At 60.1% G+C, this 56,962-nt stretch carries 48 protein-coding genes and 3 pseudogenes (1 of these 51 cut by a window edge); 31 read left to right on the top strand and 20 right to left on the bottom strand.

Going from position 1 to position 56,962, the window contains the following annotated elements; translation table 11 throughout:
- Nucleotides 1–312, bottom strand: the start of a protein-coding gene (lipA, locus tag AC0KW6_RS14740; protein WP_474035286.1) for a lipoyl synthase. Its footprint begins 639 nt before the window's first position; the window shows 312 of its 951 coding nt (coding positions 1–312); the start codon lies at nt 310–312; its stop codon lies off the left edge, out of view.
- Between the two features lie 18 nt (nt 313–330).
- On the bottom strand, nt 331–1,713 hold the full coding sequence (gene lpdA, locus AC0KW6_RS14735; RefSeq protein ID WP_474035285.1) for a dihydrolipoyl dehydrogenase: 1,383 nt from the start codon (nt 1,711–1,713) through the stop codon (nt 331–333).
- A gap of 173 nt (nt 1,714–1,886) precedes the next feature.
- On the opposite strand from lpdA, the gene AC0KW6_RS14730 reads away from it, so the two are divergent.
- The 3 genes from AC0KW6_RS14730 to AC0KW6_RS14720 all read left to right on the top strand — a co-directional run bounded on the left by AC0KW6_RS14730 (nt 1,887) and on the right by AC0KW6_RS14720 (nt 3,417).
- On the top strand, nt 1,887–2,501 hold the full coding sequence (locus AC0KW6_RS14730; protein WP_323777654.1) for a helix-turn-helix domain-containing protein: 615 nt from the start codon (nt 1,887–1,889) through the stop codon (nt 2,499–2,501).
- 152 nt (nt 2,502–2,653) lie between these two features.
- Nucleotides 2,654–3,004, top strand: coding sequence for a GntR family transcriptional regulator (locus AC0KW6_RS14725; protein WP_474035284.1), 351 nt, complete (start codon nt 2,654–2,656; stop codon nt 3,002–3,004).
- Nucleotides 2,950–3,417, top strand: a complete 468-nt coding sequence (locus AC0KW6_RS14720; RefSeq protein ID WP_474035283.1) for an FCD domain-containing protein — start codon at nt 2,950–2,952, stop codon at nt 3,415–3,417. Before AC0KW6_RS14725 ends, AC0KW6_RS14720 begins: the two co-directional genes overlap by 55 nt.
- A gap of 49 nt (nt 3,418–3,466) precedes the next feature.
- Here the strand turns inward: AC0KW6_RS14720 and AC0KW6_RS14715 are convergent.
- From AC0KW6_RS14715 to AC0KW6_RS14700, 4 genes and pseudogenes are all read right to left on the bottom strand, one after another.
- Nucleotides 3,467–4,208, bottom strand: a pseudogene (locus tag AC0KW6_RS14715) (IS256 family transposase); the annotation flags it as partial.
- Nucleotides 4,209–4,784: 576 nt separating this feature from the next.
- Complete coding sequence (locus tag AC0KW6_RS14710; RefSeq protein WP_323777660.1) at nt 4,785–5,876, bottom strand: sensor histidine kinase; 1,092 nt, start codon at nt 5,874–5,876, stop codon at nt 4,785–4,787.
- Nucleotides 5,848–6,342, bottom strand: a complete 495-nt coding sequence (locus AC0KW6_RS14705; RefSeq protein ID WP_323777662.1) for a response regulator — start codon at nt 6,340–6,342, stop codon at nt 5,848–5,850. The genes AC0KW6_RS14710 and AC0KW6_RS14705 overlap by 29 nt, the downstream gene beginning before the upstream one ends.
- 778 nt (nt 6,343–7,120) lie before the next feature.
- Nucleotides 7,121–7,852, bottom strand: coding sequence for a response regulator (locus tag AC0KW6_RS14700; protein ID WP_323777664.1), 732 nt, complete (start codon nt 7,850–7,852; stop codon nt 7,121–7,123).
- Nucleotides 7,853–8,288: 436 nt separating this feature from the next.
- On the opposite strand from AC0KW6_RS14700, the gene AC0KW6_RS14695 reads away from it, so the two are divergent.
- Together AC0KW6_RS14695 and AC0KW6_RS14690 are read left to right on the top strand one after the other, a co-directional pair.
- Nucleotides 8,289–8,411 carry a hypothetical protein gene (locus tag AC0KW6_RS14695; RefSeq protein WP_323777665.1) on the top strand — a complete coding sequence of 41 codons (123 nt, stop codon included), beginning with the start codon at nt 8,289–8,291 and terminating at the stop codon, nt 8,409–8,411.
- A 1,797-nt stretch (nt 8,412–10,208) separates the two neighbouring features.
- Nucleotides 10,209–10,922: a trypsin-like serine peptidase gene (locus AC0KW6_RS14690; protein WP_323777668.1), complete on the top strand. Its 714-nt coding sequence runs from the start codon at nt 10,209–10,211 to the stop codon at nt 10,920–10,922.
- Between the two features lie 69 nt (nt 10,923–10,991).
- Here AC0KW6_RS14690 and AC0KW6_RS14685 read toward each other — a convergent pair whose 3' ends face one another.
- The 4 genes from AC0KW6_RS14685 to AC0KW6_RS14670 form a co-directional block, all read right to left on the bottom strand.
- On the bottom strand, nt 10,992–12,170 hold the full coding sequence (locus AC0KW6_RS14685; protein ID WP_323777669.1) for an HlyD family type I secretion periplasmic adaptor subunit: 1,179 nt from the start codon (nt 12,168–12,170) through the stop codon (nt 10,992–10,994).
- Nucleotides 12,167–14,431 carry an ATP-binding cassette domain-containing protein gene (locus AC0KW6_RS14680; RefSeq protein ID WP_323777671.1) on the bottom strand — a complete coding sequence of 755 codons (2,265 nt, stop codon included), beginning with the start codon at nt 14,429–14,431 and terminating at the stop codon, nt 12,167–12,169. Before AC0KW6_RS14680 ends, AC0KW6_RS14685 begins: the two co-directional genes overlap by 4 nt.
- Before the next feature lie 44 nt (nt 14,432–14,475).
- Nucleotides 14,476–15,765: a TolC family protein gene (locus AC0KW6_RS14675; RefSeq protein WP_323777673.1), complete on the bottom strand. Its 1,290-nt coding sequence runs from the start codon at nt 15,763–15,765 to the stop codon at nt 14,476–14,478.
- Nucleotides 15,766–15,837: 72 nt separating this feature from the next.
- Entirely contained in the window at nt 15,838–18,357 is a 2,520-nt protein-coding gene (locus tag AC0KW6_RS14670; protein WP_474035282.1) for an Ig-like domain-containing protein, read from the bottom strand.
- A 732-nt stretch (nt 18,358–19,089) separates the two neighbouring features.
- On the opposite strand from AC0KW6_RS14670, the gene AC0KW6_RS14665 reads away from it, so the two are divergent.
- From AC0KW6_RS14665 to AC0KW6_RS14655, 3 genes are read left to right on the top strand one after another with little or no spacing between them, the layout of a single operon-like run.
- Nucleotides 19,090–21,024 (top strand): PrkA family serine protein kinase, encoded by a 1,935-nt coding sequence (locus AC0KW6_RS14665; RefSeq protein WP_323783820.1) that lies wholly within the window; start codon nt 19,090–19,092, stop codon nt 21,022–21,024.
- A gap of 18 nt (nt 21,025–21,042) precedes the next feature.
- Nucleotides 21,043–22,380 (top strand): YeaH/YhbH family protein, encoded by a 1,338-nt coding sequence (locus AC0KW6_RS14660; RefSeq protein ID WP_323783822.1) that lies wholly within the window; start codon nt 21,043–21,045, stop codon nt 22,378–22,380.
- Nucleotides 22,367–23,881 (top strand): SpoVR family protein, encoded by a 1,515-nt coding sequence (locus tag AC0KW6_RS14655; protein WP_024091105.1) that lies wholly within the window; start codon nt 22,367–22,369, stop codon nt 23,879–23,881. The genes AC0KW6_RS14660 and AC0KW6_RS14655 overlap by 14 nt, the downstream gene beginning before the upstream one ends.
- Before the next feature lie 115 nt (nt 23,882–23,996).
- Here AC0KW6_RS14655 and AC0KW6_RS14650 read toward each other — a convergent pair whose 3' ends face one another.
- Nucleotides 23,997–25,109 carry an S-(hydroxymethyl)glutathione dehydrogenase/class III alcohol dehydrogenase gene (locus tag AC0KW6_RS14650; protein WP_474035316.1) on the bottom strand — a complete coding sequence of 371 codons (1,113 nt, stop codon included), beginning with the start codon at nt 25,107–25,109 and terminating at the stop codon, nt 23,997–23,999.
- A gap of 355 nt (nt 25,110–25,464) precedes the next feature.
- Here AC0KW6_RS14650 and AC0KW6_RS14645 point away from each other — a divergent pair, with 355 nt between their 5' ends.
- Together AC0KW6_RS14645 and cueR are read left to right on the top strand one after the other, a co-directional pair.
- The gene (locus AC0KW6_RS14645) at nt 25,465–27,972 is read left to right on the top strand and encodes a heavy metal translocating P-type ATPase (protein ID WP_474035281.1); all 2,508 of its coding nucleotides are present in this window, start codon (nt 25,465–25,467) and stop codon (nt 27,970–27,972) included.
- On the top strand, nt 27,969–28,370 hold the full coding sequence (cueR, locus tag AC0KW6_RS14640; protein ID WP_323776758.1) for a Cu(I)-responsive transcriptional regulator: 402 nt from the start codon (nt 27,969–27,971) through the stop codon (nt 28,368–28,370). The genes AC0KW6_RS14645 and cueR overlap by 4 nt, the downstream gene beginning before the upstream one ends.
- Before the next feature lie 67 nt (nt 28,371–28,437).
- Here the strand turns inward: cueR and AC0KW6_RS14635 are convergent, their stop codons facing one another.
- Genes AC0KW6_RS14635 through pcaC form a run of 4 tightly spaced genes read right to left on the bottom strand, consistent with a single transcriptional unit; the run spans nt 28,438 to nt 31,033 of the window.
- Nucleotides 28,438–29,268: a 3-oxoadipate:acetyl-CoA acetyltransferase gene (locus tag AC0KW6_RS14635; protein WP_323776759.1), complete on the bottom strand. Its 831-nt coding sequence runs from the start codon at nt 29,266–29,268 to the stop codon at nt 28,438–28,440.
- A gap of 12 nt (nt 29,269–29,280) precedes the next feature.
- Nucleotides 29,281–29,901, bottom strand: a complete 621-nt coding sequence (pcaG, locus tag AC0KW6_RS14630; RefSeq protein ID WP_474035280.1) for a protocatechuate 3,4-dioxygenase subunit alpha — start codon at nt 29,899–29,901, stop codon at nt 29,281–29,283.
- On the bottom strand, nt 29,901–30,638 hold the full coding sequence (gene pcaH, locus AC0KW6_RS14625) for a protocatechuate 3,4-dioxygenase subunit beta (RefSeq protein ID WP_323776763.1): 738 nt from the start codon (nt 30,636–30,638) through the stop codon (nt 29,901–29,903). Before pcaH ends, pcaG begins: the two co-directional genes overlap by 1 nt.
- Nucleotides 30,635–31,033, bottom strand: a complete 399-nt coding sequence (pcaC, locus tag AC0KW6_RS14620) for a 4-carboxymuconolactone decarboxylase (RefSeq protein ID WP_323776764.1) — start codon at nt 31,031–31,033, stop codon at nt 30,635–30,637. Before pcaC ends, pcaH begins: the two co-directional genes overlap by 4 nt.
- An 88-nt stretch (nt 31,034–31,121) precedes the next feature.
- Here pcaC and pcaQ point away from each other — a divergent pair, with 88 nt between their 5' ends.
- From pcaQ to AC0KW6_RS14595, 5 genes are all read left to right on the top strand, one after another.
- Nucleotides 31,122–32,051 (top strand): pca operon transcription factor PcaQ, encoded by a 930-nt coding sequence (gene pcaQ / locus AC0KW6_RS14615; RefSeq protein ID WP_474035279.1) that lies wholly within the window; start codon nt 31,122–31,124, stop codon nt 32,049–32,051.
- Nucleotides 32,052–32,180: 129 nt separating this feature from the next.
- Nucleotides 32,181–33,092: an MBL fold metallo-hydrolase gene (locus tag AC0KW6_RS14610; protein ID WP_474035278.1), complete on the top strand. Its 912-nt coding sequence runs from the start codon at nt 32,181–32,183 to the stop codon at nt 33,090–33,092.
- A 404-nt stretch (nt 33,093–33,496) separates the two neighbouring features.
- Complete coding sequence (locus AC0KW6_RS14605) at nt 33,497–35,155, top strand: transcriptional regulator (protein ID WP_323776769.1); 1,659 nt, start codon at nt 33,497–33,499, stop codon at nt 35,153–35,155.
- 83 nt (nt 35,156–35,238) lie between these two features.
- Entirely contained in the window at nt 35,239–35,766 is a 528-nt protein-coding gene (locus AC0KW6_RS14600; RefSeq protein WP_474035277.1) for a hypothetical protein, read from the top strand.
- A 244-nt stretch (nt 35,767–36,010) separates the two neighbouring features.
- On the top strand, nt 36,011–38,656 hold the full coding sequence (locus AC0KW6_RS14595; protein WP_474035276.1) for a methyl-accepting chemotaxis protein: 2,646 nt from the start codon (nt 36,011–36,013) through the stop codon (nt 38,654–38,656).
- 45 nt (nt 38,657–38,701) lie between these two features.
- Here the strand turns inward: AC0KW6_RS14595 and AC0KW6_RS14590 are convergent, their stop codons facing one another.
- The 4 genes from AC0KW6_RS14590 to AC0KW6_RS14575 all read right to left on the bottom strand — a co-directional run bounded on the left by AC0KW6_RS14590 (nt 38,702) and on the right by AC0KW6_RS14575 (nt 42,247).
- Entirely contained in the window at nt 38,702–39,637 is a 936-nt protein-coding gene (locus tag AC0KW6_RS14590; protein WP_323776775.1) for a glycosyltransferase family 2 protein, read from the bottom strand.
- Between the two features lie 62 nt (nt 39,638–39,699).
- Entirely contained in the window at nt 39,700–40,641 is a 942-nt protein-coding gene (locus tag AC0KW6_RS14585) for a GNAT family N-acetyltransferase (protein WP_323776776.1), read from the bottom strand.
- A gap of 3 nt (nt 40,642–40,644) precedes the next feature.
- On the bottom strand, nt 40,645–41,502 hold the full coding sequence (locus AC0KW6_RS14580) for a hypothetical protein (protein WP_474035275.1): 858 nt from the start codon (nt 41,500–41,502) through the stop codon (nt 40,645–40,647).
- Between the two features lie 70 nt (nt 41,503–41,572).
- Nucleotides 41,573–42,247: an acetyltransferase gene (locus AC0KW6_RS14575; RefSeq protein WP_323776780.1), complete on the bottom strand. Its 675-nt coding sequence runs from the start codon at nt 42,245–42,247 to the stop codon at nt 41,573–41,575.
- 67 nt (nt 42,248–42,314) lie between these two features.
- Between AC0KW6_RS14575 and AC0KW6_RS14570 the strand changes: the two genes are divergently transcribed.
- The 4 genes and pseudogenes from AC0KW6_RS14570 to tnpC all read left to right on the top strand — a co-directional run.
- Nucleotides 42,315–42,767 (top strand): sugar 3,4-ketoisomerase, encoded by a 453-nt coding sequence (locus AC0KW6_RS14570; RefSeq protein ID WP_323776802.1) that lies wholly within the window; start codon nt 42,315–42,317, stop codon nt 42,765–42,767.
- Entirely contained in the window at nt 42,764–43,861 is a 1,098-nt protein-coding gene (locus AC0KW6_RS14565) for a DegT/DnrJ/EryC1/StrS family aminotransferase (protein ID WP_323776782.1), read from the top strand. Before AC0KW6_RS14570 ends, AC0KW6_RS14565 begins: the two co-directional genes overlap by 4 nt.
- Before the next feature lie 555 nt (nt 43,862–44,416).
- Nucleotides 44,417–44,698, top strand: coding sequence for an IS66 family insertion sequence element accessory protein TnpB (gene tnpB / locus AC0KW6_RS14560; RefSeq protein WP_416361486.1), 282 nt, complete (start codon nt 44,417–44,419; stop codon nt 44,696–44,698).
- Nucleotides 44,646–45,720 (top strand): annotated as a pseudogene (gene tnpC, locus AC0KW6_RS14555) (IS66 family transposase); the annotation flags it as partial. The gene tnpB and the pseudogene tnpC, both read left to right, overlap by 53 nt.
- Here the strand turns inward: tnpC and AC0KW6_RS14550 are convergent.
- The gene (locus tag AC0KW6_RS14550) at nt 45,630–46,322 is read right to left on the bottom strand and encodes a tyrosine-type recombinase/integrase (RefSeq protein WP_474035315.1); all 693 of its coding nucleotides are present in this window, start codon (nt 46,320–46,322) and stop codon (nt 45,630–45,632) included. The pseudogene tnpC and the gene AC0KW6_RS14550 overlap by 91 nt on opposite strands.
- A 312-nt stretch (nt 46,323–46,634) precedes the next feature.
- Here AC0KW6_RS14550 and AC0KW6_RS14545 point away from each other — a divergent pair, with 312 nt between their 5' ends.
- The 12 genes and pseudogenes from AC0KW6_RS14545 to AC0KW6_RS14490 all read left to right on the top strand — a co-directional run bounded on the left by AC0KW6_RS14545 (nt 46,635) and on the right by AC0KW6_RS14490 (nt 56,690).
- Nucleotides 46,635–47,066: a hypothetical protein gene (locus AC0KW6_RS14545; protein WP_474035274.1), complete on the top strand. Its 432-nt coding sequence runs from the start codon at nt 46,635–46,637 to the stop codon at nt 47,064–47,066.
- Between the two features lie 152 nt (nt 47,067–47,218).
- Nucleotides 47,219–47,392 (top strand): annotated as a pseudogene (locus AC0KW6_RS14540) (PLP-dependent aminotransferase family protein); the annotation flags it as partial.
- A gap of 203 nt (nt 47,393–47,595) precedes the next feature.
- Nucleotides 47,596–47,742, top strand: coding sequence for a hypothetical protein (locus AC0KW6_RS14535; protein WP_474035320.1), 147 nt, complete (start codon nt 47,596–47,598; stop codon nt 47,740–47,742).
- A gap of 323 nt (nt 47,743–48,065) precedes the next feature.
- Nucleotides 48,066–48,314 carry a hypothetical protein gene (locus AC0KW6_RS14530; protein ID WP_474035273.1) on the top strand — a complete coding sequence of 83 codons (249 nt, stop codon included), beginning with the start codon at nt 48,066–48,068 and terminating at the stop codon, nt 48,312–48,314.
- Nucleotides 48,315–48,329: 15 nt separating this feature from the next.
- Entirely contained in the window at nt 48,330–48,623 is a 294-nt protein-coding gene (locus AC0KW6_RS14525) for a hypothetical protein (protein ID WP_474035272.1), read from the top strand.
- 95 nt (nt 48,624–48,718) lie between these two features.
- Nucleotides 48,719–48,895, top strand: a complete 177-nt coding sequence (locus AC0KW6_RS14520) for a hypothetical protein (protein ID WP_323776791.1) — start codon at nt 48,719–48,721, stop codon at nt 48,893–48,895.
- 19 nt (nt 48,896–48,914) lie between these two features.
- Nucleotides 48,915–50,102, top strand: a complete 1,188-nt coding sequence (gene doeA, locus AC0KW6_RS14515; protein WP_323776793.1) for an ectoine hydrolase DoeA — start codon at nt 48,915–48,917, stop codon at nt 50,100–50,102.
- 3 nt (nt 50,103–50,105) lie between these two features.
- A complete protein-coding gene (doeB, locus tag AC0KW6_RS14510) occupies nt 50,106–51,098 on the top strand; it encodes a N(2)-acetyl-L-2,4-diaminobutanoate deacetylase DoeB (protein WP_323776795.1) in 993 nt (330 codons plus the stop codon).
- A gap of 13 nt (nt 51,099–51,111) precedes the next feature.
- The gene (locus AC0KW6_RS14505; RefSeq protein ID WP_323776796.1) at nt 51,112–51,591 is read left to right on the top strand and encodes an Lrp/AsnC family transcriptional regulator; all 480 of its coding nucleotides are present in this window, start codon (nt 51,112–51,114) and stop codon (nt 51,589–51,591) included.
- Between the two features lie 167 nt (nt 51,592–51,758).
- Nucleotides 51,759–53,234, top strand: a complete 1,476-nt coding sequence (locus tag AC0KW6_RS14500; RefSeq protein ID WP_474035271.1) for an NAD-dependent succinate-semialdehyde dehydrogenase — start codon at nt 51,759–51,761, stop codon at nt 53,232–53,234.
- A 28-nt stretch (nt 53,235–53,262) separates the two neighbouring features.
- Nucleotides 53,263–54,636, top strand: coding sequence for an aminotransferase (locus AC0KW6_RS14495; protein ID WP_474035270.1), 1,374 nt, complete (start codon nt 53,263–53,265; stop codon nt 54,634–54,636).
- 896 nt (nt 54,637–55,532) lie between these two features.
- The gene (locus tag AC0KW6_RS14490) at nt 55,533–56,690 is read left to right on the top strand and encodes an IS110 family RNA-guided transposase (protein WP_474035269.1); all 1,158 of its coding nucleotides are present in this window, start codon (nt 55,533–55,535) and stop codon (nt 56,688–56,690) included.
- The last annotated feature ends 272 nt before the right edge of the window (nt 56,691–56,962 follow it).

Genomic DNA, 56,962 nt, shown 5'->3' with positions numbered 1-56,962 from the left:
AACCCGGCCCGGTTCAAACGCGTCCAGTGTGTCCGGCCTGCCGGTGGTCACGTTGCAGAAGGAACAACCGCGGGTGCAGATCTCGCCCATGATCATCATGGTGGCGTGGCGCTTGGACCAGCATTCGCCGATGTTGGGGCAGGCGGCCTCCTCGCAGACGGTCGCCAGATCATGCTGCCGCATCAGCTTGCGGGTCTCGTAATACTCGGCGCTTTCGATCTTCTTCTTGCGGATCCACCGGGGTTTGCGGGGGATGGCGGTGTCAGCCTTGTGGGCCTTTTCCGGGTGGCGGGGTCTTAGCTGGATCGTCATCTGGCAGCTCCCTCCAGATCAGGCGTGAATGGCGCGGCCGAGTGCGTCAAGGCAGGCTTCTTTCACCGCCTCACCCATCGCAGGATGCGCATGGCAGGTTCGTGCAACTTCCTCGATAGTAGCACCTTTGGTCATGGCAAGCACCAATTCTGCAATTAAATCACCGCCATGCGCACCGCAGATATGGGCGCCGAGGATCTTGCCTTCGGGTGTGGCAAGCACTTTGACAGCGCCGTCGGTCTCGCCAGTGGAGCGGGCGCGGGAGTTGGCCATGAAGGCAAACTTGCCGGAGATGTATTCGGCACCGGCCTCTTTCAAGGCTTCTTCGGTCTGGCCGACCGAAGCGACCTCCGGATCTGTGTACACAACGCCCGGCACGGTGTTGTAATCCACATGGCCGTGTTCGCCTGCCAGCATCTCCACGCAGGCGACGCCGTCTTCCTCGGCCTTGTGCGCCAGCATCGGGCCAGGCACGCAGTCGCCGATGGCAAAGATGCCGGGGACAGAGGTGGAGAAGCGCTCATCCACTTCAATGAAGCCGCGGGCGTTGATGGAAACACCCAGATCCTCAAGTCCCAGGCCGCGGGTCACCGGGCGGCGGCCGATGGCGATCAGCACCTTCTCCGCCTCGATCTGCTCTACCTTGTCCTTGCCCACGCGGTCCAGCGTCAGTGTCAGGCCGTTTGTGCCCTTCTCGATGGTTTTCAGTGCGCGGCCCAGCTGAAACTTCAGACCGCGCTTGCTCAGCGCCCGCTGGGATAGCTTGGCGATCTCGCCGTCGATGCCGGGCAGGATGCGGTCGAGGTATTCAACAACCGTCACCTTGGATCCGAGGCGTGACCAGACCTGGCCAAGCTCAAGCCCGATCACGCCGGCGCCGATCACCACCAGATGCTCTGGCACGCCTTTGAGGGCCAGCGCACCGGTGCTGCTCAGCACGTCCACCTCGTCGATTTCCACGCCGGGGAGGGTGGCGGGTTCCGAGCCGGTGGCCATCAGGATGTTCTTCGCGGTGTAGCTGTCTTCGCCCACCTGCACCTGGCCGGGAGCGGGAATGCTGGCCCAGCCTTCGATATGGTCGACACCGTTCTTCTTGAACAGGAAGCCGATGCCCTTGGTCAGGTCGCCGACGATCTTGTTCTTGCGTGCCATCAGCACGCCCAGATCCAGGCTGGCACCTTCAACGGCAATGCCATGTGCGGAGATATGTGAGAGTTCGGCGTATTTGGCCGAGGAGGTCAGAAGCGCCTTGGAGGGGATGCAGCCGACGTTGAGGCAGGTGCCGCCGAGAGCACCGCGGCCTTCGACGCAGGCAACTTTCATGCCCAGCTGCGCAGCACGGATTGCTGCGACATATCCGCCCGGACCAGCCCCGATCACGATCAGATCATATGCGCTCATGTGAACTCTCCTCCGAAATGCGGCCCAAACCCGGCACGTGTTCAGTCGTATACGACGCTTCGTCTCCTATAGGAAACTTTTCCCTTATTGCAAACATAAAGTGCGATCATGGAAATTTTGACCAGCGAATACATCAAAGTTAAGCTGTTTCGGGATCAGGAGAAATCGTGGAAATGGAACCAATTCCCTCAGAGGAAACAGGACTCGGCCCGGAAGCCGTGGAAGCCCCGGACGGGGAAGTCCTGGGAAAAATGATTCGCGATGCCCGCAAGGACAAGGGGCTGACGCTGGAGGAAGCGGCGCGCGCTGCGGCCATTGGCCGGTCGACGCTGTCGAAGATCGAGAACAACCAGACCCGGCCCAGTTTCGAGATTATCCGCCGCTTGATGCAGACGCTGGAGCTGGAAACGCCTCAGCTGTTTGTGCAATCAGGGCAAAGCGGCGTCACAGGCCGCCGGGACTTCACCCGTACCGGGCTCGGCGAACACAAGGAAACGTCGACCTATGATCATGAACTGCTGTGCAGCGAGCTGACCAGCAAGCGCATGGTGCCATATATCAGCACCATCAAGGCGCGGGATGTGACGGAGTTCGACAATTGGGTCCGCCATCAGGGCGAAGAGTTCATGTTTGTGCTGAGCGGCGAGTTGATACTCTACACAGAACACTACCGGCCGCTTCGAATGGGGACGGGGGATTCTGTTTATTATGACAGCGGTATGGGCCACGGCTGTGTGTCGGTCAGCGAAGAAGACGCCAGGGTGCTGTGGGTGTCGCTGGAAGTGTGACGGGGAAGCCGTCGGCAGGGCAGTAAACCCGGGCTTACAGTCAATCCGCTTTTCCGGGCGGGCAGGTTCACATACATCTGACCGAAAGGAGACGCATTCCGATGAACCTGGACCCGGTTGATACTTGAAAAGCGGCTTCGGCTGCCGCGGCGGTGTTTGAGGCCTTGCGCACGGCAATCATCGACGGCCGGCTGGAAGAGGGCGAACCGCTGCGGCAGGAGGAAATTGCACGCCGCTTCAACACCAGCCGGATCCCGGTACGGGACGCAATCTCAAGGCTGGAGGAGTACGGGCTGGTCAAGACCCAGCGCTTCAAAGACACGGTTTTGGTCGGGTTGTCGGCGGATGAGGCGGCGGAAATATTCGATTTCCGCGCCCTTCTGGAGCCGGAGATCATCCGCGATGCGGTGCCGCGGATGTCACAGGCGCAACTGGCCCCGGGGCGCGGATGCATTGCGAGGCTTTTGCAGGGTGCAAGAACCCGATGGAGTGGGGTGTCCTGAACCGGGAATTCCACGACGCGCAGTACCGTGTCAGCGCGCTGAGCTTTTTCCGCGAAGCGGCCCGCGGCGCAATGGACCGGATTGACCGCTATATCCGTGCGCAGCTGGTCATGAGCGACGGCATTGAGCGCGCGGAGCGCGAGCATCTCGAAGTCCTGGCGGCCTGCGAAATGGGGGATGCCGGCCAGGCGGCCGATCTGATCAGGGCACATGTTCCGGAGGTCAAAGCGTCGTTGCTGGCACATTTCCGGTCCTGGCGCGGCCCTGATCCACGGGATCAGCCTGCCGCGGCGGTGCACCCCGGCATTGCTGAGCTGGCCGGCATCCAGCCCTGTAAGGCGGCCGGGCAACCCGGGCATCCCGGCCGGCAAGTGGGTTCCGGGCATCTCCGGCAAATGCGCGCGCAGCGCTGACGTTTCTGATGGGCTGTCCCTGGCCATGGTTGATCTTCCTGGTGACAGATACACAGGCTTCAGGACACTCCCCAGGAAAGCCTTTCAGCCCGTCCACGACAGCGATCAGGACGTCTTGGACGCCTCGGTTTTTCAGCTCGTTCATCACCGACAGCCAGAATTTGGCGCCGTCGTTCTCGGCGATCAACAGGCCCAGAACCTCGAGGCTCCCATCGCGGGTGACGCCGAGAGCGACGTAGACGGCCTTGTTCTTGACCGTCTGGCTGTCAAAATCACGGATCTTCACCTGCAGCGCGTCGAAGATCACGATGGGATACATCCGGTCCAGGGCGCGGCTCTGCCATTCCCTGACTTCGTCCAGCACCGCATCGGTGACGCGGCTGATCAGGTCGGGCGAGACTAAAGATCAAGCAGATGGGCCTGGAGGTTCCGCACCGTCAGACCGGCGGCGTAGAGCCCGACGATCTTATCATCGATCCCATCGATCCGGGTCTGCTCCTTCCTCACCAGCTCGGGCTCGAAGCTGCTGATACGGTCCCGCGGGATCGCAACCGGCATCTCCCCGTCCTGGCCTTTCAGAACCTTGGTCGACGTGCCGTTGCGCCGGTTGCTCTGACCGGAAGGCGCGTCCTCGCCTTCTTCATAACCCAGATGCGCTGTCAGCTCGGCACCCAGCATCCGCTCCATGAGCTTGATCTTCAGCTCTTTCATCAGCCTGGCATCGCCGAGCAAGTCTTCAGGCGCTCCACGTCCTTCAGTAATTCGTCCAGGATTTCTTTCGAGATGCTCATTCATGCTTCCTTTCGGTGAAGCATAAACCGGATCAATCTTACACAAAAGGTCGGACACGCTCAACCTTAGCCGAACAGAAACTGTGACCGTCAACCAGCCCGCACGGGCCGCGCTTCGCTTTGCGGAGGCTGCACCCAGCACGGATTAACGGAGGAAATCACACCAACCGCCGGACTCTGCTGAAGTCATCGTCCAAGGACGCCTCAGGCCAAGGATGCAGGAACTTTCAATTTGAAACACTCAAGGACGGCATGCAGATCCTTTTGCCTCGCGGCACTGATCAAGACCGCCGCAGGCGACTAGTATCCTGATAATTAGTGCAATCGCGAAGAGTCGGCTGATACGATGGCGCTTTTGCGTCGACTGGTAAGCCGCGTTGCGCCCCTGGCCTTCCTGCCAACGTCAGTAAGCAGGCTGTCGGCTCATCCGGAATTCGTTTCTTAAGCAAGGGCATACACCTTGTCGTGTCTATGTTCCACCTGGAGTTTCTCACTCAACTTGGACCGCTTTTACAGGCTAAGACCGTCCTCCGCCAAGAGCACCACTGTCTGCCGCAGTAGGGAGCAGTCCTGCTCTCAGGCCGTTTCCCGTGCTTGCCCAGCCTCAAGGCAGATTGTGAAGCGGATTGTGGTGCCCGTGTCCGCTTGCGGCTCGCACCAGATCGACCCGTTGTGACGCTTGGCAATTTTGGCGCAGGTCGCCAGACCCAGACCACTGCCTGGCTGATCACTGCCACGCTGCAGACGCTTGAAGGGCTCAAAGATCTTGTCCCGGTATTGCGCCGGAACGCCGATACCATTGTCCGCCACGGATATCATCAATCCAGGCCCGGCGGGTTCCGCCGTTACGGAAATCTCGGCGGTTTTGCCGCCGCTGTATTTGATTGCGTTGCCGATGAGGTTTTGCAGCAATTGCACGATGTCCGGCGGGAAACACAAGCCAGCCAGCCCGCCGGAATGCCATTCTATCCGGGCGCCGGATTCCGCAAGGTCCTGCGCCATGACTGCCCGCAGGCTGTCAAACAGGCTTTCGACAGTCACATAGGCAGGTTTGCCATTGCTGTGCGGATTTATATGGGAGGCCAGCCCTTCGATCAGTTCAGATGTTTTGCGCACCGATTTTTTCATTAGTTCAAACTGCCGGGCCACCTCCTCAAGATCGCCGTTTTGATAATCCTCGTGTATCTGGTCGCTGAGAAATTTTATGGCCCGGATCGGCGCCCGCATGTCATGTACCAGCACATCGGAGAAAAGGCGCAGCTCGTTCTGCTGTTCCTGGATCCGCCAGCGCATCTCGGCAACCTTCTGCCCGTTCGTGATCATCCGTCTCAGGGCTTCGGAAGTGATTGCTGATTTGGGGATGTAATCACTGGCGCCGGCCAGAATGACACTTTTGGCGATTTCCTCATCGCCCTGACCGGTCGTCATGAACAAAACCGCCCGCGGCCAGGTCTCGGTCAGCTGCGCAATCAGGTCGAGCCCCGTGCCATCCGGCAGGAGGTAGTCCAGCAGGATCACATCCACCGGAAGACCGGAGTGAGACATGGCGTCCTTTCCGCAGTCGGCCTCAATCACATTGGCATCCGGATACAGGTTCTGCAGCAGTCTGCGCGCCAGTTTCCGGTCACCGGCATCGTCATCAATGATCAGGATGTTCAGGACCGTCATCGGACACCTTTCTGATGTGGATATCGGGCAGTTCTACAATGCGCCAGTAATTGTTCAGGGTTGCCATCAAGTCGACAAACATGTCGCCTGCCTTGGATTTGAGGATATATCCGGCGACATTGTTCGCGTAGGCGGCGGAAATATCCCGTTCGTCGGCCGAAGTTGTAAGCACGATAAAAAGGACCTTGTGCAGCACCGGGTCTGCGCGGATTTCCTTCAGAAGCTCAATCCCGTTCTTGCGGGGCATATTGATATCGCTCAGCACGACAAAATTGGGTGGCGGAACCTGGTGCAGTTCGCCGCGCAGGAACGCCAGGGCCTCGACCCCGTCCACGAACCGTTTGATCGGGTTGGCAATCCGGGCCCGGTTGAACGCGCGGTGCAGGGCTTTTGCGTCACCGTCGTCGTCTTCAACAAGGATAATGTTCAGGGCTGGGCGTTCGGCGGTTTGGGGAATGGAAATCATGCTGGCGTATCCTTTGTATGCGCTTCCTGCGGCGGCTCCACGGTGCTGCAGGCTCTGTTGGACCGATTGGGGTGAGGCAGGGCATCATTGCGGATTTTCTTAAGATGCCCTTCTTTGCAGCGCGGCAGTATCCTGCCGCCTGCTCCAAGTCGGTACTGGTTACAGCCTGGGGGAATGAGGTGGTCCTGCAATGCAAGCCCGTAGGGATGCTGCGCAGGTCCGCAGCCTGCCAGAGGGCATCAGTTGCTGCTGTTTTGCTGCGCCAGTTTACAGCGCGTCTGGAAATAGAGGGAACGTCGGCTAGCCTGCTTGGGATCCGCAAAGCTTCCTTATACAGGGCATTGTGCCATACCCCTGTGGAGGAGAGTGGGCCAAACCGGCCCTGCTCCCGCGTTCCGGGCGGGCCGGTGAAGGTTTTATCAGTTTGCAGGAGTATCGGTTTATTTCCGGAACCGCTTAGAAAAGCTGCTTGTTCGCCGTTGACATGGCTGGAGCCAATTTTGGCAACGGCCGGACGGGTGCCGATGACAGCCCGTCCCTCTTCCGGAGCCGTGGAAACGGGTTGCTTACATTCGGGATGAAACCGGCCAGTACCCCGTGTCCGATGAACCGCCAGGCCGTGAAACCGGCGTCTTGAACCGGGGCGGCCGTTAACGGAATATCGCGCGCGGGTGCCCCGTATGGCACAAATAACAGTTTTCACAACTCTGACCTTCAGTTTCATGGGCGCCAGGGACATGTCCAAAGTTCTTCTGCACCAGACCGGCGAAGCAGGACGTTATTGGAGGAGCTTGGGATTCACTTTTGCAGTAATTTCCTGCGTGTCTGAGATGACGCTTTCCAGGTCGTCCATAAAAACAACCAGATCCTTGCAGCTTCGCTCAAGCAGTGAAACGTCGGATAAAATGGCGGATGGCACAGTGTCATCCTGCCGGGCTTGTGTCTTGACCATACGGACACCGGCAAGCGTGCGGCTCAGCAGCAGCCGAAGGTCAGGCCCGCAGCCGACAATGAACCGCTTGAAGATCCGCCTGAATTCTTTTTCAGTTGTGCGCGCGCTGCTGAGTTGGCCGTAAAGCGCCCGCCGTTCGATTGCGGAGGCGATGGATTTGATCAGTGTGTCGGCGGACAGTTCTTCCTTGACAATGTAGTCGGCGCAGCCGCGGCGCATGGCTTCAACGGCAATTTGATAGTTTGTCATGCTCGTCAGCATGATCGGCACGGCCTGGACTTGCTCTTCATGCGTCAGCAGGATTTTGAGTGCGTCAAGCCCGGTGTCCATGCCAAGATTATGATCCAGAAACACCAGATCAAATTGCTCTACCTCCAGCTGCTGGCGCATTTCTTCGAGGTTGGCAGCTTCGAAGAACTCAGCCTTCATTCCGGCTTTACGGCATAATTTGTTCAAGCGCAGCCTGTCGATTTCATCATCATCCACAGACAGGATGTTGAGTATGACCGGCTGCAAGGCCGTTGGGGCTGTCATGTCCGGAAAACTAGCATTTCTCATTCTGTTCCCCTTGTGAAACACGTTTTACCCGGGGGGTGCGCATCCGGGCTTACTCGTATAACGGTAACGTAACACAGAACGGCTATCGCATAGGTTAATTATCATCACGAATTTGACTTAAGAACACCAAGGCTGTGGACAGAGGTTCGGCTAATTGCGCTGAGTTGTGCTGTGGCCGCCCAATTTGGCAAGTTTGTGCATTTCGGGGTGTGATCGGATCGGAACCGGTTCTACCAGCCCTGCTGGAGCGAGGAGGATGGCCTGCAATTCAGGCAGGACTGCTTCTGTAAGGACGGCCGCGCTCGCCTGATCGGCACAGTACGGAGGTGTGCAGCAGATTTGCTCGGTCTGCAGGATACAGTTTGCCCGCATCTCTGTTGACTATCCTGACTTTCGTGCTCGGGCAGTGGAAACTGCTCTGTCAGGAGACCCGCGTATGTGTATCGACAAAGACCTGTTAGACCGGCTGATGGAAGGCCGCTCGGCCTGCGACCTGTTCGGCAAGGAAGGCATTCTTGCCGAGCTGACGAAGGCGCTGGCGGAACGCGCGCATAAATGATCGATCGGTCTGGAGGCCGAACGCGCAAACAGCCAGCCCGCCAATGAAACCACAGCGGCACAGATCAGGGACCTCAAGATCGTAATCCGCCGCAGCGTTTCAGCCGGGGTCAGATTTTCGGCCCGGTCAAACGCTGCCACCAGTCCCCATTGGAGATTGCGAATGGCTACCGGTATTGAAGCTGCGGAAATTTCCCTGCCATCGGTCCGGGCCTTGAGGTCCTGGCCGGTCAGGTAAGCGTCCAGTGTATACAGATCCCCGGCAAAACTGTAGATAAGTACGGAGATGTCGCCAACTGCGACTTGCGGTGCAAAAACACCGATGTAGCGCCCGCCACTGTCCATGATACGGGCAGCTGCGAATGCCGCTGGAGCACTGGTACTGGGCTCATAGGTTGCGAGGCCGGAGAAACAAAAACTGACCATCTCACCAGCCGCAGCCGGTTGGAACGTTTTTGCTAAGCCAGAATTCTTAGGCGGGCCGGTAATCATCTTCGTCGTGTAGTCAGCTGTCCTTGGCAACAGAAAAGATCACTTCTCTAATCGGGCTGATCAGGAAGATGTCATATTGCCCAAAATGCTCCACCACCATTTTTTGACAGCCGGGTGGTTGCGTTCGAAGTGAACATCATAGGGCGAAGCGGCAGGGGCCTGCTTCATAGCAGAAATGCAACCGTGCCCCCTTGGTCGCCGGCTTTTGACCAGTTTGCGGAGCTGATCAGGGCGGTCCGGCACCGCCCCCAGGTGGCGTACCTTTCCGCCCCGTACGCTCTCTGCAATCGCAACCGAGATTGTCGCCTTGTGGACATCCAGCCCGATGAACGTGCTATCCAGCATGTGCTCTTTCCCCCAGTCTTGAGGCACGGCACCCGCCAACCGGGCGCAACCCTCGAACGGAGAATGCCGCGGGAGAGGCCGCTGACCCGGTTTGTTCAGAAACCGATCATGGGGTCTAAAGGTTTTGAACCTCTTTCTGACCGGACCCTCCACGGGTGCCCCAGGTTGCGCCCGGCTCTTTTATTGTTTTGGCGTCAACGGGACTGAGGCATTTGTCAGAATCGCGGCTTCGATGGACGAAAAGGCTGCAGCGCTGGCTCGCGGTTCTGAATCATGGATTGCATGAACCGTTCGGAATCGTGAACAATACAGCGCCGGAAGTCGCTGCCTCTAAACGCAACCAGGACAATTGTCAGAGTGAGTGCGGTCCCGATGACAAGCATCGGCAGCTTTTGATCCAATTTCAAGGAACGAAGCATTTCAAAATTTGCGACTTCCGGAACGCATCCTCCTGGCGGTGGATGCTGGATTTGACATACACAACAGCACAGCGCCGGATAGATTTTTCATCCGTTAATTCTCCATATGCTCACAAAAATGATTGGGCAGACGGCCGCAGTTCCGGACCGCGCGCGTTAACCATTTGGGCGGCAGCGCAGCCAGCAAGCCGATGCAGTCGCTGCACCGTTCGGCTTCGAAAGTGCGGAAAATGTTAACGCATCACAAAAGCGGGAGCTTCGAATCGGGGGGGAATTGCCGGGTTCAGGGATCGCGTGCGCGCGTGCGATTGCGAATTTCTCCTTGTTTGTTGATGGTTTGGAATAAATGTTAACGCATTGTTCACTTTTCCTGGCGCTGCGGGGGGCTTTTTTGCCATGGTTAAGCACCAATAACCGGGGGGTTAGGGAATTGTTAACGCCGCCACATTCTGTCCATGAATCCGTCGCAGCCTGGCGATATTGGGCCTCATTCCAGCCGCACGCCTGAATGACGATGCGTTTGTGGGACGTTGGAGTGGATAATGAGACTTCTAATTGCTGCAATTGCGGCGTGCCTGTCGTTGGGCATGCCCGTTGACGGGGCTGCGGATGAGTCGCGGACGAACGTCAGATCTATAGAAGGGTGGGAGGCCGTCGGACGGCTGAATATCTCCAATGTAAACATGTGCACCGGGGCGCTGGTGGCACCGGACCTGGTGCTGACGGCGGCGCATTGCCTGTTCGAACCCAGGACGGGCGCGCGGGTTGACCCGTCCACGATCAGTTTCGAAGCGGGGCTGTCCGGGGGGCAGGCCGTGGCCCTGCGGCAAGTGGTGAAAGCGGTAATGCACCCGCAGTACCGGTACCGGCCGGCAGGCACCCATCAGATCGGCAGCGATCTGGCGGTGCTGAAACTTGACCGGCCGATCAGCCGCAGCCAGGTTCAGCCGTTGACAATGTCCAGCGGCGCAGCTCGGGGGGATATCCTGGGGGTCCTGTCCTATACCCGCAGGCATGCAAACCGGCCCAATCTGGAGTCATCCTGCAGCGTCCTGGCGCGGCAGAGCCGGACATTGGTGATGTCCTGCCTGGTGGAATTCGGCGCTTCAGGCTCGCCGGTGCTGGAAATGCGCCCGGGATTGCCGCCGCGGCTGGTTTCGGTGATTTCGGCCAAAGCCGCGATGGGCAGCCGCCGGGTGTCGATTGGAACGGCGCTGGACTCGACGCTGCGGGATCTGATGCAGCGGGCGGGCTAAGGGCCCCGGGCCGGCCAATGGACAGTTTTCCACCTGCCGCCAGACCTTGGGGCAGGCGAATACCTTTCTTCAAGGCTCTCGCAGGGCCTCGCGGGTCTTGTACAGCGGTTTCAGGAGGTATTGCAGCACGGTCTTAGCACCGGTCTGCAGTTCTGCGGTTGCCCGCATCCCTGGTCGGATCTCAATGGCTTGCTGGCGCTCGGAAAAACCAGATTTATCGACCCGCACCGTCACCCGGTAATAGGGGTCGGCGCGCGGATTGCGCTCGTCCTCGAAAGTGTCGGCAGAGACAAAATCCACCTTGCCGCGCAGGGAGCCGTAGATGGTGTAGTCATAGGCAGAAAGCTTGATTGTAGCGCCCTGGCCCGGCTGCACACTGGCGATATTTTCAGGTTTGATACGGGCTTCCACAAACAGCTCTTCACCCAGCGGGATAATCTCCAGAATTTCTTCGCCAGGGCGGATCACACCGCCGATGGTTGTGACAGAAAGGCTGTTGACGATGCCGGCCATCGGCGAGGTGATGATGGTGCGATTCAGCTGATCCACCGCCAGCCGCTGTTCCTGGCGCAGGGTGGTCAGTTCGCGCAAGGTCCGGGAGTATTCCTCGGCTTGTTCCAATTCTGCCTGGGTGCCGATCTCGTTGTATTTGGCGCGGGCGTCAGTGGTCAGTTTGCGGGCCTTGTTCACTTCGATCAGGGCCACGATCTTCTGCTTGTAGAGCTGCTCCATATTGGCCAGCTCAGCATTCTGCTGGTCCAGGATCTGCTTGGCGCTGTCACGGCGGCTGGTAAAATCGGTTTGGCGGGCAATCAGCAGACCGCGTTCAGAGGACAGGATGCCGGGGGAGCGCTGTGCAAGCATTTCCGGCACCGTAAATTCAAAGGCGCCCTTCATTTGCGCCTCCAGCCGGTAGCGTTTGATTTCCAGCGCATCGATCTGGTTTTGCAGCTCATCGGCCGCGGCGCGGAATTTGGTGTCCTGCAGCTTGGCCAGCACCTGGCCGGCGGTGACGATGTCGCCTTGGCGCACCTGGAGTTCAGCCAGGATGCCGCCTTCGAGGTTCTGCACAATCTGGGAGCGGGAAGAGGAAACCACCTGGCCCTCGCCGCGGACAATTTCGTCGATCGAGGCAAAGGCGGCCCAGATCAGGAAGGTCAGCAGGGCGGCAAGCACCAGATAGATGATGCGGCTGGCGCTGCGCGGGGTCTCGGCGTTGCCGTAAGGGTCATGCAGTGCCGCGTTCATTTGCCTTCTCCGGCGGCCAGATGGGCCAGAACCTGATCCCGCGGCCCGTCGACGACCATCCGGCCCGATTGCAGGATCAGGGTGCGGTTGGTCAGCGACAGAATCGGCATCCGGTGGGTGGCGATCACAGCTGTGCGGCCTTCCAGCCAGGTTTCCAGACGGCTGACCAGGGTGCGCTCCAGAGTCTGATCCAGCGCAGCTGTGGGCTCATCCAGCAGCACCACCGAGGGGTCCTGCAGCCACAGCCGCGCCCAGCCGATCGACTGGCGCTGACCGATCGACAGGCCATGGCCACCGTCGCTGATCTCCAAGTCTAGCCCTTTGTGGTGGCTGCGCACATGGGCGCCGAGGCCTGCAAACTCCAATGCCGCCATCAGCCGGTCGTCGTCGCGTTCCAGCTGGTTGAGGTTGAGGTTGTCGCGCAAGGAGCCTGCAAACAGCCGCACGTCCTGGCTGAGGTATCCGATGCCCGCCCGCAGGTCGCGCGGGTCGATCTGGGCCATATCGGTGCCGTCCAGCAGAATGCGGCCGCGGTCGGGCGCATACAGTCCCGACAACAGCTTCAGCAGCGTTGATTTGCCAGAGCCATTGACCCCCAGCACCGCAACCCGCTGGCCGGGGGTGAGGACGGCGGCCTGCACATCCACGGTGGGGGCGGCGTCATCCTCGTAGCGGAAGAGGATCTCGCGCAGCTCAAAACGGCCCTGGATTTTCTGGCGCCGCAGATAGGTGCGTTCCTTTTCCTTTTCCTGCGGCGCGTTGGCGATGGCGTCCAGCCCTTCCAGCGCCGCCTTGACGTTGCTCCAGCGGGCCAGGGTGGCAGCGAACTGGGTCAGCGGCGCCAGGGTGCGGCTGGTCAGGATGCCGGTGGCGATGATGGTGCCGACGGTGAAATCACCGGCAAAGACCAGCAGGGTGCCCAGCACAACGGCGGTGATATAGGTCGCTTGCTGAACCCCCTGCGACCAATAGGTGAGGGCGCTGGACAGCTTGCGCTGCTCGGTCGCTGAATGGGACGACAGCGTGTTCAGTTCATCCCACAGCCGCAGCACCCGCTCTTCGCCGCGCTGGGTTTTCACCGTGTCCAGCTCAGTCACCACCTCATGCAGCAGCCGCCCCGCCTTGGCGTTGGCGCCCTGGGTTTGGCGGGTCAGGGCGATCATCTTCTTCTGCATGAAATAGGCCGGCAGCAGCATCAGGATGCCGCCGGCGACTATCACCCAGACGACCGGCCCGGCGATCGAGGCCACCAGCAGCAGGAAAACGGCGATAAAAGGGATGTCGGCCAGGGTCGAGATGGTGGAGGAGGTGAAGAATTCCCGCACCGAGCCGAAATCGCGCATCGCGGCAAACAGGCCGGACGGCGGCAGCGGCTTTTTGTCCGAACGCATGCCGATCAGGCGCCGCATCAGGTTGTGCTGCACCGACAGCTCGATCTGACGGCCTGCGGCATCGGTCAGCCGGGCCCGGGCCAGCTTCAGCATCGCCTCCAGCGCAATGGCCAGGAAGGCACCGACTGCGAGCACCCACAGAGTGGCTTGCGACTGGTGCGGCACCACGCGGTCATAGACCTGCAGCGAGAACAGCGCGACCGAGACCGCCAGGATATTGGCGACCAGCGATCCCAGCATGATTTCGCCAACTTGGCGGCGGTATTTCGGGAATTCGCTCCAGAACCAGTGGCCGGGGTCGATCTGCGGCGTGTGTTTTGCCGCCATATGCTTCAGCGAGGGGCGGGCCGACAGCACGGTGCCGGTGAAATAGGGGCTGAATTCACCGAGCGGCACCTCGGTGCGGTTGTCCGCACAAGCAGTGTCATAGATTGTCAGCACATCGTCTGCCTGGCTCAGCACCAGCACGCATTGCCCGCCTGACATGATCGCCAGCGCAGGCCAAAGGGGCGGGCTCAGCGGCTGTTTTTCAAGGATCTTCGGCTGCAGGCCAGTGGTGTGCAGCGCCTTTGCCAGCGAATGCAGTGAAAGGTCGCCTGGGGTTTCGCTCCACAGAAAGGCGGCGACATCGCTCACCGGTACTTCGCTGCCCTTCAGGGCGGCCAATGTGGCAATCAGGCTGGCACGGTGCTGAATACGGGTTGCAGCGCCTTCAAGCAGCGAGCCGACTTCAGGCTGGGTGTCCTGCGGCTGGGTCTTTGGCTGCCGTTTGGCGGCCGGCGCCGGGGCGGGAGTGTCGGTTGGCGGCATGACTTCCGGTGCCGCTGCAGGAGTGCCGGACACAGGCACAGCCCGCAACACCGGTTTCATTCCGGAGGCGGGGACGGCGCGCGGAGGCTTTTGCGTCGTGTCGGTCAAATCTTGTCCCCATCGGCCAGCAGCCCCAGGTCGCGCGCCAGCTGCAACTGGATCAGCACCACCTCATATTTCGCGTCGATATAGGCCTGCTCGCGGCGCACCAGCTCTTCGTAAACCTGGATGACCTCCATCACAGGGCGCTGGCCCGCTTCGAATTGCTTCTGGAATAGGCCGTAAGTTTCGCGGCTCCGGCGCACCAGCACGGCGGTCTCGCCTTCCTGGCGCCGGTATGACGCAATTTGCTGGACCTGGCGGCTGTAGGTGCGGCGGGCAATCTCCTCGGTCTCGCCAATCTGGCGGGTGGCGGCCTCCTTGGAGGCTTCCAGCGCTTGAATGGCGGCGGGCGTGCCCAACCCGAGCGGCTGGCCAACACCCAGGGTCAGCCCGGCACCGGATCCGTCTGAGGTCACATTGCCCGAGGCCGCAATCTGGGGCAGCAGCCCGGCACGGCCGGATTTGGCCTGGGCAATAGTGCGGTCCGCTTCGGCGCTTGCCTTCAGCACGGAGAGGAACAGCACCTGCTCCGGCGGGGGGGCTATCCCCAGATGCGAGGGTTTCCGCGAAAAGGTCCGGCCGGTCATCGCCTGCAGTTCTGCGCGCGCGGTGGCGGCTGCATCACGGGCGGTGGCTGTGGCCGTTCGGATGCCGCTGATCTTGCTGTCCACCACATTGAGGTCGGCGCGGTCCGACACGCCGCCATCGACGCGTCCCTGAACGATGCGGCGGAATTCCTGCATCCGGCGCAGGGCGCGGCTGCCATAGGCGGCCTTTTCATCGCCCCGCAAGGCCGCGGCATAAAGCCCGACAGCGGTTTCGACGCGGCTGTTCATATCTTGAGACAGGCTAACGGCAGCCACTTCGACATCGGCGGCGGCAAAGGCGCGCTCGGCCTTGCGGCGGCCATTGTCAAACAAAACCTGCTCGATCAGCAGACCGGCCACCAGATCTCCCAGATCGGTCAGGCTGACGGAAGGGCCCAGCGTCGGCAGCCAGTTCTTGGAGGCCGCTTCGGCACGCAGTTTGGCACTGATCAACTCTGCTTCGGCAGCGCGGGAAGATGCGGCAATTGCGGCTTCTGCCACTTGACCGTAGGCGCTGTCTTGCGTCAGCAGGGAACGGCGCTCCATCAAATCCTGGATCACTGCGGAGGAGGCCTCGCCGGATTGCGAGAAATTGCTGCGAGGCGCGGTATTTGCGCTATCTCCGCCGCCGAACGGCAGCGTTTGGGCGCAGGCCGACAGGCTGCACATCACTGCGATGGCGCAAGAAAAGCGTCCCGGTTGCATCCTGCCATTTGCCCTTTTGTTTTAGGCTTTTGATGTATTGGGTCCGGCAGCAATGACCGCCGGGCCGATAGATCAGATCACGACGTTGACGTCTTCGTCCACCGTCAGCGTGGTGCCGTCATCGCCGATGGTGTAGACGTTGAAGGTCTCGCCATCGACTGTTTCGGTGCCAGCTGCTGCTGCCCCGGTGATGGTAAGCGTGTCATCGGAGCCGCCATGCACGGTGAGCGTGTTGGAATTGCCTGACAGCGCGTTGATATCGGCTTCGGTCAGGGTCAGATCCACTGCATCGGCATGGACCAGGTTCAGCTCGTCGATGTTGAACTGCGAGAGGCCCGAATGATCCAGCACAGTTGCGCCGGCACCGTCTTCGAGCACCACCAATGTGCCGGAGCTGTTGCCGGCGTCGTCCACCCGGTTCACAACTAGGTGCGAGCCGTCCGGCACGTCCGCATCGAAGTCGTACAGGATCCGGCCGTTGCCAAGATCGGTTTCAGTGCCGCTGACATCTGACACACTGCCGGTGCTGGCCAGCTCATGTATTGTGTCACCGGCTTCAAAATCGTCGCTGAAGACGCCGCTGACACTGGTGCCGGTGCTGATCACATCGCCAATGTTGGGGGCGTCATATTCTGTGTCGACGCTGAATTCCTCGGTCAGGGTCTGCGTATTGCCTGCCGGATCCGTGGCCGTGATTTCAGCTGTCGCCTCATAAGTGCCTTCGCCCAGGTCGCCGGCTTCAAACTCCGCAGTCCAGTTGCCGTCCGGATCCACAAGCGCGTTCCGGGTTACGCCCTGAATGGTGACTTGCACTGTCGATCCGGGTTCGACTGTGCCGGACATCGAGAGGCCCGCAGAACTTTCTGCCAGGCTCACCACATCATCATCGGTCACGCTGTCCGAGGTGAAGGGCACCACCTCGGTGTCGATGGCCAGAGTGTCAGTGATTTCCGACGTGTTGCCAACGGCGTCAGTGGCGGACACAACCACTGCTGCATCGTAGCTGCCCTGAGCAATGTCAGCGGCTGCAAAGGATGCGCTCCAGTTGCCGTCCGCATCAACCGTGGCGGTTTCGGTCGCATCACCCAGTTGCACAACCACCGCCGAGCCCGGCTCAACCGTGCCGGTCAGGGTCACTCCGTCGCTGCGTTCGGTCTCGTTGACGGTATTATCGCCCTCGATGCTGCCGGAATTCAAAGTGAGCGGATCGACCATAGTGTCCACGTGGAGATCGGCCGTGGCAGTGGCCGTATTGCCGGCCGCGTCGGTGGAGGTCACGCTGACAGTCGTGTCGTATTCGCCGGTGGGCAGGGAACCCGCTTCGAATTCTGCGGCCCAATTGCCATCCGCATCCACGGTCGTGGTGCGGGTTACGCCCTCAACAGTCACGCTGACGCTTGCACCCGCCTCGCCGGTTCCGGTCAAAGTCAGGCCAGCCGTAGCTTCCGTATTGCTGACAATGTCATCACCGCCTGCCTGGCCATTGTCGATCGCTACAGCCGTGGTGGTGTCCACGTGGATGGTACCAGTGACACTGTCCGAATTGCCAAATGTATCGGTCGCGGTGACGCTGACCTCCGAGTCATATTCCCCGGAGGCGATTTCCGAAGCTGCGAAGTCAGCGCTCCAAGTCCCGCTTTCGGTCGCGGTAACCGTCCGGGTTACACCTTGGAAAGTGACTTCCACTGTGGCGCCCGCCTCGGCAGTACCGGTCAGGATCACCCCATCGGCTGCTTCGGCGGCATTGATCATGTCGTCGCCGCCCGCCTGGCCCTCGTCGAGGCCGACGGTGGCAACCGTGTCGATTACGACCGCAGGGCCATCCAGGTCGAACTCGGTCCCGTTCGGGTCAACCACATGCACTGTGGAGTCATAATTTCCGTCTTCCGGCAGATCATCGACCGGGAAGGTGACGCTCCAAACGCCGTCGTCATCGACGGTTGCGGTGGCTATGGACGTGCCGACGGTGACGGTCACTTCGGATCCCGGTGCGCCGGTGCCGGTAATAATGACCGGTTCAGTTGTGGATCCGGAAACCGGATAAGAGGCATCAGGGGCATCGACTGTCGGGACAATACCGTTCGTCCCTCCGCCGTCACCGCCGCCCCCGCCGGCGATTGCTGCCGCGCCAACGACGCCTGCTGCGGCTCCGGCCGCGCCGAGCCCGCCGAACAACGGCGCGGCCAGCGGCGCTACTACCGGCTCGATGCGGTCAACGTCCAGGAACACCATTTCGTCATAGGCGCTCCACTTGCCGGTCAGATCCAGCGGCTCATAGGTGGCAAAGAGCATGCCGCTGGATTTGTCTTCCAGCACAACCTCGGTGAATTCGCCGTCCTGGCTGAGGAACAGGTTCTTCCCGCCGGATGAACCGTAAGAATAGTAGTTCTCAATCACCAGTTCCTGGCCGTTGGCCAAGCTTATATGCAGGTTGCCGCCTTGGCGGGAGTAGCTTTCGACATCGGCAGGGCTGAGATTCAGCGAGATATCCTTGGCATGGGCGGCGTCGATACGCGCCGGTGTGCCTTCGGAAAAGTTCCCATGCTGTGTAGTGCCCGCCATATCGCGGGTAATAAATGCAACTGTGCTCATTGTAATACCACTCATCTGTGCGCTGCACAGCCGCAAATTGGCGGATGCCGCGCCGTTCCGTTGCCTGTACGCTTGCCCATCGGCCGTCTTTTGCGGCCATATTGAGGTCACAATGTTACAATTTTAATAGATCTGTCCAGTATGTGCGGGCCGTCCGCGAGGCGGTTTTCTTGGCAACCGTGTCTTGGTTGCCGCAGATTTTTGAAGGTTTTTTGTGCTCTTGTGATGCTGTGCCAGCCGGGGCGCCCGCCATGGACGGCTTGCAACCGAGCGGCAGAGTATGCAAATCACTGTGCCCGCTGGGAGTGCAGTCAGGGCTGGGGAAGGCTGTCTTCGATACAGGGACCGCAGGGGTGGTCGACGCCGAAACCGTTGAAATTCTGCAACGCAAAACGGTCCTGCAACGGCGGTGATCGCCGGGATGTGAAGAGAATTTCCCGCAAAAGTTTCTGGCAATTAATTAAAAGTACACCACTTTCAGATAGTAAGAAGTCCGTAATTGGTGTAAGCTCGAATGTAAGTAACATGACGCCGAAAGCCCTGGCACGCCAGGCACAGGCCGCCGCCAAGAGCGGCCAGCCGGACGGAGAACGCCGGCAGCGGCGCTGAGCAGAAATCAGAATTCTAACACTGACGCGGACACCCATGCCCACGTGCTGGGCACTGTCTGTCCGTGCGCGAACCAGAACGCCAGGAGGACCGGCGCCAGCTAACCAGGAGGCTTGATCCAAGATGAAAGACATTGCCGAACTTTTTGCGGAGCAGTACGGCGAAACCCGCGAGCAGGAAATGCCGCTGCAGGACTATTTGAACGCCTGCCGCGACGATCCCAGCCTGTACGCCAACGTCGCTGAGAGGATGTTGAAGGCAATTGGCAAAGAGGAGCTGGTAGACACGTCCAAGGACGGGCGGCTCGGGCCGATCTTTCAAAACCGCACAATCAAGCGCTACAGCGCCTTCCACGACTTCTACGGCATGGAGGACACGATTGAGCGGATCGTGGGTTACTTCCGCCACGCCGCGCAGGGGCTGGAGGAGCGTAAGCAGATCCTTTATCTTTTGGGCCCGGTTGGCGGTGGTAAATCCTCGCTGGCGGAACGGCTGAAGCGCCTGGTCGAAGAGCAGCCAATCTACGTGCTGAAAGCGGGCGATCAAATCTCGCCGATTTTCGAAAGCCCGCTGGGCCTGTTTGACCCGGTCCGCATGGGCAAGATTCTCGAAGATGAATACGGCATTGTCCAGCATCGTCTGCCGGGGCTGATGTCGCCTTGGGCGGTGCAGCGGCTGGATGAGTTCGACGGCGATATCAACAAGTTTTCTGTGGTGCGCATATATCCATCGCGCCTGCGCCGCATTTGTGTGGCCAAGGTTGAGCCGGGTGATGAAAACAACCAGGATATCTCCACTCTGGTCGGTAAGGTTGATATCCGCCAGCTGGAGCATTTCAGCCAGGACAACCCGGATGCATACAGCTTTTCCGGCGGGCTGAACCGGGCGACCCAGGGTGTTCTGGAATTTGTCGAGATGTTCAAGGCGCCGATCAAGATGCTGCACCCGCTGCTGACGGCGACCCAGGAAGGCAACTACATGGGCACTGAAAGCTTTGGTGCGATCCCCTTCAGCGGCCTGATCCTGGCACATTCCAACGAGTCCGAATGGCAATCCTTCAAGAACAACAAGAACAATGAGGCTTTCATCGACCGGGTGTCGATCGTCAAAGTGCCGTACTGCCTGCGGGTTTCCGACGAGTCGATGATCTACGACAAGCTGATTGAGCACAGCGAGCTTCGTAATGCGCCATGTGCGCCGGAGACGCTGAAAATCCTCAGCCGTTTCTCGGTGCTGACCAGGCTGAAGCCGCATGAGAACTCAAACCTTTACTCCAAGATGCGGGTCTATGACGGCGAAAGCCTGAAGGACACCGACCCCAAGGCCAAGACGGTGCAGGAATACCAGGACCGGGCCGGCGTCGACGAGGGGATGAACGGCATCTCGACCCGTTTTGCCTTCAAGGTGCTCTCCACCACCTTCAACTTCGACACCAACGAGGTTGCGGCGGATCCGGTGCACCTGATGTACGTGCTGGAGCAGATGATCAAGCGCGAGCAGTTTCCGCAGGAGACGGAGCAGAAGTATTTGGAGTTCATCAAGACCGAACTGGCACCGCGGTATGAAGAGTTCATCGGCAACGAGATCCAGAAGGCGTACCTCGAAAGTTATACAGAATACGGCCAGAATGTCTTTGACCGCTATATTTCCTACGCGGATGCCTGGATCGAGGAGCAGGATTACAAGGATCCTGATACCGGCCAGCTCTATAACCGCGAAGTGCTGGACGCGGAGCTTTCGAAGATCGAAAAGCCGGTCGGCATCGCCAATCCCAAGGACTTCCGCAACGAGGTTGTGAAATTTGCCCTGCGCCACCGCGCGAACACTGGCAAGAACCCGGCCTGGAACTCCTACGAGAAACTGCGCGATGTGATCGAGAAGCACATGTTCAGCCAGGTCGAAGAGTTGCTGCCGGTGATTTCCTTCGGTTCCAAAAAGGACAGCAAAACTGAAGGCAAGCATCAGGAGTTCGTCGAGCGGATGCGTGGCCATGGCTACACTGACCGCCAGGTGCGGCGCCTGGTGGAATGGTACATGCGCGTCAACAAGGCGGGCTAAAGAGGAGCGCTGTGCAACATGCATCATTTCATCGACAGGCGCTCCAATCCGAAGGGCAAGAGTCTCGGGAACCGGCAACGGTTCCTGCGGCGGGCCCGGGAGAACATTAAAGAACGCGTCGACCGGTCAGTCCGGGGGAAATCGATCCAAAGCGGAAGCGGTGTCCCGGACGAAGGCGAAAAAGTCACTATCCCGACCAGAGGCCTGAAGGAGCCGCGGTTCTTTCATTCCTCAAAAGGCGGCCTGCGCCGTCATGTTCTGCCCGGCAACAAGGATTTCGTTGTCGGCGACACCATCAAGCGCCCCGACGGCGGTGCAGGCGAGGGCGGCCGAAAAGCCTCCGAGGACGGGGATGGTGCGGATGAATTTTCCTTCACGCTCACGCAGGAAGAGTATCTGGAAATCCTGTTTGAGGGTCTGGAACTGCCAGACCTGGTGGAGAAGGCAACGGTGGAAACCGAAACCATCGGCACCCGTCGGGCGGGCCTGACCACCGCGGGCACTCCAAATAATCTCAATCTGGTGCGCACAATGCGGAACTCTTTGGGGCGCCGGATCGCATTGCAGCGCCCGACCACCAAGTCCCAGCGGGATCTGGAAGAGCAGATTGCCGATCTGGAAGCGCTGGAGGATCGCAGCCCGCCGCAAGAGGCATTTCTGGCCGAATTGCGGCAGAAGCTGGAAGTCATCCTCCGCAAGCGCAAGGTCGTCGGCTATATCGACCCTCTAGACCTGCGGTACGATACCTTTGTGCCGGAGAAAATCCGCAATTCCCGTGCGGTGGTATTCTGCCTAATGGACGTCTCAGGCTCCATGCAGGAGCGGGAAAAGGATCTTGCCAAAAGGTTCTTCCTGCTGCTGCATCTGTTCCTGGAGCGCTGCTATGAACACACCGAACTGGTGTTTGTGCGGCACACTCATCACGCCCAGGAAGTGGACGAGGAAACCTTTTTCTATGCCCGGGAAACAGGCGGTACTATCGTGTCCACCGCGCTGGAGAAGATGAAGGAGATCATCGAAGAGCGTTACCCGCCTGATGAGTGGAACATTTACGGGGCTCAGGCCTCCGATGGTGAGAATTTCGGCAATGACTCGGTGCGCTGCAAAAACCTGCTGCTGAACGATCTGCTGCCGGTCAGCCAGTTCTATGCCTATGTGGAAATCGTCGATGAGGCGGCGGAAATGCTGCTGAACAATCCTGAAGCAGGCGAAGACCTGTGGCAAAACTACCGTGACGTGAAGGGCCAGGCCCAGCATTTCGAAATGCAACGGGTCTCTCAGCCCGGCCACATCTATCCGATTTTCCGGGAGTTCTTCCTCCCCAAAGTGAGAGGGGCGCAGAATGCAGGCAGCTGAAAAGGCGCGCAAGCCGCTGTTCGACGGGCCGGAATGGACCTTTGAACTGATGGAAAAGGCGCGCGACGCGATCGAGAAGATCGCGCTCGAAGATCTCGGGCTGGACGTCTATCCAAACCAGATCGAAATTATTTCCGCTGAACAGATGCTGGACGCCTATTCCTGTGTCGGGCTGCCGCTGATGTATCAGCACTGGTCCTTCGGCAAGCATTTCGCCCGAGACGAAGCGCTCTACCGCACCGGCCGCCAGGGGCTGGCATACGAGATCGTTATCAATTCGAACCCCTGCATCAGCTATAACATGGAAGAAAACACCATGGCGATGCAGACGCTGGTGATGGCCCATGCGGCTTTTGGCCATAACCATTTCTTCAAGAACAATTACTTATTCCAGCAGTGGACCGATGCTTCTGGCATTCATGATTACTTGGCTTTTGCCAAAAATTACATTGCCGCTTGTGAAGAACGGTACGGCCCCTGCGCGGTCGAAGAGGTGCTGGACGCGGCCCATGCGCTGCAATCCCAAGGCGTGTTTCGCTACGGCCGCCCGCCCAAACCGACCACGGAAGAGCTGGTCGCCATGCAGAAGGTTCGCGACGGCTATGAAAGCGGCCAAAGCGTGCTGGATATCTGGACAGACACCACCTTGGGGCGCGACAAGCTGGAACTGGTCGAGGATGCCTCTTTCAGCGCGCGCCGCAAGCAGATGAACCTGCCGCAGGAGAATGTGCTTTATTTTCTGGAAAAGCACAGCCCGGCGCTGGAGGCCTGGCAGTGCGAAATCCTGCGCATCGTGCGGATGCTGGCGCAGTATCTTTACCCGCAAAAGCAGACCAAGGTGATGAACGAAGGCTGCGCGACCTTCGTGCACTATTACATCATTAACAAGCTCTATGAACAGGGCCAGATCACCGAAGGCGCATTTATGGAAATGATGCACAGCCACACCAATGTAGTGCTGCAACCGGAATTCGATGATCAGCGCTATTCCGGCATCAACCCTTATGCGCTGGGCTTTGCGATGATGCAGGACATCCGCCGCATCTGTCAGGATCCAACCGATGAGGACCGTGAGTGGTTCCCCGATTTCGCCGGTGATCCCGATTGGCGAAAAGTGATGCGCGATGCCTGGGCGAATTACCGCGACGAAAGCTTCATTCAGCAATTCCTGTCGCCGCATCTGATCCGCAAGTTCAAGCTGTTCACGCTGACCAATGACGCCGACCTGCCGAATCTGGTGGTGAGCCAGATCCACAACCGCGCAGGGTACAAGGCGATCCGCCGCGATCTGGCAAAGCAATATGATCTGGCCTACCTGGAGCCGGATATCCAGGTAACAGATGCGGATCTGCGCGGTGACCGGGAATTGAAGCTGACCCATACCGTGCGGGATGGCATCCATTTGGATGAGGAAGATCAAGAAGAGGTGCTGAAGCACCTGCGCCGTCTTTGGGGGTATGATGTCAGCTTGGACGCCGTCGAAACAGCCTGCGAAAACTGACGCCAATCACGGAACTGTGCCCGGCTTTTTTTGGGGGGCGGCTTTACAGTCTGATTGCGAAAATGGAAACGCAGGCCCGGGGCCTGCGTTTCACTGATTGGGATCTGGATGAGGCTTAGAATTCCACCACTGCGCGGATCGACTTGCCCTCGTGCATCAGTTCAAAGCCTTCGTTGATCTGATCCAAGGTCAGCTTGTGGGTGATCATCGGGTCGATCTCGATCTTGCCGTCCATGTACCAGTCGACGATCTTCGGCACGTCGGTGCGGCCGCGCGCGCCGCCAAAGGCTGTGCCGCGCCAGGACCGGCCGGTGACCAGCTGAAACGGACGGGTCGATATCTCGGCGCCCGCAGGGGCCACGCCGATGATGATCGATTCACCCCAGCCCTTATGCGCCGCTTCCAATGCGGTGCGCATAACATTGACGTTGCCGGTTGCGTCGAAGGTGTAGTCCGCACCGCCCCCGGTCACTTCGACCAGATGCGCCACCAGATCGCCCTCGACTTCCGCGGGATTGACGAAATCGGTCATGCCGAACTTTGTGGCCATTTCCACTTTGCCGGGGTTCAGGTCGACACCGACGATCTGGTCTGCACCTGCCAAGCGCAGGCCCTGGATCACGTTGAGGCCGATGCCGCCGAGGCCGAACACGATTGCGCGGGAGCCGATTTCCACCTTGGCGGTGTTGATCACTGCACCAATGCCGGTGGTGACGCCGCAGCCGATATAGCAAACCTTGTCGAACGGCGCGTCCTCACGGATTTTCGCCAGTGCGATCTCCGGCACCACGGTGTGGTTCGCAAAAGTCGAGCAGCCCATGTAGTGATGAATCGGGGTGCCGTCCTGCATCGAGAAGCGGGTGGTGCCATCAGGCAGCAGACCCGCGCCTTGGGTCGAGCGGATTGCCTGGCACAGGTTGGTTTTCGGGTTGAGGCAGTAGTCGCACTCGCGGCACTCGGGCGTATAGAGCGGGATCACATGGTCGCCCGGTTTCAGGCTGGTCACGCCTTCGCCAACCTCAATCACGATGCCTGCGCCTTCATGACCCAGAATCGCCGGGAAGATGCCTTCCGGGTCGTCGCCCGAACGGGTGAATTCGTCGGTATGGCACAGGCCGGTTGCCTTGATTTCCACCAGAACCTCGCCTGCTTTCGGGCCTTCGAGGTTCACCTCCATGATTTCCAGCGGTTTGCCGGGGGCAACCGCAACGGCGGCGCGGGTCTTGATCATGTGACTGGTCCTTCGTTCATATACTTCGGGGCCGGGCCGCCGCGAGGCGGATCCGGTTGAATGCGCAGCCAGCAGCAGGGCCGCAAGCCGGAGTGACCCAGCGTTACATTTGCAGACTGACGCACGCAAGCATTGCCTTGGCACCCTATCAGGAGCGGGGTGCCGGGCTTTACCCTGAAAGCGACGGCTGACTGGCGGTCCGCGCCATCCTTTCAAGAAGAAAAACCGTCTTTTCCAGCACCTTGCCTGCAGGCTTCCAGTTTTGGGAAGGAATTTTGTGCCGAGGCCTTGACCTTCCCCTGACTGGAACCCTCATATGGTCTTGCATAGGATAAAACCCCGCAGGTCTCCCATGTCAGAAAACACCAGAATTTCACTGCAAATCACCAACTTGAGCTGTGCAGGCTGCGCCGGGCGCGCAGAACGCGCCTTGGCAGCTGTCGAGGGGGTCCAAAAGGCCTCAGTTAACCTTGCGAATGCAACCGCTCAGGTCGAGGCCGCACCGCGAGTGCAGCTGGAGCAGCTGATGGCTGCACTCAAATCTGCCGGCTACCCGGCGGCAGCATCCGAAGTTACGCTGGCTCTCAGCGGCATGAGCTGCGCGTCCTGCGTCGGACAGGTGGAACGGGTGCTGCTGGCGGTGCCAGGGGTGCTGTCGGCCAGCGTCAATTTGGCGAGTGAGACTGCGCAAGTCCGCTATTTGACGGGAACAGCCCGGGTTGCTGATCTGACGCGTGCAGTGACCGAGGCCGGCTACCCGGCCCGTCCTCGTGGCACGGCGGAAGATGAGACAGAGCAAGCCAGTCGGCGCAAGGCGGATGAGATCGCCGCGCTAACGCGGCAGGTTCTGATTGCTGCTCTGCTGACGCTGCCGGTCTTCTTGATCGAGATGGGCGGCCATATGATCCCGGCACTGCACCATTGGGTGGCGGGCAACATAGGGATGCAGAACAGCTACTTGTTGCAATTTGCCCTGACTACGCTGGTGCTGGCGGGGCCGGGGCGGCAGTTCTATGCCAAGGGCTTTCCGGCGCTGTTACGGGGGGCGCCGGACATGAACGCGCTGGTCGCGCTGGGCACCAGCGCTGCCTACGGGTTCTCAGTTATCTCTACTTTTGCACCAAGGCTGCTTCCTACGGGCACCGCCAATGTCTATTTCGAGGCAGCGGCGGTGATCGTGGTGCTGATCCTGACCGGCCGGTTTCTGGAGGCGCGGGCCAAGGGGCGCACTGGAGCGGCGATCCGCAAGCTGGCAGGACTGCAGCCGAAAACCGCTACGGTCGTTGCCGGCGGCGAGGCAGTGGAAACCCCGGTCGAGGAGATCGGCACAGGTGATATGATACGGGTCCGTCCGGGTGAACGGATTGCGGTAGACGGCGAGATCGTTTCCGGCAGCTCCTATATCGACGAAAGCATGATCAGCGGCGAGCCGGTTCCGGTGGCAAAGACTTCCGGCGATGAGGTAACCGCGGGCACTGTCAACGGCAATTCCGCGCTGGAGTTCCGCGCCACCCGCGTTGGGCGCGACACAGTGCTGGCGCAGATCATCCGTATGGTGGAGCAGGCGCAGGGCGCCAAGCTGCCGGTTCAGGGGCTGGTGGACCGGATCACGCTGTGGTTCGTGCCCGCGGTCATTGCAGCGGCGGCGCTTACGATGCTGGCCTGGTCGCTGTTCGGACCGGCACCGTCCTTGCCGCTGGCTCTGGTTGCGGGCGTCTCGGTGCTGATCATTGCCTGCCCTTGCGCAATGGGGCTGGCAACGCCAACCTCGATCATGGTGGGGATCGGCCGGGCCGCGCAGATGGGCGTGCTATTCCGCAAGGGGGATGCGCTGCAGCGGCTGCAAGAGGTGCAGGTGGTGGCGCTCGACAAGACCGGCACCTTGACCGAAGGGCGCCCGGCGCTTACCGAGCTGATCTGCGCTGAGGGCTTTACCCGCGATGAAGTGCTGCGTCTGGCCGGTGCCGCAGAGGCCCAGTCGGAACACCCCATCGCCCGTGCCATCGTGGCTGCGGCTGGGAAGGGTCTGCCACAGGCGGACGCCTTTGAGGCGATCCCGGGCTACGGCCTGCGGGCGGAAGTCGACGGGCACGCGGTGCTGGCCGGTGCTGCCCGGCTGATGGCGCGTGAGAGTATCGAACTTGGAGCGCTGGCAACAGAGGGCGAGAAACTGGCCAAACGCGGTGAAACCCCGCTTTACACTGCTATTGACGGGCGGGCCGCGGCGGTAATTGCGGTGGCGGACCCGATCAAGACGGGCACGCCAGCGGCGATCAAGGCCTTTCATGATCAGGGGCTGAAGGTAGCGATGATCACTGGCGATGCCAGGGCCACGGCGCAAGCAATTGCAACACGGCTGGGCATCGATGCGGTGAAAGCTGAATGCCTGCCTGCAGACAAGGTGGCTGCGATCCAGGAACTGCAGGCGGAGCACGGCGCGCTGGCCTTTGTCGGCGATGGCATCAATGACGCCCCGGCGCTGGCAGCAGCGGATGCGGGCATTGCCATCGGCACCGGCACCGATGTGGCGATCGAGGCGGCGGATGTGGTGCTGGTCTCGGGCGATCTGCGCGGGGTGGTGAATGCACTGACCGTCAGCCGCGCCACCATGCGCAATATCCGCCAGAACCTGGGTTGGGCCTTCGGCTATAACGTGCTGCTGATCCCGGTGGCTGCCGGGGTTCTGTACCCTCTTGGCGGGCCGCTTTTGTCACCGGCGCTGGCGGCAGGTGCAATGGCGCTGTCGAGCGTGTTTGTGCTGTCCAACGCCTTGCGCTTGCGCCGCCTGAAACCCGCCATAGATGAAGACCAGGCGGGGCCAGCCTTGCTAGCTGCCGGCGGAAAGGAGGCGCGCGCATGAATATAGGAGACGTATCCAGCCGCTCGGGCCTGCCGGCCAAAACCATCCGCTATTACGAGGACATCGGCCTGATTAAGCCGCATCGCAGCGCCAATGGCTACCGTTGCTTTGCCGAGACTGACCTGCATAAATTGGCCTTTCTGGGCCGCGCGCGGGCATTGGGGTTCACCATTGAGGACTGCCGCACCCTGATGGCGCTGTACGAGGATGAAAGCCGGGCGAGTGCAGACGTGAAACAGCTGGCACTGGAGCATCTCGCCAAGATCGAAGAAAAGATCGCCGATCTGCAGGCAATGCGGGACACATTGGGGGATCTGGTTGAATGCTGCGCGGGCGACAATCGGCCGGATTGCCCGATCCTTAAGGATTTGTCCGGCGGGGAGGGGCGTTCCGGCTAAGGCGCGGGGGGGAGGGGCTGGCGGACTTGGGCGTGGCTTCGGGCCTTGCGGCCCGAAGCGGTCGGCGTCAGGCGGGCCATAGCTCCAGGATTTCGCGGGCCTGCTGCCAGGTCGCGACAGGACGCTCGTATTTCTCGCAGAGCGCGGCGGCACGTTTCACCAGTGCCGCGTTCGACGGCGCCAGCGTCTCGCGGTCCAGCCGCATGTTGTCTTCCAGCCCGGTCCGGGTATGGCCGCCAGCGGCGATCGACCACTCGTTGACCTGAATCTGCCCTGGCCCGACCCCGGCGCCGCACCACTGGGCCTCAGGTGCCAGCCGCTGCATGGTCTTGACGTAATAATCGAACACGTCCCTGTCTACCGGCATCGCATTTTTCACACCCATCACGAATTGCACATAGAGGGTGCCGGGAATACGCCCTTCGCGGTTCATTTTCACTGCCTGGTGGATGTGCGAGAGATCAAAGGCCTCGATCTCAGGCTTAACCTCATACTTGCGCATCTCACCCGCCAGCCAGTCGACCAGGTCGGGTGAATTTTCATAGACCCGCGTCGGGAAGTTGTTGGAGCCTACGGATAGCGAGGCCATATCAGGGCGCAGGCTCAGCATGCCGCCGCGTTCGCGCCCTGCACCAGAGCGCCCGCCGGTCGACAGCTGCACGATCATGCCGGGGCAATGTGTCTGCAGGCCCTCCTTCAGGCGGGCGAATTTTTCGGGGTCCGAAGTGGGCGTCTGGTCGTCATTTCGCACATGGCAGTGGGCGATGGAAGCGCCGGCCTCAAACGCCTCTTGCGTGCTCTCGATCTGCTCGGTGATGGTAACTGGCACTGCCGGGTTGTTCGCTTTGGTCGGAACCGAGCCGGTGATTGCGACGCAGATTATGCAGGGTTTGCTCATGACTGATCCCTATCAAATGTCGAAAAAGACGGTTTCATCCTGCCCCTGCAGGCGGATGTCGAACCTGTAGATGGTTTGGCCGTTCCTGATGCTGGGTTTGGCGATCAGGGTCTGTCGGCGGCGCTCCCATTCTATGATCCCCAGCACCGGGTCGGCGGCGTTGGCCTCATCCTCATCCTCGAAATAGATCCGGGTGTTCAGACCCGTGTTGATGCCGCGGGCGACGATCCACATGTTGATATGCGGCGCCATTATGTTGCCGTTGCGGCCCATCACCGGGCCGGGTTTCACGGTGTCAAATCCCCACTCGCCGGTCCCAAAGTCGGTAATGACCCGGCCCCAGCCGCGAAATCCGTCTTCCATTGCGCCGGCATGTTCCGGGTGGGCATAGATACCCTCCGCATTGGCCTGCCAGATCTCCAGCAGAGCATCCTTGACTGGTGATCCGGTGCCATCCGTCACCATGCCCTCCACGCGGATACGCTCACCCTTGGCGTTGGGGCCGGCAATGTCGCGGCCAAGCTCCTGATCGAAGATCTCAAACCCCGCTGCACCGGGAGCGAGGCCGATGTGGACGTACGGGCCCGCGGTTTGCGAGGGAGTTTCCTTTAGGTAATGCGGTTGCTGCAGCATCAGTTTCCCTCAAGCCGGTTTTCAAACAGGGTGGACCGGCGCCCGCGCAGCACGATGTCAAAGCGGTACGCCATAGTGTCAAGCGGAATGGTGGCGTTCATGTCGAGGCGCGCGATCAGCATCTCCACTGCTGCCGGGTCTGGGATTGTGTTCACAATCGGGCAGCGGGCGATCAGCGGGTCGCCCTCGAAATAAAGCTGGGTGATCAGCCGCTGGGCAAAGCCGGTGCCGACGACCGAAACGTGTATATGCGCGGGCCGCCAGTCGTTCACCCGGTTGCGCCAGGGGTAGGCACCGGGTTTTACAGTGCGGAAATGGTAGCAGCCGTGTTCATCCGTCAGGGTCCGCCCGCAGCCGCCGAAATTTGGATCCAGCGCCCCCAGGTAGGTGTCCTTTTTGTGCCGGTAGCGGCCAGAGGCGTTGGCCTGCCAGATCTCCACCAGCGTATTCGGCACCGGACGCGCGTTTTCATCCAGCACCCTGCCATGCAGGATGATCCGCTCGCCGATCGGGCTTTCGCCGGGCTGGGCAAAGTTTGTCAGCAGATCATTGTCGGTGGCGGCGATGTCGTTGTGGCCGAACACCGGACCGGTGATTTCGCTGGCGGTGTTCTCCAGGCTGATCAGCGGATATTGCGGCGCGCGGGTGACCGAGGTCTTGTAGTCTTGCGACATTGCAGCTGGATGCCAGCGGCGGTCGCGGGAATAGAACTCCCCCTGTTCCGGTAGTGTGCTCATGCGGGGTCTCCTCCCTCGGCGGCCATTTCGGCATAGGTTTCCTTGGCCAGCTTCAGCGCGCGGTTCGCGCGCGGCACTCCGGCATATATGGCGGCATGCTGGAAGGCCTCCAGCACGTCTTCCTGACTGGCCCCGGTGCGGGCGGTTGCGCGGATGTGCATCGGAATCTCGTCGAAATTTCCGGTGGCGGCCAGCAATGCGAGTGTCAGCATAGACCGTTCCCGCAGTGAAATCCGGTCCGAGGCCCAGACCGTGCCCCAGGCAGCTTCGGTTATCAGCTCCTGAAAGGGGGCGTCCAGCGCAGTTTTGGCAGCCTCGGCGCGCGCCACATGGGCGCCGCCAAGCACCTTGCGCCTGATTTGCATGCCCTGGCTGTACCGGTTCTGCTGCTTCATCCTGTTCTCCTTGTGATGAATAAAGTATCGCATATCGGAGTTGATCTGTATAATCTTGAATAATACATGAAATCATAACCAGGCCGGTATGCTGTTATCGTCTTCATTGAAACTGCGCCATCTTGAAGTCTTCGTTGAGGTGGCCCGCAAGATGAGCGTCACCCGGGCGGCCGGGGCCTTGGGTATGACGCAACCCGCGGTGACACGGGCATTGCGCGAATTGGAAGAAGTTTGCGGCAAGCCGCTGGTCGAAAAGCATGGCCGCGGAATCCGGCTCAGCGGGTATGGCGAGCTGTTCCGGGATCATGCCGGCCGCAGCCTGGCGTTGGCGCGCGACGGGGTGGCGCTGTTGCGTGGCCTGGACGAGGCAGATGGACCGCTGGTTGCCATTGGCGCATTGCCTACCGTCGCTGCCGATCTGGTCCCGGACACGCTGGCACAACTGCGCGGATGCAGCGGTACGCCGGGGCGGTTCAGGGTGATGTCCGGTGACAACCAGTATCTGATTGATCAGCTGCGCCGGGGCGGGCTGGATCTGGTGGTTGGCAGGATGCCCGCGCCGGAAACTATGGCGGGCGTGGAATTTGACCCGCTGTACCGCGAGCGGGTGGCGGCCGTTGTCGCGCGGGACCATCCCTTGGCTGGAGCCGAGCATGTGCCGGCTTCAGCATTTGAGGACTACCCGGTGCTGATGCCGTCTGAAGGGTCGATAATCCGGCCGATGGTCGAACGGGTGTTTCTGGAGCAGGGTCTGCCACTGCCCCGGTTTCCGATCGAAACCGTCTCCTCCACTTTCGGGAGGCGCTTTGTGCTGGTGCACCGGGCGATCTGGATCATCAGCCAAGGCGTGGTGCGGCCGGAGCTGGAAGCCGGCAGCATGGCAGAGCTGCCTTTGAAAACGGACAGCACCCTTGGCCCCGTGGGGCTGTGTGTCCGGCGGGAGCACCAGCTTTCGGCCGCAGCCCAGAGGTTTTGCGCGGCCCTGCGAAGAGTCTGTACTGCGCGGGGACGGACCTAACGGCCGCTCATATCCTGGTATGACGGACACGCGGCATTGCCGTGTGTTTCCCTTATTGCCGTCAGGCTGTTATATTCATTCAACATTGTTTGAGCATTTGTTTGCACGTCGAGGCGGAAAGGAAACGGTATGGCTTTTACCAGACGCGAATTTGGCTTGTCGGCTGCAGCGGGACTGGCGGCTGCTGCTGCCCCCGGCTGGACTTCAGCGCAGATTACTTTGGGCAATAAGCGGATTGAGACGGTTTCAGACGGTTATCTTACTTTGCCGCCGGAGTTTTTGTTTGACGGGCTCGCGCCGGGTGTTCTGCAGCAAGCGCTGGAACAGTACGGGCTTCCCGCCGGGCCGCTGACGCCGGATGTGAATGTAACCTTGCTGCGCGAAAAGGACAGAGTTGTTCTGTTCGATGCGGGTGCCGGACCGGGGTTTCAGGAGAGTGCGGGAAATCTGCCCGGCGCGCTGGATGTCCTTGGTGTCAGGCCTGACGAGGTTACACATGTGGTCTTCACGCACTGCCATCCTGATCACCTGTGGGGAGTGCTGGATGATTTTGAAGACCTGCTGTTTCCTGACGCGGCCTACCTGATGGGGCAGGGGGAATGGGACTACTGGTTCGACCCGGAGACCGCAGACCGCATTGGCAGCAGCCGGGCGGCTATGGCCATTGGAGCCCGGCGCCGGATGGAACAGCTGGAAGACAAAGTGCAGCTGTTCCGGGACGGTGAGGAGATCCTGCCGGGAGTGGCCGCTGTGGCTACACCAGGCCACACACCGGGGCATATGTCTTTTGAAGTCCGCGATGGCAGCAACGGTGTTTTGGTATTAGGAGACGCGGTGGGCAATCATCATGTGAGCTTTGCTGAGCCTGGCAGACCGGTTGGTGCTGACCAGGAACCGCAAAAGGCTGCTGCGGCACGGATGCGCCTGCTGGACCAGCTTGCCACCGAACAAATGCAGCTGATCGGCTATCATCTGCCCGGTGGCGGTATTGGCCGGGCAGAACGCATCGGCAGCGGCTACCGCTTTGTGCCAGCGGCCTGAGAGCCAGAATCAGAACAACACTGGCCGAGGGCCGAAGATTTGGGTTTTGATGCGGGCAGGAAGCCTCGATAGATTTTCTTGGCGGCAAAAGATGGCCCAGCATTTCTTGAATGGATTAAATATTGCAGTTTAAGATTGTTGATTTGCATCCCCTGGGTGATCAGGGCCGTCTGCTGCGGGGAGTCTGTGAAATTACATTAAATCGAGCTGCTTCAAACGGCTATTTCTCTGTGTGTTATTATGCGGGGCATGATGTAAACCTCAGTTGTCATCGGTGGCTGCCAGGGGTGGGCGTGGGGTAAATTTTTAAAAAAATGCAATCAGCAATTGCAAAGATAATTTGTATAATGCAATATGACGCTACTTTAATTGTGCGTGCGATGTGTATTTTGTGGAGTCAACGGATGACTGTTCTTCTGAGGATATGCCGGTTCGGCGCATTCGGCGTCTTTCACGCAGGTGGAGCTAATGTTCAGCTTGGCGCGAAACATCAGGCTCTGCTGGCGCTTTTGTCCACTGCTGACGGCGGGATCCGCACGCGGGCGTTTCTGGAGAAGACGTTGTGGTGTCTGGCGCAGCCCGAGCAGGCAAAGGCAAGCCTGCGAACTGCCCTGTCGACGCTGCGCCGGCATCTGGGGCCCGAAGCAGCCAAACTGCTGTTTGCAAACCGGGAACGGATCATCCTCGACCTGACCCGGGTGGAGCTCGACAGCTGCGCGGGCAATGCGGTTTTCATGGAAGGGTTCGAGCTGCCTTATGAGACCGCTTTTAATGCTTGGTTGAGCGAAATCCGGGCGGAATTCACCCGCGGAGCGACCCGGTCCGGACCGCAGGCGGGAACATCGCCAGGCCGTCTTATCATGGATGGCCTGTTGCCTTCGATTGCGGTGCTGCCCTTCGTGCATCGTGCTCCGGGCGAGGCCTCTGTGCCGCTGGGATCGCTGATGTCTGAAGAATTGTCGCGGTATCTATCGCGCAGCTGGGCGTTCACTGTCACCTCATATCTGGCATCGCGTCAATTTGATCCGGAAACGGTGCGTCCGGCCGAAGTGTCCTCTGTCGCGGGGGTCGATTACTTGGTGTCGGGCACAGTCAGCTGCGACGGAAACCGGTTCCGGGCTGAGATTGATCTGCATGATACATTCCGCGAAAAAGTGATCTGGTCGCGCAGTTTCGAGGGCAGCAAGGGCAACCTGCTGAGGGGCCGCAGTGCGGTGCTGCGCAATGCCACTCAGCAAATCGGGCAAACCGCCGCGGGCGAAGCTGTCCGGCTGGCGGGCTTCAAGCCGCTGTCCACCCTGGAAAGCCATACTCTGCTGATGGCGGCGATTTCACTGATGCAGGAAATGGACACGCGCAAATTCCAGCAAGCGCACGAGATCCTGTCGCATCTGCTTGAACGGGAGCCAAAGCATGCGCTGCCGCTGACTTGGATGGGATTCTGGCATGTGATGCGGGTTGAAAAGGGCTTGTCTCCGAACCGTGGAGAGGACAGCCGTTTGGCCAGTCGGATGGCAGAGGCCGCCATCGAGGCTGCACCGGGCTTCTCATTGGCTCATACCCTCAAAGGGCTTATCTCCAGCCATCTGACGTTCCGCTTCGATCTGGCACAAGACGCCTATGACCTGGCATTGCGCGACAATCCGAACGAAGCGCTGGCGCTGCTGCTGAAAGGAGCGACACTGGCGTATCAGGACATGCCGGATGAGGCGGTGCAAATGACCGACGCGGCCCGGCGGCTGACCCCCTTAGGGCCGCAGCGGTATTATTTTGACGCGCTTTCGGCGCTGGCGTACTTGTCCGCCCGCAATTTTGGCCGCGCAATTGAGCTTTCTGAGCGGTCACTGGAAGCAAAGGGAGCCTTTCCAGTGCCGCTTCGTTCCAAGGCGATCGCCCTGCAAATGTCCGGTCGGGGCGCGGAAGCCCGAAGCACAGTCAAAAAGCTGCTTGAGGCGGCGCCGGAGTTCTGTCTGTCGCAGTTCCAGCGCGACAATCCTGCGGCGATGAGCCCGGCGGGACAGGAATGGGCTTCCGCCTTGCGCCAAGCGGGGGTGCCGGAATAGGCTGGCCAGACGGTTATGCAAAAACCGCTGTGACGCAGTGAAACCTGTATTTCAATAGTAGCTTTTGCAGGGGGCGGGGGTGCGTGCCAGGTCTTGCAGTAACCAGCATCAAATCGGTCAGTTTGGCCCTGAACCAAGGTCTAGGAGGCGGAGTGCCTGAGAAACTGTCTTTCGAACGTCGGTTTTCGGAATACGGCCCGGGTGTGCGGCCCGAGGAGCGGACGCAAGAGATCCTGAATGTTGTTGAGGATTTCATGCATCGCTGGGGGTATTCAGTGCAAAACCTTATAGGTGCCGAACTTACGGTCGAGCATCTGGGCGGCGCGCCAAGCGACGTGCCGGATCTGATCTTCAAAATGGCTGCGCTGGACTATTTCGAAATTGTCATTCGCAGCAGTGGCGGCGCCGTCAGTTATGGCGGCTGGTTGACAGGCACCTTGCCAGTTACTGTTTCCGGCAAGCAGGTGAATGGCCGTCCGGTGCTGCTGACCACCGGCCGCGATGGCGGGCAGATCCGGCATGTCTTCGATCCGCTTTCCGGTTACAGACCTGTTACCGAAACCATAAATTTGCCCCTGCACGCGGCGCGCCGTCTCTCCGGCGAAACCTGAACGGTGGTGCTGAACCGGCGTTTCCAGCAGGTCACGCTCACAGCCAGTCGGTAAAATCTAACTGATATTACGATTGCCGCTCATGTTTTTTTTACGTTCTTGCGTCGATTTTACTTAGGAGACGCAGGTAGCTGTGCGGCAGCGGTCCTGCACCATTGAATGCCTGGCCTGCCGATGGCGACGGCGGGGCCGGAAGCTCGTCCGGTCTTGGCAAAGAATATGGGCGGATGCCATGGATGATACTATGACTTCAAAGAAAAAACTTCCCGCCAAGCGCGGTTTCCGTTTGTTTTCAAGCCTCGGCGCAAAAATCACGCTGATCCTGATGGCGATGGGGGCTGCACTAGCTGTCGGCGGCATCCTGGTCACTCTGGTTTTCTCCCAAGCCGGCCGCCAGATGGAGGTTTTGACGGAACAGAAAGTGCCCCTGCTGGAGCTGAGCGGCCACCTTATCAAGGCGGGAAGCCGGGCAAAGGATGCCATGATCACGGTGTTGCAAGCTGGATCAGTTGAAGAACTTGCTCAAGCCGAGAAGGAAGCGGCTGCCGCGATTTCACATCTGGAAAACAGCTTGGAAGAACTGCCTGCGGCAAAGCGGACTCAGTTTGAATCGGAGGCTGCTGCGGCCTCGGAAATGCTCAATGATCTGATCACGGCCCGCAAAGACGCCTTCCGCAACCAGGCCTGGATCGACTCCCAGACCGCCAGCCTGCAGGCCCTCAGTCAAACGGTGCAGGAGAAGCTTGTCGAGGTCGCATCAAAAGCCAGCGACAGTTTGATGGTCGGCGGAGAAGACACCATTGGCCAAGTTGATAAGGTGCTTAAAAATCTGGTTGAGCAACAATTCGGCAGTCTGCAAGCGCTTTTGGAGGCTCGCGCTGATATCAGTGTCTTGTCCGGTGCGGCCTTGGCCTTGGGCCATGTGCGCGACGTTCCGACCAAGCGGGCGCTCAAAAAGATGGCCAATGACGCTTTGAGCCGGCTGGAGCCGGTCATGGGGCGGCTGGAAGATTTGGGCCTGGACACATTCAGGGCCAAGAAGGTCCGTGCCGGTGTGGAACTGTTCCGCTATACACTCACCGCCAGCCGCAAGGAGCTGAAAGACAGCCGTAAGGCTGTGCTGAGTGCTCGCAACGCCAGCGTACGCCCGCTGACCCAGGCAATGGAGCGCATGGTGTTCACCCTTTCTGTTGCAGCAACCCAGGCGAGTTCTGACAATCGGACGGCCATTCAGGGACTGTTGGATAACGAGGTCGGCGTGCTGCAGCGGCTGCTGGAAATCAACGGCTGGATCAGTGCCTTTCAGGTCGCGGCACTGGATGTGGCCGCTGCGCATGATATCGGTTCTGCCAACGCAGCTGCAGCTCCGCTGCAGGAAGCCTCCAAGGCGCTTCAGGGCTATGCCGCTTTCAACGATGGGGTCTTTGCGCAGGAGCTTGAAGAATTGGTTGCTCTTGCTGGTTCTTCCGAGGGGCTGCCGGTCTTTAAAGTGGCGTCACTGGAGGCTACTGCGGCGGCGGCGGCGGCGGCGCAGGCAACGGTGAATGCAGTGTTGGAATTTGCGCATCGTGCAACCAGTCTGGGGGCCGAAAGCCAGCTGGAGATTGCATCCATTGCGGACGGTCTTGCGAATGAGGTGGGAGCGGCGCAGCGCCAACTGCAGATTCTGGCGGTTGTGGCTGCAGCAGTGTTCGTTGCGTCCCTGGTTCTGACCCGGATTTTTGTCCTGCGCCCTCTGGCAAATATCAGCGCCACCACCGAGCGGCTGGCTGCTGGCAACCTGCGCCCTGTGGCGGGGTATGAGCGGTCGAGTGACGAAATCTTCCGGATTGCCACAGCGCTGTCGGTGTTCCGCGACGGGCTGGTGGAGAAGGCAGAGGTCGAGGCTGCCGCGGAGGAAGAGCGTAATGCCCGCCTGGCAGAGCAGACGGCGGCGGTCGCGGCCATTGGCGCGGGGCTGGAGCAGCTGTCGCAAGGCGATCTGACAGCCCGGATCCAGTGCGAAATGGGCGAGGGCTATGCGAAGCTGCGAGATGATTTCAATGCCGCGCTGGAAAAACTGGAGGTGTCGGTGAGCAGCCTCGGCGCAAGCGGCCAGTCGATTGCCGGCGGCAGCACTGAAATCTCCTTGGCCTCCCGCGATCTGTCCGAACGGTCGGAGCATACTGCGCAGACGCTGGCCGGCACAGCCGCTGCTGTGAACCAGCTCTCGGTTTCCATCACCGGCACCGCCCAGGCTTCGAGCGAGGCGTCAGCCTCTGTTGAAGCGGCGCGCGAGAATGCCAGCGCCAGCATTGAGGTGGTGAAGCGGACCTACGGCGCGATGGAAGCAATCAAGGAAAGCTCGGAGAAAATCTCGCAGATCATCGGCATGATCGAGGCGATTGCCCAGCAAACCAATCTTCTGGCGTTGAACGCCGGGGTTGAGGCCGCACGTGCGGGCACTGTTGGCAAGGGCTTTGCTGTGGTCGCCTCAGAAGTGCGAACCTTGGCGCACCGGTCGAAAGAAGCTGCGACTGAAATCTCTGCTTTGGTGGATGAGGCCGGCAAGAATGTTGAACTCGGTGCGGATCTGGTGGAACAGACCCGCACGGCAATTGGTGAAATTTCCACCTCTGTCGCGGCTGCAGCGGATCTGATGAAGACCATTTCCCAGGCTTCTTCCGAACAATCCGGCAGCCTGCAGGAGATCAATTCGGCTATGTCCAATCTTGACGACGCCACCACCCGCAATGCTGCCCTGTTCGAAGAGGTCACCTCCTCAAGCCTGGGTCTGTCGAAAGAGGCACGGGCCATGGCCGGAGCCATCAGCGCCTTCAGGACAAATTCAGATTCCGGGTCTGTTTCAGACGGTCTGGATCAGGAAGACTCCTGGAGGCTGCAAGCCTGACTATCTGCAGCCCGCAGGCTGGACCTGCGCATTGGTTCTGCTCCGTCACCTGTTGCGCAGCCTGCGCATGCCTTCGCTGGCGATGCCCTGCAGCTTGGCCCCCCAGCCATAGTCCTGGCTGGCCAGAACGGCGCTGATACCGTCATAGAAATCCAGTCGTGCGCCGGTCTTCCCGGCGGCTTGCGTCATCTTCCTGACAACTGGCGAATTTTTCGCCAGGCCAAATGTTTTGGCATCCGCAAGGCGCTGCTCCAGGACGGCCAGTTGCCCTTTCAGCATCCGTGTTCTGCGGTCCTGATTGGACAGAGTGCTGATCTTCTTCGTCAGCTGGGCTGAGATGCCGACATCTTCCTTGTAGATCACCAGCTTCTCGGGAATGTAGTGCAGGCCGTCCTCCAGCAGGGCGCGGAAGCCGAGGATCAGATCCTCATAGGCGCTGTCCTTGGGGAAGCCGCCATATTTGCGATAGAGGTCCTTGTGCCAAGCAGCAGTTGCGCCCAAGTAGAGCGAAAACGCAGTGGCCGCATCCTCGGTGCGGAAGTCCTTGTAGAACAGGGCACGGCGGTAGGCGTCCTCGCCGGGCTCTCCGTTCGGGCCGACGGTTTCCGCATCTGAATAGAGCAGTTTGGCGCCGGTTTTCCGGTGGCTGTCGATAACCCGCTGGGCCCGGTTGGGTGCGTTGCGGTCGTCACCGGCGGTCCAGATCATCAGGTCGGCGGTGGCAAGGTCGATGGCATGTTCGATATGGCGGTTTACGCCCATATTGGTTTCGTTGCGCCGGGCCACGATCCGGTGCGGACCGGAATAGGTTCCGGTAAGCTGCTTGATCTTTTCAAACGTCCCGTCTGGAGAGGCATCATCCGAGATGATGATCTCAATCGCTTCGCAATTCTGGTCCAGCAAAGACTTCACTGACGCGGCAATAGTGTCTTCCTGGCAATAGGACAGCAGGATGAAACTGGCGGCGGGTTCATGAGTCATTGGATGTCCTTTTATTCGGCCGGCCGCATCCTCGGGCGGCGATCCGGACGGCAGAAAATTTGTCAGGTGAGCTGCCAGCGGTACTGCTGATACACCGTGCTACGGGCGCCGAACATCTCTTTCTGCTTGGCTAGGCCCGTGTTCAATGTCCGTCCCTGATCGGTGGTTGAAATGCCAAAGTCGAGCCATGCACTGCCGGCAAAGACGGTGTCCAGCAGGTGGTGAACGATCAAGTCGACGCCACCTTTCAAGCGGCCCTGTTCCGACGCGGCAATATACTGAACATGCACAGTCCGGCCGCAATCAAAAACCACCACGGCGGCGATCATTCGATCTTTGTCAAAGGCACCGAACATCCGGATCTGGTCAGGAAAACGACCCGCAAGCAGTCGGATCTCCGTCTCGCTATGCACTGGCCGCGCGTTGTGGCGGTCGCCCAAAACCTGGGTCAGCAGAGTCCAGCAGGCGCTCCAATCAATACTTTCACGGATTTCCAACCCGGCCTTGCGCGCCTTGCGCAGCCCGTCCTTCTTACCGCTGCCAAAGGGCAGGCGGCGGGGTACTGCGATGGTGGCTGACACATCGATGCGTACAGCCTGGGCTCCGTGCCGGAACAGCGCATAGATGTCTTCGTCGGCGGGCTGGCTGTGGTAGATATAGGGGATCGCCTTGTAATTGACTCCGGTGAACCCGGCGGCGCGCAGATAGGCGCCCAGTGCGTCGAACACCGCAAGCATGCGTTCAGCACTCATCTTCGCACCGGAGACCACCCCGCCATAGGTCAACCCGCCGTGGGAGTTCAGCACGCTGCCATCGGCATTTGCGGGCATCACGGCCAGCAGCTTACCGTCTTCATGGATCATCAGCGAATGATCCTGAAACCGGTCGGCGTGGTAGTCCATGAACTCGCGCTGAAGCAGGAAGGTGCCGTTTTTCGACGCCTTCAGGAAGTCGTCCCACTGGCTGGCGTTTTCCGCTGCATAGCGCTGAACCTCGATTGCCACGGCTCAATCCTCAAGGACGGCGACGCCCACACCGGTGGCGCCCATGTTATTGCCGTTGTAGAACAAGTAGCTCCGGCCCTGCTCCGTATCGATCCGCGCCGGGTAGCAGACCATCTCGCCGTCCCAGGCACCGGCGCCTCCGCGGGGCAGTTCCTCGTCACCGGTGCGGCTGAAATTCACCCCGTCAGGCGAGGTGAAGCGGAAGCTGGCGTATTGTTTGGCCAGGGTATCGGAGGTCGCCCGCAGCTCCCAGGATCCATCCGGCATCTGGTTCGCCCGCGGGCGGCCGATCCGGTATTCTTGCGGGGCAGGGGCGATGATCCGCTGCGCGGTGGCATTGTCAAAGCGCACACCGTCCTCGCTGGTCAGCGTCCAGCAGTCATATTGCGGGAACAGCCGCCCGCCAATGTCCTGCCAGCCGAAACCGCGGGAGATCCAGGCCCGGTAGGTGCCGTCAGGTCGCACCGCAATGGAGTGCAGGGCACCGATAAAGGCACCTTCGGGGCAGCGGTCGATAACCGGCGTCTGCTGCACCCGCTCAAAACTATTGCCCCGGTCGCGGCTCACGGCCAGACCGCTGAAGGCCAGGAACTTGGCTTTTTCCACCAGCTGAAAGCCGACATAGTACAGCCGCAGCTCATTCTCTGCGACCTCCAGGACATCGCCTAGGATCATGCCGTTGTCATCGAACATGCCCGGCGTTCCCAATCCGATCGCGGGCTGGTCGGAAACAGCCTTGACCTGCAGCGGGTCGGAGGCATCGACGTCGACCCAGCCGATCCGGCTGATCCCATGATTGTCACGCATTCCACCAAACAGGCGGATGGTGTCTTCGTCCCGCTGCCAGGGGCAAGGTGTCATAAAGGAATGCCTGGCCCAGTCCAGGTTTCCATCCGGGGCAAATACCAGCCCTTTCTTGACCCAGCCCATTTTACTGTTTGATCCGGAAATAGCGGTAGGAGGAGACTTTGGCAGGCTCCGCCGGGTTGCCGTTCAGGATCTGGCCCGGGGTGTCAAAGCTCTTGTTCACGGCTGCTGCCATGCCGACAAAGCAGTCCTCGCCGATTTTCACATTGTCGGCAAAGGTCGCATTGACCCCGACAAAGCTGCGTGCACCGATATCGCAGTAGCCCGAGACCACCACATGCGATGCCAGGAAACAGTGCTCGCGGATCCGGGTCTGATGGCCGATATGGTTGCCCGACCACAGCACGCAGCCGCTTTCAATCGTGACCCCGTGCTGCACCACGTTGTTCTCAAAAATGAAAATATTGTCGCCCAGCTCTGCCGTGCGCCAAACCATGGCATGGGGGCTGATGAAACTGGCTAGCGTGTAGCCCTTGCTGCGGGCAATTTCGATCAGCCGTGCGCGGATCCGGTTCAGTTTGGTCGAAGTCACGGCCACATGCGCCTCAACCTCAGAAGCGGGGAACACGGTTTCCACTGTTTCCAGCGCCACCACGGGCAGGCCGAATTTTTCTTCCTCGGTCAGAAACTCTGCCTCCACCGCAAAACCCGCGACCTCATAGTCGCTGTCGACGGTGAAATACTCGTAGGCGATGTCGGCGAATTCACCTGCACCGATGATCAGTAGCTTTTTGCTCATGGGAGGGACGTTGTCCTTGATTGAGGCGGCCCTGGCGGCCGGCGCTGCTTGCTGGTCCGGTTCAGATATGCATATACACAAGGGACATTCAAATGCGAAGGCGGTTTCCGTGCCTCTGACTGACTGCAAAATCATTGACTTGCCCAAGATAACAGACGTGCGGGGCAACCTGACTTTTGTCGAAGGCGGCAACCATATTCCCTTTGATATCAAGCGGGTGTACTATCTCTACGATGTGCCGGGCGGGGCTGACAGGGGCGAGCACGCGCACAAGGCGCTGCATCAGTTTATTATCTGCATGTCGGGCAGCTTCGATATCCTGCTGGATGACGGCTTCGCGACCAAGCGTTTCCATCTGAACCGCTCCTATTATGGGCTGTATGTCTGCCCGATGATGTGGCGCTATCTGGACAACTTCTCTTCGGGGGCGGTCTGCATGGTGCTGACATCCGAAGTTTATGACGAAGCGGACTACATCCGCGATTATGATCAATTCAAAGCTGCAGCAGGTGCTGCATGAGGGTTCCGTTCCTTGATATCGTCGGCGCCCATGCCGAAATTCAGGACCGGCTGGAGGCAGCTGTGCTGCGGGTTGCGCGGTCCGGGCATTTCATCCTGGGTCCTGAGGTTGAAGCGTTTGAGGCCGGATTCGCCCGCTACACCGGTGCTCCTCACTGCCTAGGCACTGGCAATGGGCTGGACGCGCTGATCCTGGCGTTGAAGGCAATGGAAATCGGTCCGGGAGACGAGGTCATCGTGCCCGCAAATACCTATATCGCAACCTGGCTGGCAGTCAGCTATTGCGGTGCAACCATCGTTCCGGTGGAGCCGCTGGAGGCCACCCACAATGTCGACCCGGATGCGGTGGCCGCCGCCATAACGCCCCGCACCAAGGCCATCATTCCGGTCCACCTATATGGCCAGCCTGCTGACATGGATCCGCTGATAGAACTGGCCGGGCAGCACGGGTTGCACCTGCTGGAAGACGCTGCCCAAGCGCATGGTGCCATATACAAAGGCAAGCGGATCGGCAGCTTTGGCGAGGCTGCTTGCTGGAGCTTTTACCCGGGTAAGAATCTGGGTGCATTGGGCGATGGCGGCGGATTCACCAGCACCTCGCCGGAGCTGGCGGCGCGGGTCTCGATGCTGCGGAACTATGGCTCGGCGGTTAAATACGAGCATGAATTGTCTGGTCAGAACAGCCGCCTGGACCCGATCCAGGCGGCTGCACTGCAGGTGAAACTGCAAGTGCTCGATGCCTGGAATGCCCGCCGCCAAGCAATTGCCGCCCGTTATCTGGACGCGCTGTCCGCATCCGGCCTGGTGCTGCCGGTGGTGCCGAAATGGGCGAACCCGGTCTGGCATCTCTTTGTTGTGCGCCATCCGGACCGGGATGCTTTCCGTGCCCGGCTGGAAGGGGCTGGGGTCGGCACCGTCATCCACTACCCCAAACCGCCGCATCTGCAGAACGCCTATGCCGGGCTTGGCTATACCAAGGGAGCGTTCCCTGTTTCCGAAGCGCTGGCTGCGGAAGTGATCAGCCTGCCGATTGGGCCTGCTCAGACTGACGCACAAACCGCATATGTAATCGAGCAAGTGCTGAAACTGGGATGACCGGCCCGTGCCCGTATTGCCGATGTCCAGCCTTTCGGGTCTGCAAGTGTGCTCTGACTGGGGCGGGGGTGCGGGCCATTGCATCAAGGGGCAGCCGAATTTGCCCATTGCGAAACCGCGGGAGGACTTGGTGATTTCCGAGGCTGCGCATAGCGGTAAGTGTTGCATCTGCCCCCCTAAACACCCCCTAAACCTGCTTGCACTGTGAATGGTATTCAGGCCCCGGCAACTAGCAGGAGGTCCGCATGTCGGCGACCAGGTCTGGGGGTTCAAAATTCGCAAGCCGGCGTCTGGGAAGAACATCTGGCACAACGAGTTGAAATGGGAAGCCACACGACGCATTCGGGAAGAAGGCCAGTCACCCGGAGATATCGCAGCGGGGCTTGGAACGCACGAATGCCTTGTCCGCAAATGGTCGGTTGCCGATCGGCGACGTCGCGGAGAGAAAATTCACGTGGAAGGCCCTGCGTTTGCTGCAGTGAGTGTAGAGGGCAGCGCACCCGTTGCCGAGATGCTTGCGCCTTCCGGAAGTCAAAGTGGACTTGGCCGTAATCTCTGTGGAAGCATGACTATCGAGTTTCCTCTGGGGCTTTCTTCGTCTTCAGGTCGGAGGGCCGAGACAAGATGAAGATCCTGATCTGGGATGGGACTGGTCTTGTTCTGGTCTACAAGCGCATTGAAGGAGCGGGGTTCGTTTGGCCGAAGCTAAGTAAAGGCACCATTGTCTATGACAAAGGCGCAGTTCGGCGCTCTGTTCGAAGGTGTTTGGGGATACCGGGCAGTGCATTTGATCGTCAGCAAGTTCGGAGGGGACCGTCGGCCCGGTGGGCGGTGTAAGCCCGGAATGAACACCGATCACCTGCCATTGTACCGCCAGGCGCAAATCTACAGCCGTCAGGGCATCGATCTGGATCCCTCCACATTGGCAGCCTGGGTGGGTCGCGCAGGCTTTGAGCTACGTCCCGTTTTTAATGCGCTGATGGCTGACCTGAAACGCTCGGGCAAGCTGTTCATGGATGAAACGGTTGCCCCGGTGCTCGATCCCGGTCGCAAGAAGACCAAAACCGGCTACTTCTGGGCGCTTGCACGCGATGACCGGCCATGGGGCAGGGGCCCCCCCCCGGGGTGTGGCCTTCACCCATGCGACGGGGCGGTCCGGCCAATACGTGGAAGACATTCTGAAAGGCTTCACCGGCACCCTGCAAGTGGACGGATACGCGGGTTATAACCGCCTGCTCAAGCGTCAGGGGGACACGATCCGACTGGCCTACTGCTGGGCACACGCCCGGCGCAAACTTTTCGAGGTCGCCAAATCCGGCAAAGCCACCCCGATTGCGGTCGATGGTCTGATCCAGATCCAGGCTCTCTAGTGCATCGAAAAGGACATCCGGGGCCAATGTCAGGAGGATCGAAAAGCGGCGCGCCAGGAGCGCTCAAAACCGCTGATCGGGCAAATGGCGAACTGGCGCAAGGAAAACCGCATTTGTGTCTTCTCCAAATCCCCCATCGGCGATGTCCTGAACTTCATCTTCAGATTCTGGGCAGGTCTGACCGGGTTCCGCGACGACGGTCGCGTGGAACTGGACTCCAATTCCCCCTCCCGGCAGATTGCCGCGCAATCGCCTGCCGGGCAGTGGTGCGAGCGGACAATCCGACCGTTCGCTTTGAACAGGAAGAACGCTCTGTTTGCCGGGCATGGCGCCGGTGCCCGGAAATGGGCATTCCTCGCGTCGATGATTGAAACCTGCAAGATGAACGCCGTCGACACTCATGCCTGGCTCACACAGATGCTGTGCAGCGTCACAGGCTTGGTGATGCCCGCGGCTCGCGCGGCCTGCTTGAACAGACGCGAGAACTGACGGGCAGACAGGTGCTTGCCGCGATAGCCGGGGACAATGACCCGATCAGGCCCGGGCACGCCGGGGTCCTGACCGGCGGGACGTTCTTTCCACCAATCCCGCAATAGTCCCAGAATGCCGGCGGGAAGCATCACGTTGCGATCTTTGCGGCCCTTGGATTGCACGATGTGGATGATGTTTTGGGCGCCGTCAATGTCGTCAACCTTCAGCCGGACGACCTCGCCCGCACGCAGGCCGCAGCCATAGGCCAGCGATGGCATCACACGCGCCTTCAAGCTTGGTGCCATGACCAGGATGCGCGTGACCTCGTTGCCGCTCAGCACCAGCGGCACCTTCACCGGCTCCTTGAGGCTAAAAACCTCCGCGGCCAGGTCATGGCGGCGCAGCGTCACCCGGAACAGAAACTTCACCCCGGTCATGGTCTGGTTGCGGGTGCAGATACTCGTCCCGCTTTCCATCAGATGCCGCTGGAAGTCCCGCACATCGTCGGGTGCCGCGGTCTCGGGGGACCGTCCGAGCCAGGCTGCAAACCGCTTGCAGGCCCGCAAGTGGCTGGTTTGAGAAGCCGGTCCCAGATTGCGCGCCGGTATATCGGTAATCATCCGGGCCCGAAGGCGTGCCATCGGTGTAGACTGCTGAACGGTCATGGGAAACCCCTCTGTCAACCGAGGCAAAATCACCTCGCCTGACAGCACACACCCAACACCAAAAAACGCGAAAAAAATCCCGGTTTCCCACAACGCCAGCCACAGGCGCCCATATCGCGGAGCGATTTAGTGCATGGGCTGGTGGCGGCGCCGCTCCTACGCACTCGATTGGGCGCTTTCGCGAGTTCTACTGGTAATCTTCGCAACTGTGCCCTTCGTTTTAGGCGGGTAAGGCATCGACTTCGCAGATGTTTCGAAACCGAAATTATGAGTAAGAGTTCTGCTGACCGTTTCGCCGCGCATTTCTCGGGGCGTAGCCTCCAAGAAATCGTGGACCTGCACCTGAAAGAAGATGTTGCACGTGGAGTGGACGGAACAAGCTATGAGCGCTTGTTGCAGTCTTGTGATGAAGACGTGCATCTAATTGCGCGGCGTGCTCTTTCCGGCACCTGCAAGATCTTTCCGTATCGACAGAAGCTAAATCTGAAAAATGCTGAGTGCGCACCAAGACAGGTGTCGATCCCCACATTGCGAGACAGGGTTGTACTTCGCGCGCTGAACAATTTCCTGACAAGTATTTTTCCTGACTGTCGGCCGCAACATGCTTTTCCGGTTATCAGTTTAGTCCTCAATACCGTCGGAGCCATGCGCGGCGACGATTGTTTCGTTAAGTTGGTTAGATGCAACACTTACGCATAGCGGATTGTTTTGGCCGGTGAGCCGCCCTGGCTGCGCTGCTCAGGCGGACCGATGTCCGGTAAAGCCGAAAGTTGGGTGATTGCTGAGATTTTGGAAATCAGCGTGGCGGAAATTGTATTGCGAAACTGCTGCTGAGAATTCCAAAATGTTGCATGACAATTTGGGGTCCTGACCCCTTTACCTTGATCTCCCCCCTGCATGCGAGCCTTGCGCTGGCCATCGCACGGGCAATCTCAGACGGCAAGCTGGAGCAGGGGGCGCAGTTGCCGACCCACCGCAAAATGGCCGATGATCTCGGGCTGAGTGTCCACACTGCCAGCAAGCCATATGAAAGTTTGCGGCGGCAAAAGCTTATTGACGGCCAAGTCGGCCGGGGCAGCTACGTTCTGGATCCTGACAAGCCCAATGATCAGCCGTTTCTGCTGAGTTCTGATCGGGGCGGCGGATTTGCTTGTCGATTTCACGTCCGGCATTCTCGCAGCAGCACGCAGAGCGGTTCGAGCAAGCGCCGAGGGACCTGCCGGAGGAATTGGATTCGAGCTACTATCTGTCCTGCCGCCCGAACATCGGTCATGACGCCCGCCGGGCCGCCGGAGTGCGGTGGCTGCTGCATTGCGGTGTGGAGGTGCCGCCGGAGCGGATCATCATGACCAATGCGGTCAGTCACGGCATGTAAGCTGCACTATCGGCGCTGACCCGGCCTGGCGACACCGTGGTGTCAGACAAGGTCACTCACCATTTGCTGGTTTCGGGGTGTTCCTATCTGGGCTTGAACCTAGCAGGGGTTGATGTGGATGCGGATGGTATCCTTCGGGATGCACTTGATCGGGTTTGTCTGGGTGGCAACCCCAAGGTTCTGTTTTTGCTTCCGTCTCTGGCTAGCGCGACGGCGGGAATGATGCCTGAAGATCGCCGCCGTGCGCTGGTGGGGATCGCCCGCAAACATGATCTGCACATCATCAGAAACGATGCCTTTGTCCGGTTGCCGAGGGTCGCCCGGTGCCGGTTGCCGTTCTTGCCCCGGAGCGGTCGATCTATTTGACGACGTTTACCAAATGCACCGTGTCGGGGCTGCGCGCAGGCTACATGGTGGCGCCGGAGCATCTGCTGCCGGCATTGACCGGGCGGATTGTCGTGTTCGGTTGGATGGCGACGCCGCTGATGTGCGAACCAGCCACCCGCTGGGTGCAGGACGGCACTGCGCTGGAGCTGGCGCAGTGGCAGCGGAGCGCGCTGGCGAAGCGCTAAGCTATCGCGGCAGAGGTGCTGAAAGACTGGCACTGGCAGGGCCACCCTTCGGCATTGCATCTATGGCTGCCGCTGCCGCTGCCGCTGCCCATGGGCTGGAGCACCGGCAGTTTCGTGTCTTACGCGCGTGAGCTGAAAGTCGCGGTGGCACCGGACCCGCCGTTCCTGACCCCGAAGACACCGCCGCCGAATGCGGTGCGTCTGTCGCTCGGCAGTATTCAGGATCTGGATCGATTCACGCAGGTGTTGGAGCTGATTGCCGGCATGCTGGGACGCCTGCCTGAGGGGATTTCACCCCTTATGTACTGATTGTCCTGTGACAATAAAAAAATTGACATGCGGTACAATCCCTTTCAGGCCTGACGAAACGGTGCTCAGGCACCTGCGGGACTTGGGAGGAAAACATGGCTCAGACTGTCAAAGTTACCTCCGCTGCACTAACGGCAGCGGGGATTGGGCTGACGGGCGGCGCCGCACAGGCCGCCACTTGGCGCTATAGCGTTGCAGAAGCAAGAACCGAAGTGCAGGGCGTCTATGCGCGGACAGACGCGGCGGGCGCTGCCCCAACATTCACCAGCTGATCAACTAGGACCCACGCATATGGCAAACCCCAAGCTGTATTTCTCCCGCGCTGAATACCAAGAGCGCCTCGACAAGACCCGCACCGAGATGGTCCGCCGCGGGCTTGATCTATTGATCGTCACCGATCCCTCTAACATGAACTGGCTGACTGGCTATGACGGCTGGTCCTTCTATGTGCATCAATGCGTTATCATTGGCCTGGAGGGTGAGCCGATCTGGTACGGCCGCGGCCAGGATGCCAACGGTGCCTTGCTCACCTGCTACATGGCCCCCGTCAGTATCATCGGCTACCCGGACCACTATGTGCAATCGACCGAGCGCCACCCGATGGACTACCTGTCGGCGCAGCTGAAGGACCGCGGGCTGGACGGCGGTGCCATCGGTGTTGAAATGGACAATTACTATTTCACCGCCGCGGCTTTTGCATCGCTGCAAAAGCACCTTCCCAATGCGCGCTTTGCCGACTCCAACGCGCTTGTGAACTGGCAGAGGGCGGTGAAATCCGAAGCCGAGCTCACTTACATGCGGCAGGCGGGCAAGATCGTGGAGCGGATGCACCGGCGGATTTTCGAGAAGGTCGAGCCGGGGATGCGCAAATGCGATCTGGTGGCGGAGATCTATAACGCCGCTCTGCGCTATGACAAGAGTCTGGGCATCGGCGGCGACTATCCGGCGATTGTGCCGCTGCTGCCGTCAGGCTCTGACGCTGCCGCGCCGCATCTGACCTGGGACGACCAGCCGATGAAACCCGGCGAGGGCACCTTCTTTGAAATCGCCGGCGTTGTGCACCGCTATCACTGCCCGCTGTCACGCACCGTGTTCCTGGGCAAACCGACGCAGACCTTCCTGGATGCCGAACAGGCGGTGCTGGAGGGCATGGAAGCGGGGCTTGAAATGGCCAAGGCCGGCAACACCTGCGAAGATATCGCCAAGGCGTTTTTCAAGGTTCTGAAAACTTACGGTATCGAAAAGGACAACCGCACCGGTTATCCGATCGGAGTCAGCTACCCGCCGGATTGGGGGGAGCGCACCATGTCGCTGCGGCCGGGCGACACGACCGTGCTGCAGGAAAACATGACCTTCCACTTCATGACCGGTCTCTGGATGGAAGACTGGGGTTTCGAGATCACTGAAAGCATACGCATCGGCGCAAACGGGCCGGAATGCTTGTCAAACGTGCCGCGCAAAATGCTGGTGAAGGACTGAGCCATGAAGCCAAATCCGATTTCCCCCACGATTCCGCTGGATCAGGACGGGGTGCATCACGGCTTTCTTAAGCTGCCCTACAGCCGCGACGACTCGGCTTGGGGCTCGGTGATGATCCCGCTGACGGTGATCAAGAACGGCGACGGGCCGACTGCGCTCTTGACCGGCGCCAACCACGGGGATGAGTACGAAGGCCCGATTGCCCTGCATGAGCTGGCCGCCGCTACAAAGGCAGAGGATGTGTCCGGCAGGCTGATCATCGTGCCGGCCTTCAACTACCCGGCGTTCCGAGCAGGCAGCCGCACCTCGCCCATCGACAAGGGCAACATGAACCGGTCGTTTCCAGGCCGCCCTGACGGCACCGTGACCGAAAAGATCGCCGACTTCTTCCAGCGCACGCTGTTGCCTATGGCAGATATTGCGGTGGATTTTCATTCGGGCGGCAAGACTTTGGATTTCGTGCCCTTTGCAGCCGCGCATATCCTGGAGGATAAGGCGACACAGGAGGCCTGCTTTGCCGCGATGAAGGCGTTCAACGCGCCCTATTCGGTGCAACTCTTGGAAATCGACAGTGCGGGCATGTATGACACCGCGGTCGAGGAGATGGGCAAGGTGCTGGTCACTACCGAGCTGGGCGGCGGCGGGTCTTCGACAGCGCGCAGCAATGCGATCGCCAAGAAGGGTCTGCGCAACGTACTGATCCATGCCGGCATCCTGCAGGGCGAGATGCAGCTGGATAAAACTGTGAACCTGTCGATGCCGGATGGCGATTGTTTCCTGTTCAGCGAGGGCGACGGTCTTTACGAGGCGATGGTCGATCTGGGCGGGGTGGTGGCCAAGGGCGATCTGATCGCCCGGGTCTGGCCGCTGGACCGCTCCGGGCAGCCGCCGGTGGAATACCGTGCCCGCCGCGCGGGCCTGATGATCAGCCGCCACTTTCCCGGGTTGATCAAATCCGGCGACTGCGTGGCTGTTGTCGGCGTCGCCGGGGCCTGATAGGGCGGATCACATGCAACTGGATCAGCGCGACCTTGATATTCTGCGGGTGCTCTCAACCGAGGGCCGCATCACCAAGGCCGCGCTGGCCGAACGGATCGGCCTGTCAGCGACCCCCTGCTGGGACCGGCTGAAGAAGCTGGAGCAGGCCGGGCTGATCGAAGGGTACGGCGCCCGCATCAACCTCAAGAAACTGGCACCGCATGTGACGGTGTTTGTTGCAGCGGAGATCGCAGATCACACCGCCGCCAGCTTCCGCGCGTTTGAGACGGCGATGCAGCGCTATGATGAGGTCACCGCTTGCTGGGCGCTGGGGGGCGGATTTGATTACCTGCTGCAGATCGTTACCAGTGACATAGATGCCTATCAGCGGCTGCTTGACGAGATGCTGGACGCCCGCATCGGCCTGAGCCGCTACTTTACCTATATCGTGACCAAGCCGGTCAAAGGGGGCGGGGCGCCTCCGCTTGATATCCTGCTCGGACAGGGCTGAACCGGGTGCGATGATCAGCCCTTGCGGGCGGACCTGCAGCGCCTGCGGCGCTGTTCGCGCGAAGGGCACCCTCGCGGCAGATGAATCCTCTGCTGATGCCGCCAACTTTGGTCACTTCATCTGCTTCGATCCGGCAGTCTCCTCTGCAAGACATAAGGAGGGACATCATGACAGAGACCGCTCTCTCTGCCCGTGCGGACATAGCCGACAAGGCCTTGGTGCGCTCGTTTTCCTACGTTAACGGCAAGTGGCAAGGCGCTGGAACCGGTGAGACCTTCCCGGTCAGTGATCCGGCGGACGGTGCTGAGCTGGGTCACGTGGCGAGCCTGTCGGCAGAGGAATCCTTTGCGGCCGTGGATGCGGCTCAGGCGGCGTTTGCGGCCTGGGCCGGCCTGTTGCCGCAACAGCGCGCCGCGATTCTACGGCGCTGGTTTGAGCTGCAGCTGGAACACAAGGAAGACCTCGCCCGCATCATGGTGCTGGAACAGGGTAAACCTCTTTCCGAAGCCCGCGGCGAGATCGATTACGGTGCGGCCTTTGTAGAGTTCTATGCCGAGGAGGCCAAGCGCCCAAATATCGAAGGCGTGACCAGCCACCTGCCGGACGCCGAGGTGGAGCTGTGGCGCGAACCGGTGGGGGTGGCAGCGCTGATCACGCCGTGGAACTTCCCCTCGGCCATGCTCACCCGCAAGGCAGCCGCCGCACTGGCAGCAGGCTGCACCGTGGTGGCGCATCCCTCGGGCGAAACGCCGTTCAGCGCGCTGGCGCTGGCGGAGCTGGCAGAGCGCGCTGGCATCCCGGCCGGCGTGTTCAACGTGGTGACCGGCAAGGCGTCCACGGTGGTGGAACCCTGGACACGCGACACCCGGGTGCGGGCGCTGTCCTTCACCGGGTCCACCAATATCGGCAAGTTGTTGTACCGCCAGTCCGCCGGCACGGTGAAACGGCTGGTGATGGAACTGGGCGGCCACGCGCCGGTTGTCGTCTTTAAGGGCTGCGATCTGGACAAAGCGGTCGCTGAGACAATCAAGGCAAAATTCGCCACCTCCGGCCAGGATTGCCTGGGCGCCAATCGGATCTTTGTGGAGCGGCCCGTTTATGCTGAGTTTTGCGCGAAGTTCACCGAGGCTGCCAAGGCGCTGACCATAGGCAAGGGCATGGACGATTGCGACCTGGGCCCGCTGATGAACGAAAGGGCGGTGCAGAAGCAGGAGGAACACGTGGCTGACGCGCTGGCAAAGGGTGCGAAATTGGCCTGCGGCGGCAAACGGCACTCCCTTGGGCCGCTGTTTTTTGAGCCGACTGTTCTGACCGATGTACCGGCCGGTGCGCTGATCATGTCCGAGGAGACATTCGGCCCCGTTGCCCCCATCATCCCTTTCGAAACCGAAGAGGAGGTGGTGGCGCGGGCCAATGACAGCGAATACGGGCTGGTGGCCTATGTCCACAGCCACGACCCGCGGCGGATCTACCGGCTGAGCCGCGCCTTGCAATACGGCATGGTGGCGGTGAACCGCACCAAGGTGACCGGCGCGCCGATCCCGTTTGGCGGCACCAAACAGTCCGGCCTGGGCCGCGAAGGCGCGCGCCTCGGCATGGAAGAGTTTACAGAGATTAAATACGTTTGCCGCGACTGGGCCTGACCCTCACGCGGAAGAGAAAGGAAGTTAGATGCTGAAGAACGACCAACTCGACCAGTGGGACCGCAAGAACTTTTTCCATCCCTCGACCCATCTGGCCCAGCACGCCCGCGGCGAAAGCCCGAACCGGGTGATCAAGACCGCCTCCGGCGTGTTCATCGAGGACCGCGACGGCAACAAACTGCTGGATGCCTTTGCCGGCCTCTACTGCGTAAACGTTGGCTATGGCCGTCAGGAGATTGCCGAAGCCATCGGCGAACAGGCCAAGGAACTGGCCTATTACCATTCCTATGTGGGCCATGGCACCGAAGCTTCGATCACATTGGCCAAGATGATTTTGGATCGCGCACCGCAGAACATGTCCAAGGTCTATTTCGGCCTCGGCGGTTCGGACGCGAATGAAACAAACGTCAAGCTGATCTGGTATTACAACAACATCCTGGGCCGTCCGGAGAAAAAGAAGATCATCTCCCGCTGGCGCGGCTACCACGGTTCGGGGCTGGTCACCGGCTCCTTGACCGGGCTGGAGCTGTTCCACAAGAAGTTCGATCTGCCCGTGGAGCAGGTGATTCACACCGAAGCCCCCTATTACTACCGCCGCGACAACCTTGATCAGACCGAAGAGCAGTTCGTCGCCCATTGCGCGGCTGAGCTGGACGCGCTGATCGAGCGCGAGGGTGCCGACACGATCGCTGCCTTCATCGGCGAGCCGGTCTTGGGCACTGGCGGCATCGTGCCGCCGCCCGCAGGCTACTGGCAGGCGATCCAGGCGGTACTGAAGAAGCACGACATCCTGCTGGTTGCGGATGAGGTCGTCACTGGTTTCGGGCGTCTGGGCAGCATGTTCGGCTCGGATCACTACGGGATCGAGGCGGACATCATCACTATCGCCAAGGGTCTCACCTCGGCTTATGCGCCGTTGTCGGGGTCTATAGTTTCGGACAAGGTCTGGAAGGTGCTGGAACAGGGTACAGACGAAAACGGCCCGATCGGCCACGGCTGGACCTATTCGGCGCACCCCATAGGGGCCGCTGCCGGCGTCGCCAACCTCAAGCTGATCGACGATCTGAATCTGGTACAGAACGCTGGCGAGGTGGGGGGCTATCTGAACGCCACAATGGCTGAGGCGCTGTCGGGCCATGCCAACGTGGGCGAGGTGCGCGGGACCGGGATGCTCTGTGCCGTGGAGTTTGTGAAGGACAAGGCCAGCCGCACCTTCTTTGATGCCGCTGACAAGATCGGGCCGCAGATCTCGGCCACGCTGCTGGAACAGGACAAGGTCATCGCCCGCGCGATGCCGCAGGGTGACATCCTGGGTTTTGCGCCACCGTTCTGCCTCAGCCGAGCGGAAGCTGATCAGGTGGTGGCAGCGACGCTGCGGGCTGTTCATGCTGTGTTGGGGTGACATAGCCTCAGAGCCCGCAGGGCTGGCTGCCGGCGTGCTTAACAAAATTGAAAGGCAGTTCGGAACACTTTTGGCGGGTGTCTAGGGGCAACCCGCCACACACGTATAACGCGATAACGGGTGCTTCGGGGGGATGCTCAAACCAACTGGGGCGCTTTGGAGCCTCTCTGAGGTATAAGCTTCTTGTTTAGCTATGTCAGGAAGCCGATGGCAGGGGTGTCATGCTAAGTATATGTTATTGCGTAATTAAAAAGTAAAATATCAAGGATATGTGGTCAAGTGATAACATATGTATCCCGGTTTGTATCCCGTTCTGAGAATCTGCACTCCTCAGATGCCGCCACGTTTCGAACGCGTTCTTGCGTTTCATGGCCAAGTAGGAAACTGCGCAGTCGAACAACGGCATCCTTGCCGCTTGCGGCATTGAAGCTCATCGTATCAAGCCGAATGCAGCCACCGCCAATGGAGTGCTGGGCCTGACGCCCCTCAACACCCGGAAGACCGTCGTGGTGAGGATAGAGAAGTGTCAAGCGCGGTGTATCGTAGAGTGGCTTTGATGATGTGACAGCCCCCCGACGGCACCATTGTGCCAAGGTGGGTCTCCAACGATCTACAAAGGAGAGCGGTCACATCATCAAAGCCCGGCCGCACACGGCCTGATCTGATGATAAGAGGGACCGAGACAGCAAGACCTTTGAGATGATGGAGCACAGTCAGCGCGCCAGCCAAAACACCAAGCCTAATGTCAGGGACACAAGCTTGTCCGAAAGACCCGTATGGGACTTGGCCTGCGGAAACTATCAGAGCAAGCGGTCGCGTGTGCCGCGCGAACAGATCCCATGATTAGTGGCGCAGAGCGGATAGGCTGCGCCATGCCAATGATAGGAGAACTGGTCATGTCGTACTCACTCAATACGCCGAAATCTGTTCAATACGACCGCACGCTTGTCCTTGCGATCGAGTTGAGCAGCAAGTCTTGGGTCCTGGCGGCACAAGTGCCTGGTCTGCCGCAATCTAAGACCAGAACTATGATCGCACCTGATAAGCTGGCCCTTGAAACGGCAATCGATGGGTATCGGACCCGTGCCGCCGCCGCTGGCTCTCGAGTCGATCGTGTGATCGCGATTTATGAAGCTGGATGGTCCGGATTCTGGCTGGCGCGATGGTTGATCGCGAAGGGCGTGGAGGTCCACGTTGTCCAGCCTTCGAGTGTTCCAGTTGATCGCCGCATGCGCCGCGCCAAATCCGATGGTATAGATGCCGAGTTGCTTCTCCGCACTCTGATGGCGTGGCTTTGCGGAGAACCGCGGGTCTGTTCCATGGTGCCAATCCCGGACGAAGCCGACGAGGATGCACGGCGATGCATCCGCGAGCGAACGGAGTTGATCTCCGAGCGGATCAGCCTGACCAACCGGATCGGCGCCGTACTGGCGACATTAGGCGTCGAGGGTTACAATCCGCTCCTCCAGAGTCGCCGGCATCGATTGATGGATTTGCGCACCGGGCTCGGTGAGCCGCTGCCGCCGAACGCATTTGCAAAGATTGACCGGCTATTGAGCAGGCTCGAGCTCGTGCTCACCCAGATCGCTCAGCTGGAACGGGAGCGTGATGCCGTGGTTAAGGAACCCGCTGCGGATGAGGCCGGAAAAATGATCCAGCAGCTTTGCCGGTTACGCGGTATCGGGGTGCAGAGCGCCACCGTGCTGGTTCGCGAGGCTTTCGTGCGCCACTTCGCCAATGGCAAGGCGTTGGGATCGTATGCTGGTCTTACGGCGACGCCCTACAACAGCGGTGGAGTAGAGCGTGAGCAAGGGATCGGGAAAGCCGGAAACAGGCGGCTTAGAACGACGATGGTCGAACTGGCGTGGCTCTGGCTACGCTACCAGCCCGGTGCCGCGCAGGTTACCTGGTTCCGGGAGCGAACAGGCCAGACCGGCCGGCGTGTGCGTAAGGTGATGATCGTTGCGCTTGCCCGAAAGCTGCTGATTGCCCTTTGGCGGTTCGCCACTGATGGAGTGGTCCCACACGGAGCGACCTTGGGACCCGCCGCCTGACAGCTAATGAGATCAGGCTGCTTTGCGACGGCATGGCGGCTTGGTGACCGAGGGAACGTCGCCGTTGTCCGGCGTGGCACAATAGATGCCGTTTTCACAGAGTGGTGCCGTTCTTTTGGAGTTCTCCGGTCCCGAATGCGGGACAGTGGTTGGGATGCTGGTCCCGCCGGATGTGAGGTTTGCAGACAAGGGTCTGCCGAAAGAGAGCTCACCTCGAGCGCCGATGAAGAAATAATACCATTGACGGAGACATCATCATGTGAGGCCGGACA

This window comes from Leisingera sp. SA215 (assembly GCF_055902035.1).
Note: the sequence above shows the minus strand (reverse complement) of the source record. Positions and strands in the feature narration are given on the sequence as shown.

What these genes read in the sequence shown, in the direction of transcription:
- doeB (WP_323776795.1), top strand. Translation starts at nt 50,106, where the DNA reads ATGAAGCCAAATCCGATTTCCCCCACGATTCCGCTGGATCAGGACGGG.
- lpdA (WP_474035285.1), bottom strand. Translation starts at nt 1,713, where the DNA reads ATGAGCGCATATGATCTGATCGTGATCGGGGCTGGTCCGGGCGGATAT.
- AC0KW6_RS14645 (WP_474035281.1), top strand. Translation starts at nt 25,465, where the DNA reads ATGTCAGAAAACACCAGAATTTCACTGCAAATCACCAACTTGAGCTGT.
- AC0KW6_RS14590 (WP_323776775.1), bottom strand. Translation starts at nt 39,637, where the DNA reads ATGACTCATGAACCCGCCGCCAGTTTCATCCTGCTGTCCTATTGCCAG.
- pcaC (WP_323776764.1), bottom strand. Translation starts at nt 31,033, where the DNA reads ATGAAGCAGCAGAACCGGTACAGCCAGGGCATGCAAATCAGGCGCAAG.
- AC0KW6_RS14655 (WP_024091105.1), top strand. Translation starts at nt 22,367, where the DNA reads ATGCAGGCAGCTGAAAAGGCGCGCAAGCCGCTGTTCGACGGGCCGGAA.
- pcaQ (WP_474035279.1), top strand. Translation starts at nt 31,122, where the DNA reads ATGCTGTTATCGTCTTCATTGAAACTGCGCCATCTTGAAGTCTTCGTT.
- AC0KW6_RS14610 (WP_474035278.1), top strand. Translation starts at nt 32,181, where the DNA reads ATGGCTTTTACCAGACGCGAATTTGGCTTGTCGGCTGCAGCGGGACTG.
- AC0KW6_RS14490 (WP_474035269.1), top strand. Translation starts at nt 55,533, where the DNA reads ATGTCGTACTCACTCAATACGCCGAAATCTGTTCAATACGACCGCACG.
- AC0KW6_RS14700 (WP_323777664.1), bottom strand. Translation starts at nt 7,852, where the DNA reads ATGAGAAATGCTAGTTTTCCGGACATGACAGCCCCAACGGCCTTGCAG.
- AC0KW6_RS14635 (WP_323776759.1), bottom strand. Translation starts at nt 29,268, where the DNA reads ATGAGCAAACCCTGCATAATCTGCGTCGCAATCACCGGCTCGGTTCCG.
- AC0KW6_RS14710 (WP_323777660.1), bottom strand. Translation starts at nt 5,876, where the DNA reads ATGACGGTCCTGAACATCCTGATCATTGATGACGATGCCGGTGACCGG.
- AC0KW6_RS14660 (WP_323783822.1), top strand. Translation starts at nt 21,043, where the DNA reads ATGCATCATTTCATCGACAGGCGCTCCAATCCGAAGGGCAAGAGTCTC.
- cueR (WP_323776758.1), top strand. Translation starts at nt 27,969, where the DNA reads ATGAATATAGGAGACGTATCCAGCCGCTCGGGCCTGCCGGCCAAAACC.
- AC0KW6_RS14720 (WP_474035283.1), top strand. Translation starts at nt 2,950, where the DNA reads ATGCATTGCGAGGCTTTTGCAGGGTGCAAGAACCCGATGGAGTGGGGT.
- AC0KW6_RS14675 (WP_323777673.1), bottom strand. Translation starts at nt 15,765, where the DNA reads ATGCAACCGGGACGCTTTTCTTGCGCCATCGCAGTGATGTGCAGCCTG.
- AC0KW6_RS14550 (WP_474035315.1), bottom strand. Translation starts at nt 46,322, where the DNA reads ATGATTACCGATATACCGGCGCGCAATCTGGGACCGGCTTCTCAAACC.
- AC0KW6_RS14565 (WP_323776782.1), top strand. Translation starts at nt 42,764, where the DNA reads ATGAGGGTTCCGTTCCTTGATATCGTCGGCGCCCATGCCGAAATTCAG.
- AC0KW6_RS14505 (WP_323776796.1), top strand. Translation starts at nt 51,112, where the DNA reads ATGCAACTGGATCAGCGCGACCTTGATATTCTGCGGGTGCTCTCAACC.
- AC0KW6_RS14665 (WP_323783820.1), top strand. Translation starts at nt 19,090, where the DNA reads ATGAAAGACATTGCCGAACTTTTTGCGGAGCAGTACGGCGAAACCCGC.
- pcaG (WP_474035280.1), bottom strand. Translation starts at nt 29,901, where the DNA reads ATGCTGCAGCAACCGCATTACCTAAAGGAAACTCCCTCGCAAACCGCG.
- AC0KW6_RS14495 (WP_474035270.1), top strand. Translation starts at nt 53,263, where the DNA reads ATGCTGAAGAACGACCAACTCGACCAGTGGGACCGCAAGAACTTTTTC.
- AC0KW6_RS14695 (WP_323777665.1), top strand. Translation starts at nt 8,289, where the DNA reads ATGTGTATCGACAAAGACCTGTTAGACCGGCTGATGGAAGGCCGCTCG.
- AC0KW6_RS14595 (WP_474035276.1), top strand. Translation starts at nt 36,011, where the DNA reads ATGACTTCAAAGAAAAAACTTCCCGCCAAGCGCGGTTTCCGTTTGTTT.
- AC0KW6_RS14500 (WP_474035271.1), top strand. Translation starts at nt 51,759, where the DNA reads ATGACAGAGACCGCTCTCTCTGCCCGTGCGGACATAGCCGACAAGGCC.
- AC0KW6_RS14690 (WP_323777668.1), top strand. Translation starts at nt 10,209, where the DNA reads ATGAGACTTCTAATTGCTGCAATTGCGGCGTGCCTGTCGTTGGGCATG.
- AC0KW6_RS14705 (WP_323777662.1), bottom strand. Translation starts at nt 6,342, where the DNA reads ATGATTTCCATTCCCCAAACCGCCGAACGCCCAGCCCTGAACATTATC.
- AC0KW6_RS14605 (WP_323776769.1), top strand. Translation starts at nt 33,497, where the DNA reads ATGACTGTTCTTCTGAGGATATGCCGGTTCGGCGCATTCGGCGTCTTT.
- AC0KW6_RS14680 (WP_323777671.1), bottom strand. Translation starts at nt 14,431, where the DNA reads ATGAAACCGGTGTTGCGGGCTGTGCCTGTGTCCGGCACTCCTGCAGCG.
- doeA (WP_323776793.1), top strand. Translation starts at nt 48,915, where the DNA reads ATGGCAAACCCCAAGCTGTATTTCTCCCGCGCTGAATACCAAGAGCGC.
- AC0KW6_RS14520 (WP_323776791.1), top strand. Translation starts at nt 48,719, where the DNA reads ATGGCTCAGACTGTCAAAGTTACCTCCGCTGCACTAACGGCAGCGGGG.
- pcaH (WP_323776763.1), bottom strand. Translation starts at nt 30,638, where the DNA reads ATGAGCACACTACCGGAACAGGGGGAGTTCTATTCCCGCGACCGCCGC.
- AC0KW6_RS14580 (WP_474035275.1), bottom strand. Translation starts at nt 41,502, where the DNA reads ATGACACCTTGCCCCTGGCAGCGGGACGAAGACACCATCCGCCTGTTT.
- AC0KW6_RS14670 (WP_474035282.1), bottom strand. Translation starts at nt 18,357, where the DNA reads ATGAGCACAGTTGCATTTATTACCCGCGATATGGCGGGCACTACACAG.
- AC0KW6_RS14730 (WP_323777654.1), top strand. Translation starts at nt 1,887, where the DNA reads ATGGAACCAATTCCCTCAGAGGAAACAGGACTCGGCCCGGAAGCCGTG.
- AC0KW6_RS14570 (WP_323776802.1), top strand. Translation starts at nt 42,315, where the DNA reads ATGCATATACACAAGGGACATTCAAATGCGAAGGCGGTTTCCGTGCCT.
- AC0KW6_RS14685 (WP_323777669.1), bottom strand. Translation starts at nt 12,170, where the DNA reads ATGAACGCGGCACTGCATGACCCTTACGGCAACGCCGAGACCCCGCGC.
- AC0KW6_RS14545 (WP_474035274.1), top strand. Translation starts at nt 46,635, where the DNA reads ATGAGTAAGAGTTCTGCTGACCGTTTCGCCGCGCATTTCTCGGGGCGT.
- AC0KW6_RS14575 (WP_323776780.1), bottom strand. Translation starts at nt 42,247, where the DNA reads ATGAGCAAAAAGCTACTGATCATCGGTGCAGGTGAATTCGCCGACATC.